The sequence below is a fragment of the Streptococcus sp. D7B5 genome, from assembly GCF_029691405.1.
GTDB lineage: Bacteria > Bacillota > Bacilli > Lactobacillales > Streptococcaceae > Streptococcus.
In genome coordinates this window covers 173,015-230,685 of the sequence record NZ_CP121467.1, presented here as the reverse complement: position 1 = coordinate 230,685, position 57,671 = coordinate 173,015, and the positions used below count along the sequence as shown (strand labels likewise).

The 57,671-nt window shown below is 41.8% G+C and carries 54 protein-coding genes, 2 tRNA genes, 1 other RNA gene and 5 pseudogenes (2 of these 62 running past the window's edge); 16 read left to right on the top strand and 46 right to left on the bottom strand.

Annotated features, from left to right (window positions below):
• The 5 genes from P8P68_RS01080 to P8P68_RS01060 all read right to left on the bottom strand — a co-directional run.
• A protein-coding gene (locus P8P68_RS01080) for a carbamoyl phosphate synthase small subunit (protein ID WP_070838192.1) crosses the window boundary here: on the bottom strand, positions 1-602 show its 5' portion. The gene continues 478 nt to the left of window position 1, outside the view; only the first 602 of its 1,080 coding nucleotides appear in the window; the start codon lies at positions 600-602; its stop codon lies off the left edge, out of view.
• A gap of 48 nt (positions 603-650) precedes the next feature.
• Positions 651-1,574, bottom strand: a complete 924-nt coding sequence (locus P8P68_RS01075) for an aspartate carbamoyltransferase catalytic subunit (RefSeq protein ID WP_070838190.1) — start codon at positions 1,572-1,574, stop codon at positions 651-653.
• A gap of 18 nt (positions 1,575-1,592) precedes the next feature.
• Positions 1,593-2,114: a bifunctional pyr operon transcriptional regulator/uracil phosphoribosyltransferase PyrR gene (gene pyrR / locus P8P68_RS01070; protein ID WP_000850018.1), complete on the bottom strand. Its 522-nt coding sequence runs from the start codon at positions 2,112-2,114 to the stop codon at positions 1,593-1,595.
• A gap of 210 nt (positions 2,115-2,324) precedes the next feature.
• Positions 2,325-2,954 carry an endonuclease III gene (gene nth, locus P8P68_RS01065; RefSeq protein ID WP_000244437.1) on the bottom strand — a complete coding sequence of 210 codons (630 nt, stop codon included), beginning with the start codon at positions 2,952-2,954 and terminating at the stop codon, positions 2,325-2,327.
• Entirely contained in the window at positions 2,955-3,497 is a 543-nt protein-coding gene (locus tag P8P68_RS01060) for a DUF177 domain-containing protein (RefSeq protein ID WP_070838188.1), read from the bottom strand.
• Between the two features lie 168 nt (positions 3,498-3,665).
• Here P8P68_RS01060 and P8P68_RS01055 point away from each other — a divergent pair, with 168 nt between their 5' ends.
• Both P8P68_RS01055 and P8P68_RS01050 read left to right on the top strand, forming a co-directional pair.
• Positions 3,666-3,995: a hypothetical protein gene (locus P8P68_RS01055; protein WP_000389546.1), complete on the top strand. Its 330-nt coding sequence runs from the start codon at positions 3,666-3,668 to the stop codon at positions 3,993-3,995.
• A gap of 330 nt (positions 3,996-4,325) precedes the next feature.
• Entirely contained in the window at positions 4,326-5,885 is a 1,560-nt protein-coding gene (locus tag P8P68_RS01050; RefSeq protein WP_278276008.1) for an ATP-binding cassette domain-containing protein, read from the top strand.
• Between the two features lie 43 nt (positions 5,886-5,928).
• On the opposite strand, the gene htpX is transcribed toward P8P68_RS01050, so the two are convergent.
• Positions 5,929-6,828, bottom strand: a complete 900-nt coding sequence (gene htpX / locus P8P68_RS01045) for a zinc metalloprotease HtpX (protein ID WP_049501339.1) — start codon at positions 6,826-6,828, stop codon at positions 5,929-5,931.
• A gap of 1 nt (position 6,829) precedes the next feature.
• Complete coding sequence (locus P8P68_RS01040; RefSeq protein WP_000219838.1) at positions 6,830-7,390, bottom strand: LemA family protein; 561 nt, start codon at positions 7,388-7,390, stop codon at positions 6,830-6,832.
• A gap of 93 nt (positions 7,391-7,483) precedes the next feature.
• Between P8P68_RS01040 and rsmG the strand changes: the two genes are divergently transcribed.
• Together rsmG and P8P68_RS01030 are read left to right on the top strand one after the other, a co-directional pair.
• Complete coding sequence (gene rsmG / locus P8P68_RS01035) at positions 7,484-8,197, top strand: 16S rRNA (guanine(527)-N(7))-methyltransferase RsmG (RefSeq protein WP_049501338.1); 714 nt, start codon at positions 7,484-7,486, stop codon at positions 8,195-8,197.
• 369 nt (positions 8,198-8,566) lie between these two features.
• Positions 8,567-9,850, top strand: coding sequence for a solute carrier family 23 protein (locus tag P8P68_RS01030; protein WP_185761869.1), 1,284 nt, complete (start codon positions 8,567-8,569; stop codon positions 9,848-9,850).
• A 44-nt stretch (positions 9,851-9,894) separates the two neighbouring features.
• On the opposite strand, the gene P8P68_RS01025 is transcribed toward P8P68_RS01030, so the two are convergent.
• From P8P68_RS01025 to P8P68_RS00985, 9 genes are all read right to left on the bottom strand, one after another.
• The gene (locus P8P68_RS01025; RefSeq protein WP_278276007.1) at positions 9,895-10,800 is read right to left on the bottom strand and encodes a DMT family transporter; all 906 of its coding nucleotides are present in this window, start codon (positions 10,798-10,800) and stop codon (positions 9,895-9,897) included.
• A gap of 8 nt (positions 10,801-10,808) precedes the next feature.
• A complete protein-coding gene (locus P8P68_RS01020) occupies positions 10,809-11,744 on the bottom strand; it encodes a serine hydrolase domain-containing protein (RefSeq protein ID WP_000870771.1) in 936 nt (311 codons plus the stop codon).
• Entirely contained in the window at positions 11,741-12,466 is a 726-nt protein-coding gene (locus P8P68_RS01015) for a CppA N-terminal domain-containing protein (RefSeq protein WP_049490784.1), read from the bottom strand. Before P8P68_RS01015 ends, P8P68_RS01020 begins: the two co-directional genes overlap by 4 nt.
• Before the next feature lie 110 nt (positions 12,467-12,576).
• Positions 12,577-13,446, bottom strand: coding sequence for an aquaglyceroporin Gla (gene gla / locus P8P68_RS01010; RefSeq protein ID WP_049490782.1), 870 nt, complete (start codon positions 13,444-13,446; stop codon positions 12,577-12,579).
• A gap of 157 nt (positions 13,447-13,603) precedes the next feature.
• Positions 13,604-14,770 (bottom strand): ATP-grasp domain-containing protein, encoded by a 1,167-nt coding sequence (locus tag P8P68_RS01005; RefSeq protein WP_278276006.1) that lies wholly within the window; start codon positions 14,768-14,770, stop codon positions 13,604-13,606.
• Between the two features lie 12 nt (positions 14,771-14,782).
• Positions 14,783-15,523, bottom strand: a complete 741-nt coding sequence (locus P8P68_RS01000) for an esterase family protein (protein ID WP_084937065.1) — start codon at positions 15,521-15,523, stop codon at positions 14,783-14,785.
• Positions 15,524-15,543: 20 nt separating this feature from the next.
• Positions 15,544-16,368 carry an alpha/beta hydrolase gene (locus tag P8P68_RS00995; RefSeq protein WP_001016817.1) on the bottom strand — a complete coding sequence of 275 codons (825 nt, stop codon included), beginning with the start codon at positions 16,366-16,368 and terminating at the stop codon, positions 15,544-15,546.
• A 136-nt stretch (positions 16,369-16,504) separates the two neighbouring features.
• Positions 16,505-17,719, bottom strand: a complete 1,215-nt coding sequence (thiI, locus tag P8P68_RS00990) for a tRNA uracil 4-sulfurtransferase ThiI (protein ID WP_049490776.1) — start codon at positions 17,717-17,719, stop codon at positions 16,505-16,507.
• 8 nt (positions 17,720-17,727) lie between these two features.
• Positions 17,728-18,870, bottom strand: coding sequence for a cysteine desulfurase family protein (locus P8P68_RS00985; RefSeq protein ID WP_278276005.1), 1,143 nt, complete (start codon positions 18,868-18,870; stop codon positions 17,728-17,730).
• A gap of 137 nt (positions 18,871-19,007) precedes the next feature.
• On the opposite strand from P8P68_RS00985, the gene P8P68_RS00980 reads away from it, so the two are divergent.
• Positions 19,008-19,433 carry a DUF6556 family protein gene (locus tag P8P68_RS00980; RefSeq protein ID WP_057488553.1) on the top strand — a complete coding sequence of 142 codons (426 nt, stop codon included), beginning with the start codon at positions 19,008-19,010 and terminating at the stop codon, positions 19,431-19,433.
• 43 nt (positions 19,434-19,476) lie between these two features.
• Here P8P68_RS00980 and P8P68_RS00975 read toward each other — a convergent pair whose 3' ends face one another.
• The 4 genes from P8P68_RS00975 to P8P68_RS00960 form a co-directional block, all read right to left on the bottom strand.
• Complete coding sequence (locus P8P68_RS00975; protein WP_278276004.1) at positions 19,477-21,783, bottom strand: DNA translocase FtsK; 2,307 nt, start codon at positions 21,781-21,783, stop codon at positions 19,477-19,479.
• Positions 21,784-21,869: 86 nt separating this feature from the next.
• Positions 21,870-23,822 (bottom strand): fructose-specific PTS transporter subunit EIIC, encoded by a 1,953-nt coding sequence (locus P8P68_RS00970; RefSeq protein ID WP_247924047.1) that lies wholly within the window; start codon positions 23,820-23,822, stop codon positions 21,870-21,872.
• Positions 23,819-24,730: a 1-phosphofructokinase gene (pfkB, locus tag P8P68_RS00965; protein WP_247924046.1), complete on the bottom strand. Its 912-nt coding sequence runs from the start codon at positions 24,728-24,730 to the stop codon at positions 23,819-23,821. Before pfkB ends, P8P68_RS00970 begins: the two co-directional genes overlap by 4 nt.
• On the bottom strand, positions 24,727-25,467 hold the full coding sequence (locus P8P68_RS00960; RefSeq protein WP_000920660.1) for a DeoR/GlpR family DNA-binding transcription regulator: 741 nt from the start codon (positions 25,465-25,467) through the stop codon (positions 24,727-24,729). The genes pfkB and P8P68_RS00960 overlap by 4 nt, the downstream gene beginning before the upstream one ends.
• Before the next feature lie 161 nt (positions 25,468-25,628).
• Here P8P68_RS00960 and P8P68_RS00955 point away from each other — a divergent pair.
• A tRNA-Ser gene (locus P8P68_RS00955) sits at positions 25,629-25,716 on the top strand.
• 181 nt (positions 25,717-25,897) lie between these two features.
• Here P8P68_RS00955 and P8P68_RS00950 read toward each other — a convergent pair.
• The 6 genes from P8P68_RS00950 to P8P68_RS00925 form a co-directional block, all read right to left on the bottom strand.
• Positions 25,898-26,833, bottom strand: a complete 936-nt coding sequence (locus P8P68_RS00950) for a hypothetical protein (protein ID WP_278276003.1) — start codon at positions 26,831-26,833, stop codon at positions 25,898-25,900.
• 79 nt (positions 26,834-26,912) lie between these two features.
• Positions 26,913-27,000: transfer RNA gene (locus P8P68_RS00945), tRNA-Ser, on the bottom strand.
• Between the two features lie 71 nt (positions 27,001-27,071).
• Positions 27,072-27,419: a transfer-messenger RNA gene (gene ssrA / locus P8P68_RS00940) on the bottom strand.
• A gap of 58 nt (positions 27,420-27,477) precedes the next feature.
• Positions 27,478-28,113, bottom strand: coding sequence for an SGNH/GDSL hydrolase family protein (locus P8P68_RS00935; protein ID WP_278276002.1), 636 nt, complete (start codon positions 28,111-28,113; stop codon positions 27,478-27,480).
• A 1-nt stretch (position 28,114) separates the two neighbouring features.
• Entirely contained in the window at positions 28,115-28,942 is an 828-nt protein-coding gene (locus P8P68_RS00930) for an HAD family hydrolase (protein ID WP_278276001.1), read from the bottom strand.
• Positions 28,943-28,965: 23 nt separating this feature from the next.
• Complete coding sequence (locus P8P68_RS00925) at positions 28,966-30,285, bottom strand: CapA family protein (protein ID WP_278276000.1); 1,320 nt, start codon at positions 30,283-30,285, stop codon at positions 28,966-28,968.
• Positions 30,286-30,440: 155 nt separating this feature from the next.
• Between P8P68_RS00925 and def the strand changes: the two genes are divergently transcribed.
• A complete protein-coding gene (gene def, locus P8P68_RS00920) occupies positions 30,441-31,052 on the top strand; it encodes a peptide deformylase (RefSeq protein ID WP_001272958.1) in 612 nt (203 codons plus the stop codon).
• Between the two features lie 44 nt (positions 31,053-31,096).
• Positions 31,097-31,825, top strand: coding sequence for a 23S rRNA (guanosine(2251)-2'-O)-methyltransferase RlmB (gene rlmB / locus P8P68_RS00915; RefSeq protein ID WP_278275999.1), 729 nt, complete (start codon positions 31,097-31,099; stop codon positions 31,823-31,825).
• A gap of 35 nt (positions 31,826-31,860) precedes the next feature.
• On the opposite strand, the gene trxB is transcribed toward rlmB, so the two are convergent.
• From trxB to P8P68_RS00880, 7 genes are all read right to left on the bottom strand, one after another.
• A complete protein-coding gene (gene trxB, locus P8P68_RS00910) occupies positions 31,861-32,772 on the bottom strand; it encodes a thioredoxin-disulfide reductase (protein ID WP_268711429.1) in 912 nt (303 codons plus the stop codon).
• Positions 32,773-32,837: 65 nt separating this feature from the next.
• Positions 32,838-33,062 carry a DUF4059 family protein gene (locus P8P68_RS00905; protein WP_049506076.1) on the bottom strand — a complete coding sequence of 75 codons (225 nt, stop codon included), beginning with the start codon at positions 33,060-33,062 and terminating at the stop codon, positions 32,838-32,840.
• Positions 33,063-33,140: 78 nt separating this feature from the next.
• Positions 33,141-33,884, bottom strand: a complete 744-nt coding sequence (locus P8P68_RS00900; protein WP_000590997.1) for an amino acid ABC transporter ATP-binding protein — start codon at positions 33,882-33,884, stop codon at positions 33,141-33,143.
• A complete protein-coding gene (locus tag P8P68_RS00895) occupies positions 33,884-34,684 on the bottom strand; it encodes an amino acid ABC transporter permease (protein WP_268721685.1) in 801 nt (266 codons plus the stop codon). The genes P8P68_RS00900 and P8P68_RS00895 overlap by 1 nt, the downstream gene beginning before the upstream one ends.
• Before the next feature lie 156 nt (positions 34,685-34,840).
• Positions 34,841-35,197: an arsenate reductase family protein gene (locus tag P8P68_RS00890; protein WP_045592122.1), complete on the bottom strand. Its 357-nt coding sequence runs from the start codon at positions 35,195-35,197 to the stop codon at positions 34,841-34,843.
• Between the two features lie 12 nt (positions 35,198-35,209).
• A complete protein-coding gene (locus P8P68_RS00885) occupies positions 35,210-35,725 on the bottom strand; it encodes a methylated-DNA--[protein]-cysteine S-methyltransferase (RefSeq protein WP_278275998.1) in 516 nt (171 codons plus the stop codon).
• Positions 35,722-36,216, bottom strand: a complete 495-nt coding sequence (locus P8P68_RS00880) for a GNAT family N-acetyltransferase (RefSeq protein ID WP_278275997.1) — start codon at positions 36,214-36,216, stop codon at positions 35,722-35,724. Before P8P68_RS00880 ends, P8P68_RS00885 begins: the two co-directional genes overlap by 4 nt.
• 134 nt (positions 36,217-36,350) lie before the next feature.
• Here P8P68_RS00880 and P8P68_RS00875 point away from each other — a divergent pair, with 134 nt between their 5' ends.
• On the top strand, positions 36,351-36,797 hold the full coding sequence (locus P8P68_RS00875) for a DUF1836 domain-containing protein (RefSeq protein ID WP_001087578.1): 447 nt from the start codon (positions 36,351-36,353) through the stop codon (positions 36,795-36,797).
• Entirely contained in the window at positions 36,794-37,441 is a 648-nt protein-coding gene (locus P8P68_RS00870; RefSeq protein WP_001097972.1) for a hemolysin III family protein, read from the top strand. Before P8P68_RS00875 ends, P8P68_RS00870 begins: the two co-directional genes overlap by 4 nt.
• Before the next feature lie 19 nt (positions 37,442-37,460).
• On the opposite strand, the gene pdxT is transcribed toward P8P68_RS00870, so the two are convergent.
• The 3 genes from pdxT to P8P68_RS00855 all read right to left on the bottom strand — a co-directional run bounded on the left by pdxT (position 37,461) and on the right by P8P68_RS00855 (position 40,449).
• Positions 37,461-38,042, bottom strand: coding sequence for a pyridoxal 5'-phosphate synthase glutaminase subunit PdxT (gene pdxT, locus P8P68_RS00865; protein ID WP_278275996.1), 582 nt, complete (start codon positions 38,040-38,042; stop codon positions 37,461-37,463).
• Positions 38,043-38,918 (bottom strand): pyridoxal 5'-phosphate synthase lyase subunit PdxS, encoded by an 876-nt coding sequence (gene pdxS, locus P8P68_RS00860; RefSeq protein ID WP_038806266.1) that lies wholly within the window; start codon positions 38,916-38,918, stop codon positions 38,043-38,045.
• 151 nt (positions 38,919-39,069) lie between these two features.
• Positions 39,070-40,449, bottom strand: coding sequence for an FAD-dependent oxidoreductase (locus P8P68_RS00855; protein WP_000036762.1), 1,380 nt, complete (start codon positions 40,447-40,449; stop codon positions 39,070-39,072).
• A 307-nt stretch (positions 40,450-40,756) separates the two neighbouring features.
• Between P8P68_RS00855 and P8P68_RS00850 the strand changes: the two genes are divergently transcribed.
• The 4 genes and pseudogenes from P8P68_RS00850 (at position 40,757) to P8P68_RS00835 (ending at position 45,239) form a co-directional block, all read left to right on the top strand.
• Complete coding sequence (locus P8P68_RS00850) at positions 40,757-41,686, top strand: FAD:protein FMN transferase (protein ID WP_278276291.1); 930 nt, start codon at positions 40,757-40,759, stop codon at positions 41,684-41,686.
• A gap of 18 nt (positions 41,687-41,704) precedes the next feature.
• Positions 41,705-42,310, top strand: a complete 606-nt coding sequence (locus P8P68_RS00845) for an NADPH-dependent FMN reductase (protein WP_000915935.1) — start codon at positions 41,705-41,707, stop codon at positions 42,308-42,310.
• A 17-nt stretch (positions 42,311-42,327) separates the two neighbouring features.
• Positions 42,328-43,572 (top strand): NAD(P)H-dependent oxidoreductase, encoded by a 1,245-nt coding sequence (locus tag P8P68_RS00840; RefSeq protein WP_000673672.1) that lies wholly within the window; start codon positions 42,328-42,330, stop codon positions 43,570-43,572.
• 127 nt (positions 43,573-43,699) lie between these two features.
• Positions 43,700-45,239, top strand: a pseudogene (locus tag P8P68_RS00835) (IS1182 family transposase).
• Here P8P68_RS00835 and P8P68_RS00830 read toward each other — a convergent pair.
• Positions 45,191-45,376, bottom strand: a pseudogene (locus P8P68_RS00830) (AI-2E family transporter); the annotation flags it as partial. The pseudogenes P8P68_RS00835 and P8P68_RS00830 sit on opposite strands and share 49 nt — an antisense overlap.
• Before the next feature lie 140 nt (positions 45,377-45,516).
• On the opposite strand from P8P68_RS00830, the gene P8P68_RS00825 reads away from it, so the two are divergent.
• Together P8P68_RS00825 and P8P68_RS00820 are read left to right on the top strand one after the other, a co-directional pair.
• Complete coding sequence (locus tag P8P68_RS00825) at positions 45,517-46,311, top strand: ABC transporter ATP-binding protein (protein ID WP_278275995.1); 795 nt, start codon at positions 45,517-45,519, stop codon at positions 46,309-46,311.
• A gap of 50 nt (positions 46,312-46,361) precedes the next feature.
• A pseudogene (locus P8P68_RS00820) lies at positions 46,362-46,565 on the top strand (beta-carotene 15,15'-monooxygenase); the annotation flags it as partial.
• Positions 46,566-46,855: 290 nt separating this feature from the next.
• On the opposite strand, the gene P8P68_RS00815 reads toward P8P68_RS00820, so the two are convergent.
• The 9 genes and pseudogenes from P8P68_RS00815 to P8P68_RS00775 form a co-directional block, all read right to left on the bottom strand.
• On the bottom strand, positions 46,856-47,632 hold the full coding sequence (locus P8P68_RS00815; RefSeq protein ID WP_278275994.1) for an ABC transporter permease: 777 nt from the start codon (positions 47,630-47,632) through the stop codon (positions 46,856-46,858).
• Positions 47,619-48,572, bottom strand: coding sequence for an ABC transporter ATP-binding protein (locus P8P68_RS00810; RefSeq protein ID WP_278276290.1), 954 nt, complete (start codon positions 48,570-48,572; stop codon positions 47,619-47,621). Before P8P68_RS00810 ends, P8P68_RS00815 begins: the two co-directional genes overlap by 14 nt.
• Positions 48,553-49,168, bottom strand: a pseudogene (locus P8P68_RS00805) (TetR/AcrR family transcriptional regulator). The gene P8P68_RS00810 and the pseudogene P8P68_RS00805 overlap by 20 nt, the downstream one beginning before the upstream one ends.
• Positions 49,169-49,407: 239 nt before the next feature.
• Positions 49,408-49,518, bottom strand: a pseudogene (locus P8P68_RS00800) (SAM-dependent methyltransferase); the annotation flags it as partial.
• Between the two features lie 282 nt (positions 49,519-49,800).
• Positions 49,801-50,058 carry a DUF896 family protein gene (locus P8P68_RS00795; RefSeq protein WP_000371290.1) on the bottom strand — a complete coding sequence of 86 codons (258 nt, stop codon included), beginning with the start codon at positions 50,056-50,058 and terminating at the stop codon, positions 49,801-49,803.
• Between the two features lie 41 nt (positions 50,059-50,099).
• Positions 50,100-52,136: a glycine--tRNA ligase subunit beta gene (gene glyS, locus P8P68_RS00790; RefSeq protein ID WP_278275993.1), complete on the bottom strand. Its 2,037-nt coding sequence runs from the start codon at positions 52,134-52,136 to the stop codon at positions 50,100-50,102.
• Between the two features lie 211 nt (positions 52,137-52,347).
• Positions 52,348-53,265, bottom strand: coding sequence for a glycine--tRNA ligase subunit alpha (glyQ, locus tag P8P68_RS00785; protein WP_000038746.1), 918 nt, complete (start codon positions 53,263-53,265; stop codon positions 52,348-52,350).
• Between the two features lie 35 nt (positions 53,266-53,300).
• A complete protein-coding gene (locus P8P68_RS00780) occupies positions 53,301-53,672 on the bottom strand; it encodes a GFA family protein (RefSeq protein ID WP_000912017.1) in 372 nt (123 codons plus the stop codon).
• A gap of 317 nt (positions 53,673-53,989) precedes the next feature.
• Positions 53,990-57,671: the 3' portion of a S8 family serine peptidase gene (locus P8P68_RS00775; RefSeq protein WP_278275992.1), read on the bottom strand. It continues 830 nt past the right edge of the window; only the last 3,682 of its 4,512 coding nucleotides appear in the window; the start codon falls outside the window, past its right edge — the gene reads right to left on this strand; it ends in the stop codon at positions 53,990-53,992.

Sequence of the window (57,671 nt, the reverse complement as noted above, 5' to 3'; positions counted from 1 at the left end):
GTGTAAGGAACCACAGTCACGTTACAGTTCCGTTTCGAAAGTTCGCGTAAAATGGAATGTTTGAGACCAAAGTCTACCAGAACGACACTCAATCCAACTCCAGGAGCAGGATAAGCTGTCTTAGTAGAGACTTGCTTGATATTATCTGTCGGCAAGACTGTTGCTTGGAGCTGGTCTGCAATATGGTCCATGGTATCACCAACATGCGTAAGGGTTGCCCTCATAGTACCATGCTTACGGATAATCTTTGTAAGCGCACGAGTATCAATTCCTGAGATACCAGGGATTTTCTTGGCTTTCAAGAATTCGTCCAAGGTCATTTGATTGCGCCAGTTGCTGGCTCTACGCGCTTCTTCAAAAACTACTACTCCCTTACAGGTAGGACTGATGGATTCGTAGTCATCACGGTTAATCCCATAGTTTCCCACCAAAGGGTATGTGAAAGTCAAGATTTGTCCATTATAAGACTGGTCTGTAATGGATTCTTGATAGCCGGTCATCCCTGTATTAAAGACGATTTCACCTGTTACATCAATATCTGCTCCGAAGGCCTTGCCTTCAAAAACTGTGCCATCTTCTAATACTAGAAGTCGTTTTGTCATATAGTCACCTCTCGTGGACGCTCTCTGGCGTCTTTTAACGTCTTGTGTTTATTTTGCTTTTCTGTATGCCAGAACAGACTCTAAGATTGCCATTCTGACAAATACACCATTGGTCATTTGTTGGACAATGCGTGATTTTGGCGCTTCAACTAAATGGTCTGCGATTTCGACATCACGGTTGACTGGGGCAGGGTGCATGAGAATGGCTTTTTCTTTCAAGCGATCATAACGCTCTTGCGTCAAACCATGTTGCGCATGGTAGCCTTCTTTTGAAAAGACTACTCCACTTTCATGACGTTCATGCTGGACGCGAAGGAACATCATGACATCCACCTGATCGATGATCTCGTCAATACTTACAAACTGGCCATAGTCTGCGAATTCCTGACTTCTCCATTCCTCAGGACCTGCAAAGTAAAGCTCTGCGCCTAAACGTTTCAAAATTTGCATATTTGATTTGGCTACACGTGAGTGGTCCAGATCCCCAGCGATAGCGACCTTAAGCCCCTCAAAATGTCCAAATTCTTCATATATTGTCATCAAATCAAGCAGGCTCTGACTTGGATGTTGTCCTGAACCATCTCCACCATTGATAATGGAAGTCGTAATGGTTGGACTGGCAATCAACTCTCTATAATAGTCGACCTCTGGGTGGCGAATCACACAGACATCCACTCCTAAAGCAGATAGGGTCAAGATGGTATCATAAAGTGTCTCACCCTTATTGACCGAACTAGTCTTCACATCAAAGTCTAGTCGCTCCAATCCTAACTTAATCTCTGCCACTTCAAAGGACTTATGTGTCCGTGTAGAATCTTCAAAGAAGAGATTAGATACGATAGGTTTGTTCTCGTAGGGAAGTTGGGCTCCATTTTTAAACTCGATTCCTCGTTTGATCAATTTCATCACTTGATCAACTGTAAGGTCTTCCATGGAAACCACATGGTTCAATGCTTGTTGGTTTTCTGACATGGCTACTCCTTCAGCTTTCTAAGCTTCTTCAGTAATCAGAACTCTGTCTTGGCCATCAAGTTCTGTCATCTCTACGATGATTTCTTCAGAACGACTGGTTGGGATATTTTTCCCAACGTAATCTGGACGGATAGGCAATTCTCTATGTCCACGGTCAACTAGCACCGCAAGACTCACGCGCGCAGGACGACCATGGCCGACAATGTTATCAATAGCAGCACGGATGGTACGGCCTGTATAGAGTACATCATCCACCAAGATAACTTCACGGTCTGTCACATCAACGGAAATCAAAGAAGTATCTTCTCCGCTTTTAACATCATCACGGAAAGGTTTGGTGTCCAATTCCACAACAGGAACAGTGATATTTTCCAACTGCTCCAAGCGTTCTTTGATACGATGAGCGATGAAAACACCACGCGTTTTTATCCCAGCTAAGATAATTTTATTCAAATCTTTATTGCGCTCGATAATCTCATAAGTAATTCGCGTAATCGCTCGTTTGACAGTCAATTCGTCTACAACTTCTTTTGTCTTCATGACAAACCTCCAAAAAGAAAAGTCTCCTTCTACAAGGAGACTTGAAATGTATAGCCAAGCGAGCCCTACTGTATACAGTATAGACTTCACCCTTCTACTTTATCGCGCTCCTTGCCTGCCTCACGGGACAGGTTTAAAGGACTATTTAGTTATCATTTACTATAGCACAAAGCACCCTTAAAATCAAGCAAAAACTTTTTCAGAGTCCCCTTAAACATTACTAAAATCATACAGTTGGGGATAGTGGTCACATTCTGGATTTTTGGGATGGCAGATAGCTCGTCCAAAGTAAATCATAGCCTGGTGGGCTGCTAACCATTCTTCTGGTGGCAAGACATCCATAACACGTTTCTCTACTTCAAGTGGCGTAGCCGATTTTTTTACGATATCGTGATGCTTACAGATACGCTCCACATGAGTATCCACTGCAAAAGCAGGAATCCCAAACCCCACACTCATGACGACATTTGCTGTTTTACGACCAACACCCGCTAGACTTTCTAATTCCTCTCGTGTCTGAGGCACTTGACCATCAAAATCGTCTAGTAACTGTTGGGCACATTTTTTAAGGAATTTAGCCTTATTTCGATACAGTCCCAGACGAGAAATGTGTGAAGCAATTTCACTTTCAGTCGCGACAGACATGGCTTGTGGTGTCGGAAAGGCAGCGAAGAGACCTGGTGTGGCCTTATTTACCGCTGCATCTGTCGTCTGAGCTGACAACATCACCGCAACCAAGAGTTCAAAATGATTGGTAAAATCAAGACTAGGCTTAGCATCTGGAAAAAGGGCAATAATTTCCTCTATGACATGACGGGCACGTTTCTTGGATAAAACCATCTACTCGTCTCCATCAAACAGTCCTTGCAAGCCAGCAAATGGACTATTTTCTTCTTTCTTGACTGCTTGTTGGGCTTGGTATTCATCTTCACTCATGATTTGCCAGTCATTTCCTGACACAAAACCTTGACCTGCCTCTTCTTCTGCCGTCAAGACTTTGATAGGGATATTGAGCAGAATATTATCTGCTACGCTCTCTGCAAGGTTGATTTCCCCATTTTCGATAGACAAGACCAAGTCATCATCTAGAACTTCCTGATCCAGTTGGTTGGTCGCTCCTTCCATGAAGACCTCTGTGACTGGATAAGACTCAGCCAACTCAACTGGCTCCATACTGCGGCTGGAAGCAAGAACAATGGTGTAAGATAGTTGATAATCTAAGAAATACATGCGGTCTTCGTATTGGACCTTCCCTACCGCAAGGATATCTTTGACATCTAAAATCTCTTGATTCCGTTTACGCAAGTCTGCTGCCAGGTCTAAAGCTTGTTCAAAGTGTAGACCTTCAGGCTGCTTACGAATTTCTTGAATATTTAACTTCATATTTCCTCCATAAAGATGTACTCACTTGATTATACCATGAAAAGGCTATAAGTCAGCCTCCCAAACTTTGATATTAAAATCTCATTTTTTAACATATTTACTATGACAAACTTTCCTATTAGTGCTATACTATAGGCAAGAATACATCAGAGCAAGGAGGATGCTCATATGGAAGACAAAGCACTCATCACTGAAGCTTACCAACTCCTTTCCGAGTTAAATAAAAGCTTCCAAAGCTGCAAACAAGGAACAGCTGATGATCTTCGACTGCAAGAGCTGCTGAACACCACGCTTAAGGAACTAAAAAAAGCAGAAATGCTGGACAACAGTATCTTAATCGACCTTGAGAAATTTTACCAACGCACCAGTCTTCTGATTGGACTAGGGAGCCTAAAACTAAATGATCAAGCTCGTGCTGCTTGGCGCAACTATGACAAGTTCCACTACGAACATGTCAAACACGTATTGACTCTCTATGGACCTGTTTTTGGATTTTAGATCTTGAAATCACTTGTTTTCTATTGACAAAATTTCCTGAAAGGTATAGGATAGAGGTACTAATACTCGGAGGTAAGGGAGACATGAACAACTAATCTATCAAATAAAGAATCTTTATTTAGTAGATCTTGTTTTTGTCTCTTTTTGTGTGCTCTTTTTATACTAGATTTTCTAGTATCTTGTCCTCATTGAAAATCGAAAAACTAGAAAGCTATGCTCCTCTTGGGTTGGGTTAGGCAACTCCAAGCTAGTTTGACGAGTTTTTCAACGAGGATAATAGAGTTTTGACAGTGACTTTGGGCTCTACTAGATAAAGTAGAGCTTTTTGTTATGCACTATAGATATTCTAGAAAGGGCGACAATATGATAAAAATCAATCATCTGACCATCACACAAAACAAAGATCTACGAGATCTTGTATCTGACCTAACCATGACTATCCAAGACGGAGAAAAGGTTGCTATTATTGGTGAAGAAGGAAATGGTAAATCGACTTTACTACGAGCTTTAATGGGGGAAGCTTTACCTGATTTTACTATCAAGGGCGACATCCAGTCTGACCTTCAATCACTGGCCTACATTCCTCAAAAACTCCCCGAGATTCTAAAAAATAGGACTCTACATGACTACTTCTTTTTAGATCCCACTGATTTAGACTACGGTATCCTCTATCGTTTGGCTGAGGAGCTGCATTTTGATAGCGACCGTTTTGCTAGCGACCAAGAAATTGGGAGTCTCTCAGGGGGCGAAGCTTTGAAAATTCAGCTCATCCATGAGTTGGCAAAACCCTTTGAGATTCTATTTTTAGATGAACCTTCAAATGACCTGGATCTTGAGACGGTTGATTGGCTAAAAAGTCAGATTCAAAAGATGAGGCAAACTGTTATTTTCATTTCCCATGATGAAGACTTTCTTTCTCAGACGGCAGATACTATTATCCACTTACGACTGGTCAAGCACCGGAAAGAAGCGGAAACACTAGTAGAGCATTTAGACTACGATAGCTATAGTGACCAGAGAAAGGTTAGTTTTGCCAAACAAAGTCAGCAAGCTGCTAACGACCAGAGAGCTTATGACAAAACCATGGAAAAGCATCGCCGCGTCAAGCAAAATGTAGAAACTGCCTTGCGTAACACTAAAAACGATGTTGCTGGGCGCTTACTGGCTAAAAAGATGAAAAATGTTCTCTCTCAAGAAAAACGCTTTGAAAAGGTAGCTCAGTCTATGACTCAAAAACCACTTGAAGAAGAACAAATTCAACTATTCTTCTCAGATATACAACCATTAGCAGCTTCTAAAGTATTAATCCAGCTGGAAAAGGAAAAGTTGTCCATTGGCGAGCGCATTTTATCTCAGGAGTTACAACTAACGGTCCGTGGCCAAGATAAAATCGGTATCATCGGGCCAAATGGTGCTGGAAAATCAACTCTGTTAGCCAAGTTGCAACAACTGCTCAGCGCCAAAAGAGAGATTTCACTTGGTTTTATGCCACAAGATTACCATAAAAAACTACAATTGGATCTATCTCCAGTAACCTATCTCAGCCAAACTGGACAAAAAGAGGAACTACAGAAAATCCAATCTCACCTAGCCAGTCTCAATTTCAGCTACCTAGAGATGCAGCACCAAATCCGCTCCTTATCTGGTGGTCAACAAGGCAAACTCCTACTTTTGGATTTAGTGTTGCGCAAACCAAACTTTCTCCTTCTGGATGAGCCTACACGTAATTTTTCTCCCACTTCTCAACCCGAAATCAGAAAACTCTTTGCCTCCTATCCCGGCGGTCTGATCACTGTTTCGCATGACAGACGCTTCTTAAAAGAGGTCTGTACGAGTATCTATCGTTTGACAGAAAATGGTTTGGAAGTCGTCGCTTTACAAGATTTATAATTTTTGAACATAGCAAAAATCCAGAGACGACCTCTGGATTTTTTTACATTTGTTTCAAGCGTTCGATTCGTTCTGAGATAGGTGGGTGGGTATAAAAGAGTTTTTGTAGCCCCCCACCTTTCTTGGGATCATTGATATAAAGAGCGCTACTGGCATCGTCAACATGGTGATGCATCGGCTCGCTATTTTCCAACTTACGCAAGGCATTGATCATTCCTTGAGGATTGCGAGTCAGCTCCACACTAGATGCATCCGCTAGAAATTCCCTCTGACGGGAAATGGCTAATTGCACCAAGGTTGCTGCGAGAGGTGCTAGAACAATGGCTAAGAGAGAGATAACAAGCATGATAATCTCCAAACCATTTCCATCGCGATCATTATCACTTCGTCTGCGACCTGCGCCACCCCACCACATCATCCGTCCTGCCATACTAGACAGAAGGGTAATGGCACTGGCAAGGGCGACAGCAATGGTCGAAATGCGGATATCGTAGTTCCGAATGTGACTGACTTCATGCCCCATAACAGCTTCTAGCTCCTCACGATTCATGATAGCCAGAAGGCCCGAAGTGGCTGCGACAGCTGCATTCTGCGGATTCGAACCTGTCGCAAAGGCATTTAAAGAAGAATCCTCAATAATGAAAACACGCGGCATAGGAATCTGAGCAACCATGGCCATATCTTCTACTACATGGTAGAGGTCTGGGGCTGTTTGCTCATCAACCTCACGCGCCCCATTCATAGACATGACAATCTCTGTCGATTGAAAGATCATGGTCAGAGCGTAGATAAGACCAATAATCAAGGCAATAATCATGCCCCCAAGACCTGAACGCATAAAGAGATAGCCAACCGCATAACCAACCAAGGCCAAGAGTAGGAAGAAAACCAGCAACAAAATCCAAGTTTTTCGTTTATTGCTCGCAATTTGATCAAACAACATCTTAGTCACCTAAACCGCTAAAGTCAACTTTAGGAACTGCCTTTTCCTCTTCAGGTGTTTGAAGGAAGTCTGCAGCTTTAAAGCCAAATAGCCCTGCGATGATGTTACTTGGGAAGCTTTCAAGTTTTACATTGTAGTTGCTGACAACACTGTTGTAGAGTTGGCGTGAATATGAAATTTTATTTTCTGTATTGGTCAACTCTTCTTGCAATTTGATAAAATTAGCACTAGCTTTCAAGTCTGGGTAATTCTCTGCTACTGCAAAGATACCAGAAATCTGGCGGGTAAGGGCATCACTGGCCTTCATAGCTTCTGCCGGTGAAGTTGCTGCGGCTACTTGTCTACGAAGTTCTGTTACTTTTTCCAAAGTAGAACCTTCATATTTCGCATAGCCTTTGACTGTTTCAATCAAGTTTGGGAGGAGATCATTACGACGCTTCAACTGAACATCGATCTGGCTCCAAGCCTCCTTGGTTTGCATACGATTTTTAACCAAACCGTTATAGCTAACAATCACAAAAATAACAATCAGAGCCAAAACTCCAAGAATAATCCAAGTCATAATCTTATTCCTTTCTGCTTTTAGATTACTACCAGTATATCAAAATTTTAACGAATATGGTAAAATAAGATGATACTAGAGAAGGAAACTACTATGAAACCAGAAACATTTTACAGCCTACTAGCTGAGCAAAATCTTCCACTTTCGGACCAGCAAAAGAACCAATTTGAACGATATTTTGAACTCTTGGTCGAGTGGAATGAAAAGATTAACCTGACCGCTATTACAGATAAAGAAGAAGTTTATCTCAAACATTTTTATGATTCGATTGCACCTATTCTGCAAGGCTTGATTTCAAATGAAACTATCAAACTTCTTGATATCGGAGCGGGGGCAGGATTTCCTAGTCTACCCATGAAAATTCTCTATCCTCAGTTGGAGGTGACCATCATTGATTCGCTCAATAAGCGCATTAACTTCCTTCAGCTTTTGGCTCAGGAGTTGGATTTGGATGGTGTTCACTTCTACCATGGACGGGCAGAAGACTTTGCCCAAGACAAGAACTTCCGTGCCCAGTTTGATGTGGTGACGGCTCGTGCGGTTGCCCGTATGCAGGTTTTGTCTGAGCTGACCATTCCCTATCTTAAAGTCGGTGGCAAACTATTGGCACTCAAGGCCAGCAATGCTCCTGAGGAATTGCTAGAAGCCAAGAACGCTCTCAACCTCCTCTTCAGTAAGGTAGAGGACAACCTCAGCTACGCCCTACCAAATGGAGATCCGCGCTACATCACTGTGGTCGAAAAGAAAAAGGAAACACCTAACAAGTATCCAAGAAAGGCTGGCATGCCCAACAAACGCCCACTTTAAACAATGGTGCCCCCTTGTTTAAAATTCAGAAAACCATTTACAAAATCAACTTCGCTCTCACATTTCTAGGCTCGGGAAAAATTCGTTTACAAAACGGACCTCGCTCTCGCATTTCCGGGATCGGGAAAAATTCGTTTACAAAACGAACCTCACTCTCACATTTCTGGGCTCGGGAAAAATTCGTTTACAAAACGAATTTTTTCTGCTATACTATCCTAAGCAAAGGTTTTTAATGTCATCCTGTGAGGTGACGAAGGCGCAGATTTATATAAATTTTTAAAAGATAGCTATTTTTTAAAAAGTCTTACTCTGAGGGCCTATTGCTGCAAAATAATGGGCTCTTTTTGGGTGCCCAAAAGTGAGGTTTTTATGAAACAGGAATCAACTGTTGACTTGTTACTAGACGTTGATCAACGTCCTTCTGCTGGTAAAGGTATTCTTCTAAGCTTCCAGCACGTATTTGCCATGTTTGGCGCAACCATTCTCGTTCCCTTAATTTTGGGAATGCCCGTATCGGTTGCTCTCTTTGCATCCGGTATTGGAACACTTATCTACATGATTTCTACTGGCTTTAAGGTTCCAGTTTACCTAGGTTCTTCATTCGCCTTTATCACGGCTATGTCTTTAGCCATGAAAGAAATGGGGGGCGATGTATCTGCTGCTCAAACGGGGGTAATCTTGACTGGTTTGGTCTATGTCCTTGTAGCAGCAAGTGTTCGTTTTGCAGGTACGAAATGGATTGATAAACTCTTGCCACCAATCATTATCGGACCTATGATCATCGTTATCGGTCTTGGTCTTGCTGGTTCTGCTGTAACGAATGCTGGACTCGTAGCAGACGGAAACTGGAAAAACGCTCTTGTAGCTGTCGTGACGTTCTTGATTGCCGCCTTTATCAATACAAAAGGAAAAGGTTTCCTTCGTATCATTCCTTTCCTCTTTGCCATCATCGGTGGGTACATCTTCGCTATGATGCTTGGTTTGGTTGACTTTACCCCAGTCCTTCAAGCCAATTGGTTTGAAATTCCTGGTTTCTACTTGCCATTTAGTACAGGTGGAGCCTTTAAAGAGTACAACTTGTACTTCGGTCCTGAAACAATCGCCGTCTTGCCAATCGCTATTGTAACCATTTCAGAACACATCGGAGACCACACTGTTTTGAGCCAAATCTGTGGCCGTCAATTCCTGAAAGAACCAGGACTTCACCGTACGCTTCTCGGTGACGGTATTGCGACATCTGTATCTGCTTTCCTCGGTGGACCAGCTAATACGACTTACGGAGAAAATACAGGGGTTATCGGGATGACTCGTATCGCTTCTGTCTCTGTTATCCGTAACGCGGCCTTCATCGCCATTGCTCTTAGCTTCCTAGGCAAATTCACTGCCTTGATTTCAACCATTCCAAATGCTGTGCTTGGTGGCATGTCCATCCTTCTCTACGGAGTTATCGCCAGCAATGGTTTGAAAGTTTTGATTAAGGAACGCGTTGACTTCAGCCAAATGCGTAACCTCATCATCGCAAGTGCCATGTTGGTACTTGGACTTGGTGGGGCTATCCTCAAACTTGGCCCAGTTACACTTTCAGGTACTGCTCTATCAGCCATGACAGGAATCATCTTGAACTTGATCTTGCCACACGAAAATAAAGACTAATCATCTATACACACAAAATCCACTCGATTGAGTGGATTTTTTTATTACTTACTCTTTATCTCCAGCAGTAAATCTTTCAATGAAATAATGGTCACGGCTAATAAAATCATAGCCATACCGACAAAATCAATCGCATAAAACTGTTCCTTCATAATCAGAAAGGCAAAGAAAACGGCAGAAATTGGTTCTATGGAAGCTAATAAACTAGACTTAACAGGGCCTATCAGACTAGCTCCCTTTAGGAAAGCTGTGTAGGCAAAAACCGTTCCGATGATGATAATCCCAGCAAATGCAAAGAGAAAATCTAAGCTGGTTGGTATGCTGACTTGCAAAACTCCTGTGAAGGGAATAGCCACTACACCAGAAATAACCATACCGACACCAATCACCAAAATACTGCCCCACTTCTTAATCAAAGCAATAGGAAGGATGATATAGAGGGCATAGGTCAAGGCCGAAAAGAGGCCCCAGAACAGACCTAGGGGTGTGACAGACAACTGGTCAACTTTACCGTGCGTCGCGATAAGAAACGTTCCTCCTATAGCCAATCCAATCGAAAAAATCTCAGCCAGAGTAGGCGCCACCTTGTCCTTGATACAAGTATAAATCAAGATCCCAACGGGGCATACATACTGGAGAACTGTCGCCGTTCCAGCATTGGTTTCCTGAATGGCAGAAAGATAGGCAAACTGGTTTAAGAAAAGTCCAAACAAGGCAAACAACAGCAGAGATAAAAGGCTTTTTCTGTCTTTTAAAAAAGCATAGAGTTTATCCTTTGCAGTCATATAGGATAAGACTACGAGCGCCAAGTCTGCAATGATAAGTCGCAGATTGATCAAGACTAGAGCAGAAATCCCGTGTGCCATCAGGTATTGGCCACTGGTTCCAGACAAGCCCCAAGCAATCCCTGCCACTACTGTATACAGAGTTCCTTTTACGGTTTTCGACATGCTTCCCCCTACTCCTCTTGACGAATCATTTCCATCACTTGGTTTCGGTCAACTATCCACTGGGTACGCTCATCCTTCTCATACGTTCGATTGGATAAAAAGATAGTAGCTTCTTGTTTCTCTCGATTCCACATGATAAAGGTACCAGTATAGCCCGTATGGTCGAGCCAGGCTCCTTCCAAATTCCAGGCTAGGGACCGCTCCTTATCATCTAAGGGAGAAAAATTTCGGCTCAATTCTGCAGCAAAATCATCTTTCAAGTAATGTTCCAGAAAGATCTGCAGATCCTTAACAGTCGAAAACAAACCAGCACTTCCTGCGTGTTTCCCTAATAGACGGGCTTTGGGATCATGAATATTTCCGGCCTCCACTCCTTTCACTGTTGGGACAGCTTGCTCAACGGGACCGAACTTGGTCTCCTTCATCCCCCATGCTTCCAAAACTTGTTCTTCTATAATCTGATCCAAGTCTTGATTAAAGATTTTTTCCAAAAGAAAGCCCAAAAGTAAAAAGTGAACGTCCGAGTATAGGAAGGCTGGCTGACTTCGTCTATTGAGGTGAAACATGGCTTCTTTTAATTCAGGGGCAGTCAAGAGGTCCCGATTTGGAATAAAGGGGTCTAAATCTGTAGCATGGGTCAAAAGTTGCCGTATAGTGATATCAGGATAATCACACTCCGGTAAAAAATCCGTCACCGGTCGATCAATATCTAATTTGCCCTGCTGCCACAAGAAGGTAAAAACCGTCCCCACTCCCACTACCTTACTCACACTGGCTAGATCATAAACCAAACCACTTTCTGTCTTCAAGTCTCTTTCTGGATCACTCAATCCTAGATAAGACTCTTTCCATTCACCATCCTTATAATACGCAAAAGAGGCCCCGGGATAAATCCCTGCCTCGATTTGATTTTCTATTTTTCTTAGAATTTTTTCCCACTTCATGCTTCTTCAAACCACAATTCAATGTTATTGGTATCTTTACCAAGGAAGAATTTTTCAGACTTAGGGACAAAGTAGCCTGTCTTTTCAAATTTCTGACGAAGACTGGTTAAATCAAAATTCTTGACTAAAAATTTTAACATCGTCAGGTCCCAAGTGACATTGTTTTCAACAACCAAATCTGGTCCTTGCCCTTTCGTAAAGGTAATTACTGGCGCTACTCCTTCAGGATCAAGTAAGCTCTCTGTCTCCTCAGGCAAACGCAACTCCATAGAAACCTCAAATTGGCTCATGTATTTTATACCTGTATTTGAATAAAATTCAGGAACAGTTTCCAGTGGAACCAAATCTCTTATATCATCTTCTGCATGAACAAGGATCACATCCTCTTCAGGAGAAACAATCTCAAAAGCATACCCACGGTTTCCTTTAAATAGACGAGGAAGAGACTTCATCTGAGAAAGAAGAGCTTCAATTTCAGAAGGATTCTCAACCTTTATCAAGAGTCTAGCTAGCTTCTTAAGTCCTTCAACTTTGCGTGTTCGCATGCTTGGAGACTCTTCTAAAATCAATCTCTCCGTAGCTGTCTGATCACCTAGAGAAATAAAGGCAGACTCTTCCAGCAAAGGTTTCATCCCCAGGGTTTCAATGTAAAATTTTTCATTTAATTTTCGATTATTAACTTTCAAAGTCGGAACGATCCGAACAATCTCATTCACCTTCATATATTCCTCCAACTCTTTTATTTTAAAGGATTTTCGAATATTTTACAAGCCATATCTATTTTATTTAGAAATTTTACAAGAAAAAAACTGGGATTCCCCAGTTTCATTTCTTATAGGTAAAGTAGTTTGAATAGTGCTACTGCTGCAATACCCGCTAAAATTGGAGCTACAACCGGAACCCATGCATACCACCATTTTGAATCACCCTTGTGTTGACCAAGGACTGATTTTGGAAGGAGTTCGTGAAGAAGACGTGGTCCGAAGTCACGAGCTGGGTTCAAACCAGGTCCAGTAGGTCCACCAAGTGAAGTTACCAAGGCCATCACTAGGAAACCAAGTGCCAAGTGCGCAACTGAGATCCCAGCAGCTGTATGTGGAGCTACTTGAGCTTTCACTGCCAATTCACTTAAATCAACAGTTTGTCCAGCTTGAGTAGCCATTTGTTTCATGTATTGAAGAACCTCTGCACCAAAGAAGTTTTTAGTCAAACCAAGTGCTGCAAAGAAAAGAACAAATGAACCTACAAACTCATTGAGGAATCCGTTAACAGTAGCTGCAAAACGTGATTCTTTTGTACCGTGGTCGATGCTTGAAATCGTTGAGAAGGTACCCAAGATATTGTTTGGATTTTCTGTCTTCAAGTAGTAAGGACGGTGAGTCGCTACAACCAAAGCTTGACCAAAGATTGCTCCCAAAACTTGTGCTAGGATGTAATATGGTACTTGCTCCCAAGAGAAAAGTCCACTAACAGCAAGTCCAAGAGTGAAAGCTGGGTTGATGTGGTTACCAGATACATTACCAAACATCAAGGCTGGGATCATAACCCCCATACCATAACCAACCGCGATAACGAGCCAGCCACTTTGGTGACCTTTCGTACCTTTAAGTTCAACGTTAGCAACTGCACCATTACCAAGAATGATCAAAATAGCAGTTCCCAAGAATTCTGTGGCATATTTAATAGCCCATGTAAAATCCATTTGATAGATTCTCCTTAAATTTTTTTAGACAATCCTTATTCTATCAATTTTTAGGCCTTTTAGCAATATCTTTTCTAAAAGAATCTATGGAAAACGCTTTATTTAACTTATCTTTAAGAAAAGGACAAAAGGGGTCAAACTCCTTTTGTCCTAATCGTTATTCTTGACGTTGACCAAAATCTGCAATCATCTGCTCCATCTCTTGGCGACTCGGAGTGGTCAACATATAAAGGTAGTCCCCTTGTAGCTCTGCAAAGGCTGCTGGCATGATTTTTTTGACCTTGAATTGCTGGCTGTACTTAGCAAGCAAGTCTTCTTCTGAATAGACATAATTTGCATTGGCACGACGTGAAGTAGCTAGACAGTATTGAGGTTCAAATTCTGATGCTGGGAACTCTTCTCCTGCGACAATAGCTGCATAACCTCGGTAGAGATCCAAGGAGTGGGCAAAGTTATAAACATCAATGGTAAAGCCACCTGCAGGACGGTTATTGTACTCAATGGCAATGTAGTCATCCCCGTCACGGAAAAACTCGATATGGAAAAAGCGCTCTTTCATACCAAATTCCTTGACAATGGCCTCGCCATACTTGCGCAGTTTGGGATCCATATCCTTGAGTACATAGTAGGAATTGTCCATCTTATAAATCATCAGATCAAGTGGTGTATGGGCGTAGTCGAAAGTCGTTGAAAAGACGATGTTGCCATCCTTGTCCACAAGCCCATCAAAGGTGCAGATTTCGCTAGAAGTGACAAATTTTTCAAAGAAATAAACGGTTGAATGGTCCCATTCAGCCTTAAAGTGATTTACATCGTCTTCTGTCTCAAGCTTAAAGGTTGCTGCCGCTCCCACTCCATTATCAGGTTTGGCAATCATTGGTAGACCGATTTCGTTCACTGCTTTATCCACATCTGCTTCCGTCTGGATAACAGCACCAGGTACCACAGGGACACCTGCTTTTTTGAAAAGTTTCTTCATCTCAGACTTATATTTGGTCTTTTTGAGATCCTCTGGTTTGGCACCAAAGACATTAAATTGCTCACGAAGTGTTGCGTCCAGCTCAAGCCAGTATTCATTGTGGGACTCGATGCGATCGATTGGTCCATGCTTGTAGAACAGAAAGGCAACAGCACGTTTGACTTCGTCTATGTTTTCAAGATTATCTACACGGAAATACTCAGTCAGGCTATTGCGCAAAGGTTCATCAAGTTGTTCGTAGGGCTCCTGACCAATTCCCAAGACTGTGATGCCTTTATTAGCTAGCTCGATGGTAAACTGTTGAAAGTTTTGCGGATAGTAGGGAGAAATAACAAGGTAATTCATAGGCAACTCCTTTTATAGATACAGGTGTCCAAGAAAATAGGGCATTTGTTTACGCCACCATTCCCAGTCGTGGGCGACATCGTGTCCCCATTCAGCAAACCAGGCTGGAATTTGTTTCTGGTCAAAGGCTTCTTTGAGCTTGTAGAAGGATGGTAGACCGTCTTGTTCCCAGGCACCAAGGCCCGTACAAACGACGATTTCTGCCTGACGGTAACGATCGATAAACCATCCGTCGTTTTGATTCCAGATATAATCTACTGGTGAGTTTTGGTAAATTGCATCGTCGTTGTAGTAATCGCCAACGAAGAAACGTGCGTCGTAAACACCACTGAGGGCAATCACCTTGGTAAAGACATCTGGATGCTGGAGAAAGAAATTGAGTGCATGGTAGGCTCCCATTGAGCAACCTGTCGTCATCATGCCATCAAACCAACCTGTCTTGTGCTTGATAAAAGGAATGGCCTCCTCAATCACATAGCGTTCGTAGGCGCGGTGCATCTCCGCCTGGTCATGACCATTTTTCCAAGTAGCCAACCAGCTCTCACTGTCCACACTGGATAGCGTAAAGAACTGAACACGGCCTTCTTCGATAAAGGAAGCACAGGCATTAATCATGCCAAAATCATAGTATTCGTTGTGACTACCACCAGATGAAGCAAAAACAACAACTGGAATCCCAGCGTGTCCATAACGGTTGAGGTACATTTCACGGTTGAGATTGCCACTCCAGTGGCTGAGGTTTTCAATATGCATTGGCTTTCTCCTTTCCTAACTTACCATTTCTCTGCAAAAAATCGGAGACAGTCTGGTAAATTTTCCGACCATGGAATCTCACTATGGATAGCACCAGACTGAACTTTCAAGACAAGATTATCCAAGTGTACTCCACCTGCAATCAAATCACGGTAATAGCGAAGCGACGAGTCGATATAGGCTTGCTTGATATTGCCAGCCATCAGGGTCTTGTCCGTATCATCCGCTTCTTCTGTTCCAACATAGATGAAAATGCGCTGTTCAGGCGACAATTTCTTGCGCTCGATATAGCGGTTAAAGGCTTCTTGGTGAAGCCAGTTAGCAGATGAGAAGACACCTAGACAACCAATTCGGTCTTGGTACTCTAGTCCGATAAACTGAGTAATATTGCCTCCTAGTGACGAACCAATCATAGCCGTATGCTGGCGATCAGCTTTGGTACGATAGGTTTCATCGATAAAAGGCTTGACCACTTCCATGACAAACTCGGCATACTCCACACCCTTACCACCAAACTGCTGGCCTGGGATAGGAGATTCTTGAAACTTCCAAGCCGCATACTCATTCATCCGTCCCATACCATCATTGTCAATAGCAACAACAATCATGCGACTGATGTCAGGATTCCGCTTAATGGCTGGAATAATCTTCCAAGAGTGTCCGATATAGGACTCCTTGCTGTAAAAGACATTTTGCCCATCATGAAAGTAAACAACAGGGTAAAAACGGTCTGTGTCTTTCTCATAATCCTTTGGCAGGAGCACACGCACACGACGCTCTTTTCCAGTATAAGGAACCTTGAGTTTGTGTTCTTTCATTTTTAAGTAAAAGTAGGAATGATTCATTGTCAGAAAACTCTCTATATTCAAAATTTTATCTCATTATACCATAAAAATAGAAAAAAAGTCAGTAATTGTCCATTTTAAGGATAAATAACTAACTTTTTTCATTTGTTTTTCTGAATTCTTCTGGATTTTCTGATTAGAGGAGATTGTCAATCAAGTTATCGACTTCATCTTTTTCAACCTGGGGAGTGATTTCAGTAATCATGATACCAGCCACTGCTCGCTCAACCAAGCCTTCAACATCCATGCGTTTTTCATACTGCTCTGCATTCTCTATCTTAGGATTGGTCTTAGGACGGTCAGGCGCAAAAATAGTACAGCAGTCTTCAAAAGGCTGGATTGAAATTTCAAAAGTATCGATTTCCTGCGCGATGTCAATGATTTCCAACTTGTCCATCGTAACCACGGGACGAATGACTGGAGTGCTGGTCACAGCGTTGATAGTCTGCATGCTTTCCAAGGTCTGGCTAGCTACTTGACCAAGACTTTCCCCATTGATGATAACTAAACCATTTCTCACCTCTCGAATACGGTCGGTAATGCGCATCATAAAACGACGGGTCAAGGTCATGAGGTAGGCTTCTGGCGCTTTAGCCTTGATTTCCTCTTGAATCTCTGTAAAAGGCACCTCGATAAACTGGATATTGCCACCAAACTTGGTCAATTTTCGAGTCAAATCGTGTGCTTTCTTGAGGGCACCAGGACTAGTATATGGCGGGCTGGCAAAGTGAACCGCCTCAATATCTACCCCACGTTTAAGAGCTAGATAACCTGCTACAGGTGAGTCAATCCCTCCTGACAACATGAGCATACCTTTACCAGAACTTCCCACAGGTAATCCTCCTGCTCCACGAAAAGTTTCATAGGAAAGATAGGCAGCCTCTTCTCGAATCTCAACCTGAAGATTAATATCTGGATTTTTCATCTGAGCTTGCACGTTTGGAATGGCCTCGAAAACAGCTCCACCAAGAGTTTGATTCAGTTCACGACTATCCAATTCAAAGTTGTGGTCGCTTCGCTTACTAGTGATTTTAAAGGTCATCCCTTCCTTATAGATTTCCTTCATAATCTCTTGGACAGCAGACTTCAGAACTTCCACTGACTTTTCAATCTTATACACAGGAGAAAAATTTTGAATTCCAAAGACTTGTTTGAGTGATTCTGCTACTGCTGTGTAATCAGCTCCATTGAGGTAAGCGTGGGCACGGTCGCGATCTGCGGTTACCTTAACTTGGGGATAGATGGACAAAACGTCTGAAATATTATTACGAAGTTTATTGATGAAACGCATACGATTTTTGTGCTTGGTTGACAATTCTCCGTAACGAATCATAATTTCTGAATACTGCATAAATGCTCCTATCTTACTTTTCTAGTTTGATTGTAAATTAATTTTAGCTTGGTCAAGAACTGCTCGACTTGACTCATATCATTTTCCAAGTCTAGGCTTAGACGCACAGCTGACTGGGCCTTATCTTTGTCCACTCCCATGGCAATCAAGGTCCCCGCAGGTTTCCCTGCCTTGGACGAACAAGCAGAGGTTGTGGAAATGAAAATATCATAGTCTTCAAAGGCGTGAACGATGACTTCACCACGAACACCCTTAATCCCAAAAGTCAGGATATGAGGGGCAAAGTCTTCCTCATCTGAAAAGACAAAAATATCTGGATAATCCAGAAGGGCTTGACGAATGACTGCCTTCATCTGGCTTGTCTTAGCAGTAAATAAGTCTAGATTTTCCATAGCCAAACGGAGAGCTTTGGCTGTTGCAGCAATCCCTGCCACATTTTCAGTTGTCGAACGATAGTCTCCCTCTTGACCACCACCAGTTAAAAGAGGCATGATCCTCTTACCAGACTTGATATAGACAAATCCAACACCTCTGACACCATGAAATTTATGACTTGAGAAGGTCGCAAAATCTACACGATCTGTCAGATATTTTTCAGTCGGAATCTTAGCGAGTGCCTGAACTGCATCAACGTGGAAGGAAATAGTTGGCTTGTCTGCCAACAGTTTTGAGATGGCCTCAATAGGTTGAATAGACCCAATTTCGTTGTTTACCGCCATAATGGAGACGAGGGTCGTATCAGGTCGTATCAAAGCTCCTAGAGCCTCAACATCCACAAACCCTCTGCTATCAACTGGAGCAAAATCCACCTCAAAACCTTGACCTTTCAGCCAGAGGGCTGATTCCTTGACTGCTGGATGTTCAATGGCTGATACGATGATGTGCTTGCCAAACTGGGCTTTTTCAAAGGCCACACCTTTGATGACCCAGTTATCCCCTTCTGTTCCTCCAGAAGTAAAGAAGATTTCATCACTCTTCTTGCCAATCAAATCTGCAATTTGCTGCCGGGAAGCATCTAAAATTCGTGTTGCCTGGTCTCCCAAACGATGGAGACTGGATGGATTTCCTACAATTTTTGAAGCGACCTGCATGTAAGTTTCAAGTGCTTCAGGATAAGGCTTGGTTGTCGCCGAATTATCAAAGTAGATCATGTTTTCTCACGCTTTCTAAAATCACTTCTTCTATTGTATCATGAAACGAAGCTTGCGACAAGAAAGGGCAAGTCCTCTTTTTTTAAGATTTTTTTAAAGAAATGAGGTATAATAAATCATAATAAAAGGAGAGTATCATGTCTAACTATCATAGAACTTCAAAACCAAAAACAGAACACATCAAAAAGGGATTTACTGTCTTTCAAAAAACGATTGCTACCATCGGTAGTATCCTTGGCCTCATCACCGCTACTATCACCATCATGAACGCCATGGATAATAACAAAAACAACAAAAAAGAACCGACGACAACCCAAACAACTGTTGTCAAGGAAATTCAAAAAGAAGCCCCTCAGGAGAATACTACTCCTAACAAGGACAACACTTCTACTAAAGAAAATACCTCTCAGGAAGAAACTCCTCAATCCAATAAAAAGGAAGAGCAAAAAGAAGAGAAGAAAACAACAACTCAGGATTCTTCTACACCTTCCTCAACAAAAGAAACAACTGATAGTGGAAACTCGTCCAAAACGACTAGTTCCGAAAACAAAAGCAATCAATAACTACTAAAATAGCTTCCTTCCAGCTTTGGAAAGAAGCTATTTTTTATTGTTGCAATACTTTTCGTGGTTTGGTTCCCTCAGCTGGACCGATGACACCTGCCATTTCGAGTTCTTCCATAAGGCGGGTCGCACGGTTAAATCCAACCGACAAACGACGCTGAATCATCGAAGCACTGGCTTTCTGCGTTTCGATAACCAGAGCCTTAGCTTCTTCAAAAAGCGGATCGCCGCCAGCTTCACCATCTGAAAATTCTCCTTCATTTTCAGAAACCTCACCTGGGTCAAAACTCTCATCGTAGTCCGCATCCGCCTGAGCCTTGATGAAGTTTACGATACGTTCGACATCATCATCTGAGATAAAGGATCCTTGCAGACGGACTGGGTGATTTTCATCGATTGGTTTAAAGAGCATGTCTCCTCGACCAAGCAGTTTTTCAGCCCCATTCTCATCCAAGATGGTTCGTGAATCTGTACCTGATGAAACTGCAAAAGCCACACGAGATGGGACATTGGCCTTGATAAGACCAGAGATAACATCAACCGATGGACGTTGCGTTGCGAGAATCATGTGAATCCCTGCAGCACGCGCCTTCTGTCCGAGACGAATGATGGCATCTTCTACTTCCTTGCTAGCCACCATCATGAGGTCTGCCAACTCATCTACAATGACAACAATCAAAGGCAGGGGTACTTGTTTGTACTCAGATTGGCTATTATATTCCTCGACCTTGGCATTGTAACCAGCGATATTTCGCACACCAACCTTAGCGAAGAGTTCATAACGGTTTTCCATCTCATCCACAACCTTTTGCAGAGCCTTGCTGGCCTTGCGTGGATTGGTCACAACTGGAATCAAGAGGTGAGGAATGTCATTGTAAACGGATAACTCAACCATCTTTGGATCCACCATCATAAACTTGACCTGATCTGGTCTTGCTTTCATCAGAATGCTGGCAATAATACCGTTAACTGCGACTGACTTCCCTGATCCCGTCGAACCTGCAACGAGTAGGTGGGGCATCTTGGAAAGGTCAAAGGTGCGAGCAGTTCCATTGACAGCCTTACCTAGAGGAATTTCGAGGAGATTTTCTGGTTTAGTTTGAGACTGTTCCCAGAGTTCACGGAAGGAAACGGTCGCAATCTCAGAGTTGGGTACTTCAATTCCGACTAAGGATTTACCAGGGATCGGAGCCTCAATCCGAACATCCTTGGCCGCCAGAGCCAGCGCTAAGTCGTCTGCCAGATTGGAAATGCGGTTAACCCGTACACCGACTGCAGGCTTGACTTCATACTTGGTAACTGATGGCCCAATTTCAGCCCGTTCTACCGTCACCTTGATACCAAAGCTAGCAAAGGTTTCTTCTAGGATTTTGATATTTTCTCGAACAATCTTCTTTTCCTTGGACTGATCTTTGGGTTTATCTGGTGCAAAGAGTTGCAAGCTTGGTAGCTTGTATTCGAGGGCTTCCTTGGCAGAAAAATCAACCTGAACCTCTTCATCCTCAAAATCTTCTTCCACATCTGGAACGTCAAAATCAGTTTGAGGGAGGATAATCTCTGGTTCGATCCACTCTTCCTCAGGAATTGGTGGGAAATCGTAGTCTGGTACTTCAGATAAGATTTCTCCCGTTTCAGGATCTACAGGAGGAAGCGGCAGCGCATCCTGTTCTTCTTGTTCTCTCTGAATTCTGGCTGCTTCTTCAGCTTCTTGACGAGCCTTCTCTTCTTCTCTCTTGATGAAGCGTTCCTGTTTTCTCTGTTCCTGTTTTTCCATGAAGGATCTAAACTGAGCTCCAATAAAGGCAGCAACATCATAAATAGACCAGGGACTAACCAAGAGTGCCCCAACTAGAATCAAGAGAACTCCAATAAAGTACGATCCGATATTTGAGAAAAGAAAGGATATGGGGATATAGAGTCCAACACCAAGCAAGCCTCCACCAGCGAAGCTAGTCACTCGCATACCAGTCAGGTCCGTCATAACTTGAGACAGGGTCCCTTTTAGAACTGATTGCTCCAAGCCATATTTCCATACCAAGTAGGCCTCAAAAATCAAGAGCAAGCCAGCGAAGATACAAAGAAATCCTGACAGAAGTCCCTCTTGCTTGCGAATCCATTTAAAAAGAAAAAGATAGATGAGGAGGCCACCAATGGCCACATAGGCCAAACTTCCGACAACCAGTCGAATGAGATTGTAAAGCGTGACACCTGCCGCGCCGAGTTTGAGGGCTGCAATAATCAACAATAAGGCAATTCCTAAGGAAATCAACATCCTCTGGATAGCCTGTTTTCTTTCGAGTTCTGCTTTAGACGGTCTCCGTCTTGTTTTTGTAGTATTCTTGTTTGCCATTCTTTTATTATACCATATTTCACAGCCATTTCGAATAGAGAAAAAGATTGCACCAAATGGTAACAATCTTTCTATTCTAATACTTTTTATGCTTGTGGTTTGCGTAGGTAGCCATAAACCACACCACTTACAATTGCGCCAACCAAGACAAAGGCAAGGTAGAGAAGGGCATTTGAAGTAAGAGCGATGACGAAGATTCCTCCGTGGGGCGCCATGAGTTTAATACCTGCAAGACCAACGAGTCCGCCCGCTACTGCTGAACCAAGGATGAAGCTTGGAATCGCACGAGCTGGGTCAGCGGCACCAAATGGAATCGCTCCCTCAGTGATAAATGACAAGCCCATGATGATGTTTGTCAAACCAGAGTTGCGTTCTTCTTTGGTAAATTTATCTTTGAAAAGAAGGGTTGCGACAAAGATGGCAAGTGGTGGCACCATTCCGCCAGCCATAACTGCTGCCATTGCTACAGAACCACCTGAAGAAACAGTCGCTGCAAGCGTACCAGTACCAAAGACATAAGCCGCTTTATTAACTGGCCCACCCATATCAACAGCCATCATGCCTCCAAGAACGATACCAAGAAGGACAGCTGAACCTCCTCCAAGACCACCTAGGAAGTCATTCATAGCAGTGTTGATTGCTGCCATTGGAATATTGACAGCCAACATAACAAATCCTGTCAAGATTGTTCCGAAAAGCGGTAGGATAAGGATAGATTTAGCACCTTCAAGTGAACGAGGAACTTTAACGTATTTCTTGATAGCAAGAACCAAGGCACCTGCGATAAATCCACCAACAAGGGCACCTAGGAAACCAGATGAGACACCTGCAAGAGTTGAAGTTGCTTCACCACCTGCGGCATAAGGAATTTTACCAAAGGCAAAACCTTCTTTGGCAATAGCACCAGCAACGAAACCAGCTACCAAACCTGGTTTTTCAGCGATAGAGTAGGCTACATATCCTGCAAAGACTGGAAGCATCAAGCCAAAGGCAGCCCCACCGATTTTCATGAACATGGAAGCGAGCTCATGGTAGGATCCGAGATTGCCAAGACTATCTTGCGGCACACCAAAAGCTCCGTCGATTAAGAAGGCGAGGGCAATCATGATACCACCACCGATAACGAATGGCAACATTTGAGATACACCACTCATCAAGTGTTTGTAGAAGGCACCACCAAGGCCTTGTTTTTCATTAGATGCTGTTGCAGCTTTTGCTCCATTAGCAGCACGGTAAACTTCAGCATCTCCTGAAAGAGCCAAGTTGATCAATTCTTCTGTCTTACGGATACCGTCTGCAACTGGACGATTAACCAATGGTTTGCCATCGAAACGATCCATCTCAACAGCTTTGTCTGCTGCGATGATAACAGCTTTAGCATTGCGGATGTCCTCTGCAGTTAGTTGGTTGCCGACTCCGCTTGCACCATTGGTTTCAACCTTGATACCAACACCCAATTCAGCAGCCACTTTTTGAAGGGCTTCTTGAGCCATGTAAGTGTGGGCAATACCTGTCGTACAAGCTGTAACAGCTACGATAAAGTCGCCAGAGTCATTAGCAGGTGCTTGAACAGGTTCCTCAGCTTTTTCTGAAGCTTGGTCAAAAAGTTCAATAACTTGATCAGCTGATGTTACTTGACGAAGTTTGTCAGCAAAACCGTCTTTCATCAAGTATTGAGACAATTCTGCCAAGGCTGCCAAGTGAGTATCATTGGCACCTTCTGGAGCTGCAATCATGAAGAAGAGGTCTGTTGGTTGCCCATCCAAGCTTTCGTAGTCAACACCCTTGTTTGACTTAGCAAAGAGAACCGTTGCTTCTTTGACAGCAGAGTTCTTGCTGTGAGGCATAGCAATTCCGTCACCCAAACCAGTGGAAGTGAGAGCTTCACGCGCTAAGATTCCTTCTTTAAAGGTTTCAAAATCCGTCACATAACCGTGATCTACCAAACTTTTAATCATCTCTTCGATGACAGCTGTCTTTTCTGTTGCCTGTAAATCCAGCAACATGACATCTTTTCTCAATAGGTCTTGAATTTTCATCGTTTTTCTACCTCAACTTTTTCATATGTTTCTTTAATAAATTCCGCTGTTGCCAAGTCATCCGAGAAGGTAGTTGCTGTTCCACAAGCCACTCCCCATTTGAAGGCTTCTACTGCGTCTTTTGATTTGACAAATTCACCGGTAAATCCAGCAACCATAGAGTCACCAGCCCCGACTGAATTTTTGACTGTTCCCTTGATAGGTTTAGCGAAGTAAGCTCCCTCAGATGTGACAAGAAGAGCACCGTCGCCAGCCATAGAGATGATAACGTTTTGTGCACCTTTAGCTAGTAACTCACGAGCATAGTTCTCGATTTCATCTAAACTTTCGAGTTTCACTCCAAAGATAGCTCCAAGCTCGTGATTGTTTGGTTTAACCAAAAGTGGCTGGTAGTCCAAACTATCAATTAAGGTCTGTCCTTCAAAATCACAAACCACTTGCGCACCAGTCTGGCGTGTCAAGGCAATCAAATCTTTATAGATAACATTGCCTAGGTTCTTAGCACTCGAACCTGCAAACACAACCGTATCATCTGCTGTCAGACTAGACAAAATAGCTTTCAATTCTTCTAACTGAGCCGGTTCCACATTTGGACCAGTCCCGTTGATTTCTGTTTCTTGGTCTGCTTTAATCTTGACATTGATGCGAGTATCTTCTGCTACTTGGACAAAACGAGTTTCGATTTCTTCCTCTGTAAGGGTATCTGTGATAAATTTACCAGTAAAACCTCCGATAAATCCAGTCGCAGTATTTGGAATACCCAAGCGCTTCAAAACACGGCTGACATTGATTCCTTTCCCACCAGCAAACTTATCATCACTGTCCATACGATTGACACTACCGACTTGAACTTGGTCCAAGCGCACGATATAGTCAATGGATGGATTGAGTGTGACTGTATAAATCATACTTCTATTACCTCCGTTTTCTTCTTAATAGCCTGCAAGAGCTCATGCCCTTGACTTGTGATGACAATAGCGCGTTTAAGTGGTGCTACCTTGGCAAAGCAAGTTTGTCCAATCTTAGACGAATCCACTAAGACATAGGTTTGTTTGGCATTCTCTAAAATAGCACGCTTAACGGCTCCCTCCTCCATATCAGGAGTCGTATAATAACCATCGTCGACACCATTCATCCCAATAAAGGCACGGTCAAAGTGCAATTGATTGATTTGGTTAAGAGCAACACCACCGATACATGCATCTGTTGCCATCTTGACACTTCCTCCAACCATGACAGTTGGAATCTGTTTTTCAACCAACTGAACCGCATGGTGAATGGAGTTGGTCACAACTGTGATATTCTTATTAACCAATTCCTTGATTAAAAAAGCAGTTGTCGTTCCAGCATCAATAAAGATAACATCTTGTTCCTTAATAAGAGAGGCTGCTTTCTGAGCCAGTAGCTTCTTCTCTTGAAGGTTTTTGACAGATTTTTCTTGGATGGTTTCTTCTTCCTGCAAGGAGTGGGGCAATTCTGCTCCACCATGCACACGGCGAAGTTTGTTTTCCGCCTCCAACTCGTCCAAATCTCTTCGTACTGTCGATTCTGATGTTTCTAATAGACTAACCAATTTTTCTAGGGAAACTACATGATGTTGATTTAACTCCTCTAAAATCAGTTGCTTCCGCTCAGTTTTTAACACCAAATCACCTCCTGTTATCGTTTACACTATTCATTCTAGCACATTCTCTACTAAAGTCAAGCATTTTTTATCATTTTCTTTCAAATTCTATCATTTTTCTTATTTCCAAAATTTTTATTGCAAGATAAGTGGCTTTATGGTAGACTATTTGAGTAAGTATTGGAAGATTACTCAAGAGGCTTAAGAGGCCGTGTTGGAAACGCGGTAGGCGTGTAACAGCGTGCGTGGGTTCGAATCCCATGTCTTCCGTAGAAAAAAGAAAAACTGCACCTCAATGCAGTTTTTTTATCGTTCTAAGAACAATATATAGAAATGAAAGGCTGAGTTACTCTAACTATCACATCACATTTTTCTGTATCCTTCCCTATCCTAATTCATAAAAAAACAAGTAGTTTATTAAGACTACTTGTTTTTCTTTTAAATCTTAGGATTAGATATTGCTTTTATCTTTTTTATCTGAAGATTTGTCTGTTGATTTATCAGTGGATTTATCTGAAGATTTATCAGAAGACTTGGTTGAGTTTTTACGGACAATTTTATCATAACCTTCTGTATCATCAAGCAACTCTGTCGCCAAAGTACGGTAATCTTCTTGAGAAATCAGCCAGTTTCCATCCTTATCCTTTGTTAATTTGATTTCAGTATCAAAATCACCAGTAGTGAAAGGTGTATGAGCTAAGTTAGGGTCAACGTCACTGTAGGTTGAGAAATCTTTCTTGAATAGATGCTCAAAAATCCAGTAAGAAACCAATGTTTGGTAACGCTTGATGTCAACGTTTGAACCAGCTTGATTGTATTTACCTAGGTTATCAACACCTCCAATAAGAGTAGTGAGAACTTCCCTTGTAGATGAAGCCAATCCTTTAGAGTGTAACTTCTTAGAGTTGAAAGTAACAGTCGCTGTATTTCCTGATTCATCAACCTTCACGTCTTTAACAGTGTAAGAACCGATATCTTGATATAATCTACGTCTCATCTTCAAGAAACCTGAAATGGTTTCTTCTGGAGTTTCTACAGGGAAATCTTTGTGCCATTGTACTGAGTAGGTAGATGCAGGTGAAAGACCTTCTTCTTTGATTTTTTCACTTGTTTGAACTGCAAATACGGCCTCAGTCCATTTTTCATAAGTGTCGCCATAAATTTTCTTGAATCGTGCAGAGTCGCTAGTGAGAACAGAGTCTAGGAGAATTTCAGCATCTTTTGTAACTTTCTCTTTAACTTCCGCTGCTTCATCCTTCTTCTCAACTTGTTCCGTTTTCTCCTTGTTATCAGAAGAAGCTTCAGATGACTGATTAGAAAATACAGAACATGCACCCAAGACAACCGTCGAAAGGGCTAAGATACTTAGTAACTTGATCTTTTTCATGTTTCACCTCTTTATGAAAATTTACTCTTGGAGACCACCTCCAAGGATAGTTGTTTAGAAAAACACTGGGTTTATCTAACGGAGAATGGGGGATTCGAACCCCCGCGCCAGTTACCCGACCTAACGATTTAGCAAACCGTCCTCTTCAGCCTCTTGAGTAATTCTCCACTAACACACTAGAATAAATAGGATACAACAAAGGATACAATTTGGAAAAAATCTACTGTATACCTGTTCATAATGGAGCCGGTGGGAGTCGAACCCACGTCCAAACACCTGCCAACATATTTGTCTACAACCATAGGTTATGTATTGTTTTAACAGTCCCTCGACACATAACTCAAGCCTAGGAACTGCGAGTCTATTAATCTCTTATCAAACCACTAGACAAGGCTTGATCGTATCTCGCTAATCATAAGACCTGTCATTGAACACGAGCAATCCAAACCAGGTCACGCCTGCTGGTTTTTAGGCAGCTAGAGCGTAAGAAGTGTTATTTTTTGCAGTTATATTTAACTGAGCGTTTACGTCGCCACACGGGTTGCAAAATATGCCTCATAATGCCTGTCGAATCCGTAACGACCCCAGGATGTTAGAACTATTATAACCTATCTTCAAAAAAAATGCAAAATCAAGCCAATTCTTTAGAACAGATACGTTTTCAAAGCATCTGATAAAGCTTGATAACCGGCTACACTTAGATGGAGGCCATCCGTTGTATAGGCTGATTGAAGTTGTCCTTTTGAATCTGTCAAACTATCATAAATCGGCACAAAATCTACCTGCATATAGGCGGATGCTAGAGCCTCATAGGCTTGATTCCATTCCTTAATCTTTTCATTGGTACGAATATATACTGTCTGCTTGTATTCTTCTCCTTCATTGACTGACAAAATTGAAAGGAGCTTTATTTGTGACAGCGGATAATCTCGGTTGAGCGATTGAATCACACCTTCAAGATTATCCAAAGCTTCATTCATGGGAATATCTTTTCCGATATCGTTTGTCCCAATTAGGAGAACAATTTGATCGACAGCATCACCATAAAGATGGGCATCCAAATTCTCTAATAAAAGTCCCGTCTGGTAGCCTCGGATACCACGATTAACAATCGTCTTGGCAGTTCCCAACAACTCTTGAAGAGGGTAATACTCCACTATCGAATCACCAATAAAGATGATATCTGGCTCTAGAACAGATACTTGATTCAATTCACGATACTTGGTTTGAATCTTTGCCTGCTCTTTTAAAAGCCAATTTTCTAATAACTGTACTGCCACCTTATCCCTCTTTCTCTAACCACTTTTCTAGAATCTGATACACACCCGCCTGGCTGTTGGCTGGTGCCAGGGCAGTCGCAACTGCCTTGACACTATCATCTGCATTTTCCATAGCATAGGCAATTCCAGCCAGCTCTAACATTTCGATATCGTTTTCGCTATCACCAAAAGCCATGATTTGTTCTGATGTCAAATCCCAGCGCTTGAGTAATTCTTCCAATCCCCAAGCCTTGTGAACCCCAGCCTGCAGGATATCGATACAGCCATAACCGCTAGAAACAGCCCTTACACGACCATCAAAGAGGTCATTGATTTCCTGCAAAACTGAACTAGAACGTTCTTCACCAACAACCATGCTCATCTTTAACACTCCACCGAAGAGGTCTGAGTTTAGCTCATCCACAAAATTTGTCCTTTGGTAAAGTTTTTCAATCATCTCTGGAGTCATAAATTTTTCCAGGTCTGTAAAAACCGTTCCTTCCTTGACAAAACTCCCATTCATACTGGTAACGACGAACTGATCTCGACACTCCCTCCCTTTAAAATGAAGGAGAGCCTTGTCAACCATAGCATCATCCCAAATCTGCGCTTGAATCAGTTCATTGTTTTCAAAAATACGTGCCCCATTGGCAACGACTAGAACTACTCTACTCGCCAAGTGCTCCAGTAATTGCCTCATACGGTGAACTTCATTCCCTGTCGCAATGACAAAACGGATACCTCGTTCATCTAATTGGTCTAAAATCTTTTCTAAACGTGGCAAGTCCAGTTGCCCTCTTGGATCCAGCAAAGTTCCATCCATATCCGTTGCAATCAATTTAATCGTCATCTCGTCTCCTTTAGGGCAAGTGCCTACCACTTCAACCCTACATGTTCATTCATTTCTTTATAGGCCGTGTCAATTCGTTCCTTGGTCGCCTCGTCCAACTTGTCACGGTGACTGCCTCCCTCGATGAAGTCCTCTAGGATATAGGTCTGATAGAGGAAGAGCGGATAGCCTTCTGGAGAGTAAGTCCCTTTGGGTGTTCGATTTACCCAAGTAGGATGCGCTTTGGCCGTTTCAATCCTTGTCTTGCCATCTTTTTTCTTAATGGTCACGTCCATGAGAACACCGCGCTCCGTCCATTTGGCATTTTCCTCATCTTGCATGGTTTCAATGCGTTGATTTGAGAGAAAATTTCCCATGGAATAGATGATCAATTTTTTGTCACCATCTTTTTCAACGGTTTCAGCAGGTTCAACGACGTGAGGATGCCCTCCAAAGATAATATCTGCTCCCCAGTCAATCATCTTATGGTACAGTGTTTTCTGTTCTTCCGTTGGTTCTAGCTGGTATTCAATTCCCATCTGAGGCATGATGACAGTAATATCCGCCTCCTTCTCTGCGCGCTCGATTTCTGCCTTCATCTTATCTTCATTCAAATCAGAAAGATATCGATTATAGTCCTCTTGAGAGATATACTGCTCAATGCCATTAAAACCGTAAGAATAGGCCAGGAGAGCTATCTTGATACCATTGACTTCCTTGATGACTATAGGTGCTTGGTCTCGGGATTCATGCGTGTAGACTCCGATGGGTGTCATTCCAGCCTTTTCAATAGCTTGAGCCGTTGAAACCACTCCCTCAATTTGAGAATCCAAAATATGATTATGAGCCAAGTCTAGAACTTGGTAGCCTGCATCCTTGATCGCATCCATGACTTCTCCTGGTGCATTAAAGAGAGGATAACCTGCCAAATAGTGGTCCTTGTTCACCGTTCCTTCAAAGTCACCAATTACTAAATCAGCTTGCTTGAGCCAGGGTTTTACATACTCAAAATTCTCATGGAAATCATAGGTTCCATCTTCTTTAAGAGCTGTTCGGTAGATGGGGATATGGTAGAGAAGGTCACCATTTGCCATGATACGGGCTGTCTTTTCACCAGACTGATTTTCCTTGGATTGACCAGATGTACTAGCAGAATCAAGAGTTTGGCTACCAGGGCTTGTTCCCTTACTACCTTGTACTGCTCGAACTAATAAGTTCCCCCCCATGGACAAGGCAACTGCAAGCAATAACACAATAATAAACTGAGCATTGGTCCAGGATTTATAATTCCGAAAGAAATCCACACTAGTTCTCCACAACCCATAAAGAGAGCCCTGAGACCGTCTATCTTGTCGCTTTTCCATCTTTATTCCCCCTTGTCTTTTGGTGCAAGTCTTTTCTTTTATTATACCACAGACAAAAGAGGAATACCGTTTATTATATTATTTTTTAGGAACTTCTGCGACTTTCTTTCTCGCCTATTTTGTGTTATCATGTAGAGGTAATGAAAGGAGAGAAAATGTCTGCAATAGAACGTATTACAAAAGCTGCTCACTTAATTGATATGAACGATATTATCCGCGAGGGGAATCCGACACTTCGCGCAGTTGCTGAGGAAGTTACTTTCCCACTGTCTGACCAGGAAATCATCCTTGGTGAAAAGATGATGCAATTCCTCAAACATTCCCAAGATCCTGTTATGGCTGAAAAGATGGGACTCCGCGGTGGGGTTGGATTGGCTGCTCCCCAACTCGATATCTCAAAACGCATTATCGCTGTTTTAGTTCCCAATATTGTGGAAGAAGGTGAAACTCCACAGGAAGCCTACGACTTGCAAGCTGTTATGTACAATCCAAAAATCGTCTCTCACTCTGTTCAAGATGCTGCTCTTGGCGAAGGAGAAGGTTGCCTTTCTGTTGACCGAAACGTACCTGGCTATGTTATTCGCCATGCCCGCGTCACTGTTGATTACTTTGACAAGGACGGCGAAAAACACCGAATCAAGCTCAAAGGTTACAACTCTATTGTTGTCCAACATGAAATTGATCACCTAAACGGAATCATGTTTTACGATCGTATCAATGAGAAAGACCCATTTGCTGTTAAAGATGGACTCCTCATCCTCGAATAAAGAAAATCCCGTTGCAAGACGGGGTTTTGTGTTATAATAGAGGCATGAAAACAAATGATATTGTCTATGGCGTCCACGCCGTTACAGAAGCCCTCCTTGCAAACACTGGAAACAAACTCTACCTCCAAGAAGATCTAAGGGGAAAGAATGTTGAGAAAGTCAAGGAACTGGCTGCTGAGAAAAAAGTCTCCATCTCTTGGACCTCAAAAAAATCCCTCTCTGAAATGACCGAAGGCGCTGTCCATCAAGGATTTGTCCTTCGAGTTTCTGAATTTGCCTATAGCGAGCTAAATCACATTCTTGCCAAAACGCGTCAAGAAGAAAATCCACTTTTGTTGATTCTGGATGGTCTAACTGACCCTCACAACTTAGGCTCTATCTTAAGGACTGCTGATGCGACCAATGTTTCAGGTGTCATCATTCCCAAGCACCGTGCTGTCGGAGTGACTCCTGTCGTTGCCAAAACGGCCACAGGTGCTATTGAGCACGTACCGATTGCCCGAGTGACCAACCTCAGTCAAACCCTAGACAAACTCAAGGCTGAAGGCTTCTGGACCTTTGGAACGGATATGAACGGTACCCCTTGCCACAAGTGGAATACAAAAGGGAAAATCGCCCTCATCATCGGAAATGAAGGAAAAGGCATCTCTAGCAATATCAAAAAACAGGTCGATGAAATGATAACCATTCCCATGAATGGGCATGTTCAAAGCCTCAATGCCAGTGTTGCTGCAGCCATTCTCATGTACGAAGTTTTCCGAAACCGACTATAAAAAAGTTTCCAATCAGTTGATTGGAAACTTTTTTCTTAACTATGTTCTGTAATAAATTTGTATGCTTCTTGACCAGCGATAGCCCCATCTCCAACTGCTGTTGTTACTTGGCGAAGATCTTTTTGGCGAACATCCCCAACCGCAAATATACCATCAACGCTAGTTTTCATATGATTGTCTGTTACAATCCAGCCTGCCTGGTCTTGAATATTCAATTCTTTAACAAAATCGCTAACAGGATCCAAACCAACATAGATAAAGACACCACCAAAGGCTCGCTCTGTTACTTGACCTGTTTTTACATTTTCAAATACGACAGATTCTACTCGGTTTTCACCTTTGATTTCCTTGACAACAGAATCCCAGATAAAGTTGACTTTCTCATTTGCAAAAGCACGGTCTTGCAAAACCTTTTGGGCACGAAGTTGGTCACGGCGGTGAACAATAGTGACAGTCTTGGCAAAGCGAGTTAAGAAGAGAGCTTCTTCTACTGCTGAATCTCCACCACCAACTACGAGCAAGTCTTGGTCACGGAAAAAGGCTCCATCACATACGGCACAGTAAGAAACACCACGACTGTTCAGTTCTTCTTCTCCAGGAATCCCCAAAAGACGGTGTTTTGACCCAGTTGCCACGATGACAGTACGGGTTTCGTAAACTTGATCATCAGTGATTACCTTCTTATAGTCACCCTGATCTTCAATATTTTCAACGTAGCCATAAAGATGCTCCACTCCAAGGTTTTCAAGTGGTTCAAACATCTTTTCAGCCAATTCAGGTCCACTGATGTTGGCATAACCTGGATAGTTTTCAATATCAGATGTGTTATTCATTTGCCCGCCTGGCAGACCACCTTCAATCAAAGCCACTTTCAGATTGCTTCGAGCAGCATATAAGGCAGCGGTCATTCCCGCAGGTCCAGCACCGACAATAATCGTATCGTACATTTCGATTCCTTCTTTCTTGTTGTAACTATCTTTATTCTAACTCATTCTTGCTAGTCACGCAAGGATTATGCCTTGAAAACCAAGAGCAAACTCATGACGGCAAAGGATAACACCGGAATGACCAAAACTCCAATCATAATCATATCATAGAGATGGGCTTGGCGAGCTTTGGCTGTCTTGTCCACACCAGACATGGCTCTCAATCCAATCCAAATCCCCAGAAAAGTCACGACAAGGATGGTCGTTAAGATCAAACTCTCGAAATACAAAGAAAATAGATGCAGTAGCATGATCTCTCTCGTTTCTATCTTTTTTAAAGAGTAAACTCAGCTAGTCCAACTAACTGAGTTTTCCTTTTTTCTATTATATCAAATATAAGTCCGTTTGTAACTAGCGAAGAATTCTTTTGTTCGTTCTTCTTTCGGATGATTGATGATTTCATCCGGTGTACCAGACTCGATGATTTTCCCTTTATCTAGGAATAGAACCTTGTCTGCCACTTGGGCTACAAAAGACATATCGTGACTGACCAAAATCATGGTCTGACCTGACTTGGCAGCGTCTGCAATAGACTTTTCTACTTCACCGACCAACTCTGGGTCCAGTGCCGACGTTGGTTCGTCCAAGAGCAAGACATCTGGTTTCATAGCAAGCGCACGCGCGAGGGCAACCCGTTGCTTCTGTCCACCTGATAAGTGGCGAGGATAATGGTTTTCACGGTCAGAAAGACCCACCTTAGCCAACTCTTCCTTGGCGATTTTTGTTGCTTCCTCATCTGATAATTTCTTAACAACAACCAAGCCTTCCTTGACATTGTCAAGGGCTGTTCGGCGTTCAAATAAGTTGAACTGTTGGAAAACCATAGATAACTTGCGACGAAGGGTTAAAATCTCCTCTTGGCTAATCTGAGAAAAATCAACTTTAAAATTGTCAATCTGAATCGTTCCACTATCTGGAGTTTCAAGGTAGTTCAAACTACGAAGAAAGGTTGATTTTCCAGCTCCAGATGAACCAATCAAAGCCACTACCTCACCTTTTTGGATATCCAAGTTCAGATGATTCAAGACTGTCTGTCCAGAAAAGGATTTGCTTAAATTCGAAATCTTAATCATTAACGAAGGTCTCCTTTCACATCTGTAGATACTGCATCCGGCGCTGAGATAGCCATTCTTCTCTCAATGAAACGGCCGAGGCTTTCAATTCCAATATTGACTACCCAATAAACAAGGGCAACGGAGATGAAACGTTCAAAATAGCGATAATCAGCTCCACCTAAAATCTGAGCTTGAGCAAAGACTTCCACAACACCCGCACTAAAGGCTAGAGAAGTTCCCTTGGTCAAGCCGATAAGGGAGTTGATCAAAGTCGGCGTCGCTACCACCGCCGCATTTGGAATAATCACACGACGGTATACTTGCGCACGAGTCATACCCAAACTGCGTGCCGCCTCAATTTCACCTGGATTAACAGAAAGGATGGCTGCACGAATCGTTTCACTTGCATAAGCCGCCTCATTAAAAGCAAAGGCCACAATCGCAAAAAGTGCCGCTGGAATCGCATTGATATTAAAACCAGTGCCCCATTGTTGGTTGATAGCTTTCAATAACAAAGGAATTCCGTAGTAGGTCAACATAAGTTGAACTAGGATTGGGGTACCTTTTAAGAAGCTGACGAAAAAAGCCTGCAAGGGATATAAGATCTTAACACGATTGATCTTTACAATGGCAAAAATCAGGGCAAGTAGCAAACCAAAGAGTGCACCTCCAAGCGTCAACATCAAGGTTGTAGGCAGTTGTTGGACAATCCTTGGAATTCCATCAAAGACCGAACGCAAACTAAAGAGCTTACCATCCGGAATGAGTTGCATCAAACTTTGGTACCAATCTGATGCTAAAAATGTTGTAACAGTCATAAAAACATCCTCTCCTGATAATGATTCATTCTATCATACTTCTGCTCGCAAGCAAATTATTTGCTACGGGCTGCTCAAACTTCGTCTATCTTCTAGTTTATCACACTTTAAAACAGGGAAGCTATATATTTTACCTATCAAGGAGATAAATAAAAACTATCTCAAACCTAAGTCCTCATAGGGTCTTCTATAGCCGATTTGTTTAATAGCACCATTCTCCACCAAAATTGGACGTTTCAATAACATGCCATCACTGGCTAGAAGCTTGGCTGCTTCTTGTTTTGACAAACTTCCCACCTTATCTTTCAAGCCCAGTTCGCGGTATTTAATCCCGCTAGTATTGAAAAATTGTTTCACTTCAAAACCGGAAGTTTCCAACCAGTTCAAAATCACTTCTTCACTTGGTGTTTCTTCTACGATGTGGACATCTTGGTATTCAAGTCCAAGTTGATCCAATTCATTTTTTGCTTTCTTACAAGTTGAACATTTTGGGTATTCGATAAATTCTAACATCTTCTTTTCTTTCTATTTTTTATTTTCTTGAAATGCTGCACCTTCATGTTGCAAGAGCCAGGCTTTCTTTTCGACTCCCGATGCATAGCCTGTCAAGCGATTGCCTGACCCCAGCACACGATGACAGGGTACGAGGATGGACCAAGGATTGCGCCCCACTGCTCCGCCAACCGCTTGGGCAGAAGCTACTTGCAGGTCCTGCGCTATTTGTCCGTAAGTCACTGTCTGACCATAAGGAATGGCCTGTAAGTAAGCCCAGACTCGCTTTTCAAAATCTGTTCCAATAGGAGCCAAAGGTAAGTCAGATAGATCCTGAACACTGCCTTCGAAATAGGTATCTAAATAGGAAATAACTTGCTCTAATACAGGATGGCTAGCAACTTCTTCTATCGTTTCATCCCCTAATCCCCTCTCAAAATGAGTTTGGTCCTGCACCCAAATTCCATAGAGATATTGCTCGTCAGCAACTAAGGATAAGGTTCCAATCGGCGACGGGTAGAGCATTTTTGCGTACTTTTTCTGCGTCATTTTTTTAATTTCTGATAGGCCAAACGTTCCCCATCAACTGGAACTTTTCCAACCTGACTGAAGCCCAGCTTTTCAAAGATATGCTGCATGGCCTTGTTTTGTGCATGCGTATCTGAACGAAAATCTAGGTAATCAAATCCTTCAATCAAGCCTTCTAGGAAAGTCTGCGCAACTCCCTGCCCTTGGACATCTGCTGCGACAGCGATACGGTGAAAGACCAGATATTCTGATTCTTCTCCCTGCCAACATCCTTCATAAATGGCTTCATAGGATTCCTCTGGGCTCTTGGTCACAGCAGCATAGGCTAGCAGTTCTCCCTCTTCCAAGGCCACATAAGCTTGACCAGAGATGATATCATCAATAATGATATCTGCATTTGGATAGCCATTTTGCCACTGGTCGCTACCAGACTCAGCTAAGCACTTTTTAGCATCCTCCATCACCTGCATAATCGCATCTACTTCGTTTGGAAAAGCTAAACGAATCTCCATCTTTTCCCCTCATTTCTAACTAGTTTCTCTCATCATAGCATAATTTAAAGCTTTCTACAAGCAGTTGAAACTTGACTTTTGTTTTTTATTATTTTATAATCTAGTTATCAAAACTAGATAAAAAGGAGTTGGAAATGAATTCTAACTTTTCCTACCCAAAATGGGAAGATATTCCGAACATTGACCTCTATCTGGATCAGGTTTTACTTTATGTCAATCAAGTCTGTGCCCCTATCTCTCCAGATAAAGACAAGGGACTAACAGCATCCATGGTCAATAACTATGTCAAACATGGTTACCTGACAAAGCCAGACAAGAAAAAATACCAACGCAAACAGATTGCACGTTTGATTGCCATCACCACTCTAAAGTCTGTCTTTTCGATCCAAGAAATCGCTCAAACACTGAATACTCTGCAAACTCAAGCGAGCTCAGACCAGCTCTACGACGCTTTTGTAGACTACATGAACCATGGGATTGATCCAGAAAATCCTATTATCCAAACTAGCTGTCAAACGGTTAAACTCTATCATCAAACTCTAGACTTAATCCTTATCAAAGAAGAGGAGGAAATCCAATGAATACCAGTCTAAAACTCAGTAAAAAGCTCAGTTTTGGAGAGGAAATTGCTAATAGTGTGACCCATGCTGTTGGTGCCGTTATCATGCTCATCCTACTCCCCATTTCATCCACCTATAGTTATGAAGCACATGGATTTTTATCATCTTTTGGCGTTTCTATCTTTGTTATCAGTCTCTTTCTCATGTTCCTCTCGTCAACTATTTACCACTCTATGGCCTATGGTTCAACCCACAAATACGTCTTGCGAATCATCGACCATTCTATGATTTACGTGGCTATCGCAGGCTCTTATACGCCGGTCGTATTGACTTTGATGAATAACTGGTTTGGCTATCTGATCATTGCCATTCAGTGGGGAACGACCATCTTTGGCATCCTCTATAAAATCTTTGCTAAAAAGGTCAATGAGAAATTCAGCCTTGCTCTTTATTTGATCATGGGCTGGTTGGTTCTGGCTATCATTCCTGCCATTATCAGTCAAACAACGCCAATTTTCTGGAGTCTCATGGTAACTGGTGGGCTCTGTTATACAGTTGGAGCTGGATTTTACGCTAAGAAAAAACCTTATTTCCACATGATTTGGCATCTCTTTATCCTAGCAGCCTCTGCACTTCAATATATCGCGATTGTTTATTACATGTAAAAAAGTTGAGAATCTTTTCTCAACTTTTTTCTTTACACATATTGATAAAATACTGGTGCAAGCGAGCATCATCTGTCAATTCTGGATGAAAAGAAGTTACCAGCATATTTTTTTCTTTGGCTGCAACGATTTGATCATCAACTGTTGCTAGAATTTCTACGCCCTCTCCAACACTGCTGATAATCGGACCACGGATAAAGGTCATGGGAATCTGACCAACTCCCTTACATTCTGCTTCTGTATAGAAGCTTCCTAGTTGGCGCCCATAAGCATTGCGCTCAACCACTATATCCATAGTCGCTAGATGACTTTCTTCCTGAGAAGTAATTTCCTTAGCTAGCAAGATTAAGCCCGCACAAGTTCCAAAGACTGGTAAGCCATTGAGAATAGCTCCTCTTAGAGGAATCAACATGTTCTGGTCACGCAAGAGTTTGCCCATGGTTGTAGATTCTCCACCAGGCAAAATCAAACCGGACAAGTCACTCTGATATTGTTGAAAATCCTCTAAATTTCTGATTTGGACACTAGCGACTCCTAGTTTATCTAGCACTTTTGCATGTTCTGCAAAGGCGCCTTGCAAGGCTAATATTCCGATTTTCATCTATTTTCCTCGCTCAGCCATGAGAATTTGAATTTCATTCTCATTAATTCCAACCATGGCTTCCCCTAGATCTTCAGAGATTTGTGCTAGAATTTGAGGATTATGATAGTTGGTTACCGCTTTGACAATAGCACTTGCTCGTTTAACAGGGTCTCCTGATTTGAAAATACCTGAACCAACAAAGACACCCTCTGCCCCCAATTGCATCATCAGCGCAGCATCTGCTGGTGTTGCAACACCTCCAGCTGCGAAGTTTACAACTGGCAATTTTCCATGTTCATGAACGTATTGGACCAATTCTACAGGGACTTGCAAGTCCTTGGCAGCCACATAAAGTTCATCTTTGCGAAGATTTTGAATACGGCGTATTTCTTGATTCATCATGCGCATATGACGAACGGCTTGAACGATGTCACCTGTACCGGGTTCTCCTTTTGTCCGAATCATGGAAGCTCCCTCAGCGATACGACGCAAGGCTTCACCCAAATCCTTAGCTCCACAGACAAAAGGAACTTGGAATTCCTTCTTATCTACATGGAAACGATCGTCTGCTGGAGACAGCACTTCACTCTCATCGATATAGTCAATCTCAATAGCCTCTAAAATCTGAGCTTCAACAAAATGCCCAATTCTGACCTTGGCCATCACTGGAATACTGACCGCTTCTTGGATTTCCTTAATCATCTTTGGATCACTCATACGAGAAACTCCACCAGCTGCACGAATATCAGCTGGAATCCGCTCCAAGGCCATAACAGCAGCCGCACCAGCAGCCTCTGCGATACGAGCCTGTTCAGGGTTCTGAACGTCCATGATAACCCCACCTTTGAGCATCTGTGCCAAGTTTTTATTTAGTTCATAACGATTTTCAGTCATTTCTTAATCCTCATCATTTGTATTGGTAGCTACCATTTCATTTTAAGCCAGATTAGAATGAAGTACAAGATAAAAAAAGGATAATTGTATGGGTACAGGAATAAGAAAAAACTATCTGACCTTCAGTTAAGGCCAGATAGCTCATCATTTTTTATTTTTCAGCTGTAAGTGCAGCCATTGTGATGTAGTTGTATGGTTTGTTAAAGTGTGGCAAGAAGAATAGGTCTGTCAATGCCAATTTATCAATTGTCACATGTTCTTGGATAGCAAGTGAGAACATATGAATTCCCATGCTGATAGCAGAATCGTGTGAAACCATTTGAGCGCCAAGAATTTCGCGGCTGTCTTTGTCAAAGACAATCTTGATGGCAACTTCGTGGTTGTCATGTTTGATAAATTCTGGTTTTTGAAGATCGTTAAAGCCAGTTTCAGTTGCATTATAGCCTGCAGCTTTGGCTTTTTCAAGAGTCAAACCAGTCGAAACCATGTGAAGACCGTAGATAGAGATACCGTTTGATCCTTGAACTCCGATTCCTTCCAATTCATGTCCACAAGCGTTATAAGCACCAACGATACCAGTACGTACAGCGTTAGACGCAAGAGCGATGTAGCTTGTATCTTTACGTGCATTGTCATAAACAGTTGCACAGTCACCAACAGCGTATACACCTGGGATAGATGTTTCTTGTTTCTTATCTACAAGGAAGGCACCGTTACGGAAGAGTTCAATCTTACCGTCAGCAAGAGCTGTGTTTGGACGGAAACCAACAGCAAGAACCACCATATCCACATCAAATGTTTCTTTGTCTGTTACCAAGCGTTCAACTTTTCCATCACCTTGGATGGCTTTAACTGTTTGACCAAGAGCCAAGCGGATGTTGTGGTCTTCCAAGTTCTTCGCCATCATTTGAGTAAAGTCTTTGTCATAGTAGCCGTTCAAGACAGTGTCTACGATATCGACAAGCACTACTTCTTTTCCAAGACGCTCGAAAGCTTCGGCAAGTTCTACACCAATGTAACCACCACCAACAACGGCAATGCGCTCAAGGTGTTTGCTCTTGTCTTCAAGTTTTTCAATAACTTCTTCAGCGTTTTGGTACAATTTAACAAATTGTACATTTTCAAGAGTCGCTTTGAATTCGCGGTTACCCTTAACGATTTCAACACCTTCGATTGGAGGCAAGATTGGAGTTGAACCAGTTGCAAAGATCAATTTATCATAAGACTCTTTGTGCTCTTTTCCTTCAACTTCTGCAGTCACAACTTTGTTATCGTAGTCAATTGAAAGGACTGGTGAGTTCATGTAAACTTTAGCACCTTTTGCTTCCAATTTTTCTTTATCAGAGTAGAAGAGACCTTCTGGGCCATCAATTTGTTCCCCGATCCAAAGCGCCATTCCACAACCAAGGAATGAAATATTTGAGTTTTGGTCAAACACTACGATTTCGTTCTCATGTCCGAAGTTGTCCAACATGGTATTAATACAAGCTGTACCAGCGTGGTTAGCACCAACTACAACGATTTTACTCATAGAAAAATTCCTACCTTTAATTTTTGATTTACCTTTCTAGTATATCATTTACTGTTAGCGTTTACAAGATATTTGCTCAGAATTCTCTTTTTTTCAGAAAAAAATACACTTAACATTGATAAATCCAATTTTTCTATCGATTTCATATTAGTTTTGAGCATATTTCTTGACTTTTTGTCAAAATTCATTTGTGAAAACGCTGACTTTATGATATGCTAGATACATGGAAAGAAAATGTAAGGGGTTTAATTTTTCTTTAACGACCTTATATTGAATGATTTCCTATAAAGAGAAAGGAGCTGGTAGCTTGCCTCTTCATTCACGTTCTGAACGGCTAATGGGAACAACTATCACGATTTCATTAGTAGATGAACAGGCTGATTGCCTACTTCAAGGAGCCTTTGATTTGCTCAAGGAACTCGAATACCGCTTTAACGCCAACAGTCAAGAATCCGAACTGATGGAAATCAACTACCAGGCTGGAATCAAACCTGTTAAGGTTCATCCTGACCTGTTTGAACTGATTGCTCTTGGACTGGAGCATAGCCTAGCTCCGTCTAGCCATCTAAATATCAGTATTGGTCCCTTGATTCAAACCTGGCGAATCGGATTTGCAGATGCACGGCTTCCAGACTCTAAAGAAATCGAAGCTGTCTTATCTCTAGTTGACCCGCATTTTATCAAGTTGGATCCGACTAGCTCTACTGTCTTTTTAGAGAAGAAAGGAATGAAGCTTGATTTAGGTTGTTTAGCTAAGGGCTATAGTGCAGATAAGGTTGCCCAGTATTTGAAAGAACACGGTGTCACCTCTGCCTTGATCAATCTCGGAGGAAATATCCTCACCATCGGGAATAACCAAGCCAAAGAAGGGAATGCCTGGCAGATTGGGATTCAAGATCCGCAAAATCCTCGTGGCAATCATCTCCTAACTATCCCTGCTTCTAACAAATCCGTTGTCACTTCAGGTATCTATGAACGCCACCTGACAGTAGATGGAAAAGACTATCACCATATCTTTGATAGTGAGACAGGATTCCCTGTCGAAACCGATCTTGCTAGCCTAACGATTGTCTCTGATAAATCCGTTGATGGTGAGATTTGGACAACGCGCCTTTTCGGAGAACGAAGCGCTTCTATCCTCTGGCAAGTCGAAAGTATAGATGGTATTGAAGCCATCCTCATCGACAAAGAGGGACGCCTTGCATGTTCTTCAGGCCTTCAAAATTGTATCATGTAAAAAGAGAAAGGAAATCTCATGCTAAAACTTATTGCCATTGTTGGAACGAACTCTAAACGTTCTACAAACCGCCAATTGCTCCAATACATGCAAAAACACTTTGCTGATAAAGCTGAAATTGAACTCGTTGAAATCAAGGATATCCCTGTTTTCAACAAACCAGCAGATAAGCAACTTCCAGCTGAAATTCTTGAGATTGCAGCTAAAATTGAAGAGGCTGATGGTGTGATTATCGGTACTCCTGAGTACGACCACTCTATCCCTGCGGTATTGATGAGCGCTCTTGCTTGGCTATCTTACGGTATCTACCCACTTTTGAACAAACCAATCATGATCACTGGTGCTTCTTACGGTACACTTGGTTCATCTCGTGCCCAATTGCAACTTCGTCAAATCTTGAATGCTCCTGAAATCAAGGCAAATGTTCTTCCAGATGAATTCTTGCTTTCACACTCTCTTCAAGCATTTAACCCAAGTGGTGACTTGGTTGACCTTGATGTCATCAAGAAATTGGATGCCATCTTTGATGACTTCCGTATCTTCGTGAAGATTACTGAGAAATTGCGCAATGCACAAGAATTGCTTCGCAAAGATGCAGAAGAATTTGACTGGGAAAATTTGTAAGATAGGAGACCGAAAGAATGAAATTTGTTGGACTTGTTGGATCAAACTACGATCAATCATATAACCGCAAACTCTTGGAATTTATCCGTCGCAATTTCAAATTCAAATTTGAATTAGAAGTCCTTGAAATCGACGAAGTTCCAATGTTTAACCAAGACGAAAAATGGGACGAAAGCTTCCAATTGCGCTTCTTGTATAACAAGATTACACGTGCTGATGGTGTCATTATCGCAACTCCTGAGCACAACCACACTATCTCAGCTTCACTCAAATCTGTACTTGAATGGCTTTCATACGAAGTTCATCCATTTGAAAACAAGCCTGTTATGATTGTGGGTGCATCATACTATGACCAAGGAACATCACGTGCCCAAGTTCACCTTCGTAAAATCCTTGACGCTCCAGGTGTCAATGCCTACACGCTTCCAGGTAACGAATTCCTTCTTGGTAAAGCTAAAGAAGCTTTTGATAACAATGGAAACATCACCAACGAAGGAACTGTTAAATTCCTTGAAACTTGCTTAGATAACTTTGTAAAATACGTAGGAGTCGTTTCGAAATTGAAAAAACCAAAACCAATCGAACCAGAAGACTTGGATTGTGGAAAACCAATTGCAACAACCATTACAGAAGTTGATCCTGACGATCCAGAATGGGTAGAAAAAGTTGCAGCAATCACTGGCGCTGTTTCTGGTGATACCTATGTCAAATTGGACCACGGTATCCTGACAGTTAACCAAATTGATATGTTCTTGAAAGCTATGCCATTTGAATTGACATACGCTGACGACAACAACCAATTCCTCTACTACAACAACGCTCACCAAGATCCAGACACCATGTTTGCTAAACGTGTACCACCTCAATCAGGTAGCCGTATGTCGACTGTTCATGGTTCTCTTCCACCAGCACGTATGAAGAACGTAGAGTGGGTTATCGGAACACTTCGCAACGGAAACCAAGAATACGTTCGTACTATCGTTCCAGGTTCTCCTGCAGGTGTCATCAACACTCACAACTACCAAGCAATGTACTATCCTGATGGATCATACGCTGGTATCAATGAAATCGTCTTTAACTTCCAACCATGGCTTGACTGGTACCTAAAAGAAACGGGTCAACGTTTGGTAGGTGGTAGCGGACCATTTGCTCCTGCTGCTGGAGGTCATGGAGACGCCGATGCTACTTCCGGCGCTTCTGATTCAGGGGATGCTGGAGGCCACGGTGGTGACGCTGACGCTACTTCTGGTGCAAGCAACTAAGAAACCAAAAAGGAGCCAAATGGCTCCTTTCAGATTGAAGACAAAGTCCTTAGAAGACACTTTTCTAAGGGCTTTTCTTTTTGTAAAGTTGTATCATAGAGGTAAGAAAAGTTGTGAGGTGCTAACTATGTTTCACAAAGAAAAACCAGATTATCATCGCTGCCAATATGGCTTCTATACGATAGACGAATTGGTCCCAAGAGATCACTTTCTTCGCCAAGTGGAATCAGAGGTTGATTTTGACTTTATCTATGACTTAGTTGAAGATACCTATAGTCCAGATAATGGTCGTCCTAGTCTCGATCCCGTCATGTTAGTCAAAATTCCTTTGATTCAATGCTTTTATGGCATTCGCTCCATGCGCCAAACCATTAAAGACATTGAAGTAAACGTAGCCTATCGTTGGTTTCTTGGACTAAGCTTGGATGACAAGGTGCCTCATTTTACCACATATGGAAAGAATTACAGTCGTCGCTTTCAAGATAAAGAACTGATTACCGAGATATTTTTACAAGTACTCCATCAAGCTTTATTTGCTGGTTTAATGGATCCTTCGGAAATATTTGTGGATGGTACCCATATCAAAGCTGCAGCTAACAGTCACAAGTATCATAAGGAAATGGTTGCCCAACAAGCTAAATTTATGAATGAGCAATTGGAAGTTGAGATTGATGTAGATAGGAGAAAACACGAAAAAAAGTCCTTAAAGCCCGCAAAAGAAAGCGAGGCTAAGGAAAAGAAAATCTCAAGGACAAATCCTGAGAGTGGTTGGTTCCGCAAGGGGGAACACAAGGAAGTATTTGCCTATTCTGCCCAAGTAGCGTGTGATAAGCATGGTTGGGCCTTGGCTTATAGTGTTGAAGCAGGAAATGTACACGACAGTCAGGCTTTCCCTGCCCTTTTTTCAAAGTTAGAAGCTTTCTCCCCACGCTACATTATTGCGGACTCAGGCTATAAGATCCCAGCTATTGCCCATTATTTATTACAGCGAAACATTATCCCTGTCTTCCCCTATACCCGCCCTAAGGGAGTAAGGGGGAACTTAAGACCCGGTGATTTTGTTTATGATGCCTTCTATGACTGTTACCTCTGTCCAGAGAACCAAGTATTAGCCTATCGCACGACGACCCGAGCAGGCTATCGTGAGTATAAGAGTGATCCAAAAGTATGTATCGCCTGTCCCCTATTATCCGTTTGTACCCAGAGCCAGAATCAGCAGAAAGTCATCACAAGACATGTATGGAAAGACGACCTTGAATATTGTGAAGAGATTCGACACCAAAGAGGGATGAAGGAGCTTTATAAGAAGCGCAAAGAAACAATTGAGCGACTCTTTGGGACTGCCAAAGAATACCACAACCTTCGTTATACAAGAGAGAAAGGCAAGTCCAAGATGGAAGATAAGATTGGGCTTACTTTAGCGTGTTTGAATCTCAAAAAACTAGTAAAAATGAGGGTGGACAAGCCTTTTTATTTTGTTCAAATGACCATTATTCTATCAAAAGATGGAATTTTAGCCTGACAAACAGAAAAAGACAAACACCATTTGGAATGTTTGTCTTCAATCTAAGACGGAAGACCCTTCTTCCGTCTTATTTCTGGTATCGAGACTCTGGAATCAATCGATTCCAAGCTCTTCCTTCTTCTTCTGCTGGGTTTCCTTGTGATTATCATAGCGATCTACCAAGAACTTGGCGATTTCTTTGAGGATAAAATGAGTCGGGATTGCCACAATCATCCCCAGCATGCCATGGATATTGCTGGATAAGAGCAAGAGCACCCTGATGGTAATAGGATGGACCTCATCTAACACCAGATAAAAAAGATAATCATTAGCAAAAGGACCTACATCAGCTTACTTTTATAAAACATCTACCTCCTCCTATCGGTTATTTTTTCCTAAATTTTGTTATAATAAAGGAGATTTAACGAAAGAGAGTAAAAATGGAAAAGATTATCAAACTAGAAAATGTAAGCTTGGCTAAACAAGGCCGAACCATCTTAAAGGATCTCAACTGGCAGGTGAAAAAGGGGGAGCATTGGGCCATTCTCGGTCTCAACGGTTCTGGAAAGACTACTCTCCTGCGCCTGCTTATGGCTGAACATTGGAAGACCAAGGGCAAGGTGACGGTTCTGGGTACGGAATTTGGCGCTGGCGATATTCCTCAGCTGCGAACTAAGATTGGAGTAGTTGGCTCCTTCATTGCTGAACGCCTGCCTAACCATCTCATTGCCGAAGAAATCGTCCTGACAGGTAAGTATAAAAGCAGTATTCTCTATGCTCCTTACGGGCAAGCAGAGCTGGATCAAGCTAGGGAAATGCTGGTCTCCCTTGGCGGACAAGATTTGATTGGCCGGAGCTACATCAGTCTCTCTCAAGGGGAAAAGCAGCTCTTGCTGATTGCGCGCAGTCTCATGGAAAAGCCAGAACTGCTTATCTTAGATGAAGCGACCAGCGGTCTGGATCTCTTTGCTCGCGAGCGCCTGCTGGATCAGATTGGTAAGATTACACAGATGGAGAACGCTCCAACTATCCTCTATGTCACCCACCATGTTGAGGAAATCACTGCTGCTATGGATCATGTCCTACTCCTAAAAGAAGCTGAAATTATTGCCCAAGGTCCTAAAGGAGACATACTTCAAAAAGAGGTCATGGATCGCTTCTATCCTCAGCCAGTCGAGCTGATTGAGCTGGGAGAAGACCGTTATTTCATCAAGATGGAGAACAGGTCCTCATGAAGCAATTTTCTAACACTATCTTCAACCTGGGCTAGTTTCTAATTCTGACCATGACTGCGATTGTCTTGCCTTTCCTATCTGGACAGAGTCTGCTGTCCCACACTTACATCCCTTTGAGGATTGCTGAAGGGGTCCAATTCGTCAGTAATCCTTGGTATTTCTATCCTATCCTCCTGCTCTTTCTCCTCAGCCTCTTTTTAATCCGGCCCCTGCTAGAAAAAGTTCAGACCAAGCATCTTTTTTGGATTTTGTCCTTCACTTGACTGATGCCCGTAACGAGATTTTACCTTGTTCTAAAACTACCACCTGAGAACGGTTTGACACTTAACTTATCAAAGACAAGGTCATTTTTTCCCAATCGCCTATATATTTAGAAACTATCTTTTCATTTAGGCCAACGGGACTTATATGATACCCTCTCGTCCAAAACTTTCGATTGTCATAATGTACCCCCTCTTATTTTTCAATCTGAACAGGAGGAGGGATTTTGAATGGAAATGAATAAGACTTAGTTTTGTGTTATTAGCTTTTTCATCACTTCATTTTAATCATAATCAGCATACCTCCACCAAGCTATTGTTGCGATAAGACCTAGAATGCTTACCCCAAACAAACTGACAATGCTTCCAAAATTCAATAGTGCTTTTCCTGCAATACCACTTGCAAGTGCAGGAATCGCCCATGGAATGTATTTCCCAAAGTTAAGAGCAGAACCAAGCTGAGAAAAAATAATAGTAAAAATAATAAATGCCAATGGAGACAAATATCCCCGGCCTAAACAAGCAAAAAAAGCCACTGGAGTAGAGAGTACGATCGTAAGAGTAGTACAAAAAACAAAAGTAAGTATACCTTTGAAAATCACCATTAAGCTCCCACCCTCAAGTCCAATCAGATTGCCAGCTAATAATCCTAATAAAAGAGCAAAAATTGATAGAATATAGCTCCACAAAGCGATAACGATAAACTTGGATAATACGATTGTATCTCTTCTTATCGGAAGCGCTAATAGATCGATCATCGTTTTATCAGAATATTCTCTACCAAAAACCCAAGATGCTGTAAATCCAAAAATGAGCAATCCCCCAACAGAAATGACTTGTGATACGGTCATTAAGTACGACGACCAGTCTGTTATCCTCATCATTTCCATTTTTGCAGCAATCAAACCAAGATTTTTGAAATTCTCTGAATATTTCATCATAGTTGCAAACAACCCAACAATAAAAGGAACTAAACAGATAGAACAAGCAGTTACGATGGAAAGTTTTGATTTTATTAACTTTTTCCATTCAATTAAAATACAGGAACTAAGCTTTTTCATTCGAAACACCTCCATTATAGTCATTCAGTATTCTTAAAAAATAATGCTCCAAATCTTCTTTTTCAACAGCCAGCGATTTGGGTGGATAACCTGCATTAACTAGCAATGTAGCAATTTTTTCCGGATATTCCACAGATTTTCTATCAGTTAATTCCAAGAAATTGATATTATTTTCTTTGTCTGATTGAATGTTTGCATGATAGCCATGGTTAGATAATACTTCTTTCATGGCCTTATTATTAGATCCAGTTACTAGTAACCTCTTTTCTAAGTACTGTTCTAATTCTTTGCTTTCAACTTCCCTTATAAGTCTGCCCTCATGTATAATGACTATTCTCGTAGCAATCTTAGATATTTCCTCCAGATTATGACTGGAAATAAGAACAGTTGTACCTAGATGATTCGCCAATTCCTTTAATAATTCCCTCACTTCAATAACTCCAAAAGGATCTAAGCCATTTGTTGGCTCATCAAGAATTAGGATTTTAGGTTTATGAATAATCGCTTTTGCAATTCCTAAACGCGCAACATTTCCTAAAGAAAGATGCTTCTCCTGTTTATGTTCATATTTCTTTAGTTTTAATTTCTCAATTACCCAGTCAATATTATCTTTATTAACCCCTCTTAATTTACTAACTATTTCTAAATTTTCTCTCACAGTTAAGTCTGGATAAGAATAAGGCGTCTCAATAATATAACCTATTTCGTTTCGAAGTTCTAAATTACTTAGATCTAACTTTCTTCCTTGGATATAACATTCTCCTGATGTAGATTTTATCAATCCTAGCATCATTCTCATCGTCGTTGTTTTCCCTGCACCATTTAGTCCTAAAAAACCTACTATTTCACCAGGTTTTATTGAAAGATTCAAGTTGTCGACAACATTTTTTGTTCCATATCTTTTAGAAAGCTTTGCGGTTCTAATTGCTTCTTTCACTATTACCTATCCTCCTTAGTAATTTGCTCAACAATTCCTTGTATAACGAACTTCAATGCGATATCAAATTGTTCTTCACCGATTTCCTCAATGTGTAATATAGTCATAGCAATCGTTCTAAATAAAGCAGAGACGATTTCTACCGATACATTTTCTTTAATGTTGATTCGAGACACAATTTTTTTAACCATCCTATCGTCTATCAGATGATGATTTGTTATCGCCTCTTTCGGCAATTTTCTTAGGAGTAATTCCATTTCATGATTTTTAAATATGGTATACATAAATGAATAGCGAAAATCTTGATAAAAATCATAAAGTAACTGTACCAGACGATTTGTATCTATCTTGGCTTCCATATCTAATTGTTCTGTCAGGCGATTCATAACATCTATTTGATATTCTTCTAAGACCGCAAAAAATAACATTTCTTTTGAGGAATAAAAATTATAAAAAGAACCTTTGGAAATATCTACCATTGCTGCCATCTGGTCAACTGTGGTTTTCTTAACCCCATATCTTTGAAGGCATTCCTTTGCAACTTTATGTAATTTCTTTCTAATTACTTCTTTTTCTTCAGTAGTAAAAGCAGTAGCCATAACTTCCTCCTAAAAACTCTGTGACGTTTTTTGATTTTATAGTCATAGAATATCATATAAATTGAAAAATGTCAAAAGTCTTATATCTTCTATGTAAGAAAATATAAGATTTTAAATTTACACACACCTCAATTCTCTTCATTTAGACCTAATTATTCGATTTTCACGATTTAAAAAATAAGGATACAGTACTGAAAGCTCCTATTATCTGGCTTTTCTCTCTGTAACCTTATTGTATCTCAAGTTCCTTCTCTCAATTTCTCAATCATGACCAAGAAAGATGGATTGTTAATCTGATTGATGGTCTTGTAGAGGGCAACAGTGAAGTCCCGCTGAGGCAGGTAACTAAGATTAGCTGAGCATTGTTCAAGCAAGCTTCTGCCAAACCGCTGGCAGTTTACTACTTCATTTAAAACAAAGAGTCTGAGACAAAAAGATTTTGATTTTAGGAATTCCTTATTATAAATTTTTAAAATCGATAGATTAGAGCAAAAAAGCGAACAAGACAGAATTCTGAGTGTCAGATAACTCGTTTTGTTCGCTTTTTATATTGAAGATTAGACTTTTGTCCCAGACTCTTTTTTATTACAACAGAAAAGGGGAATGTAAATCATCTACAACCCCATTTCGTTTTATGAGTTAGGATCATCTATACTACGGCCGTGTAACCCTTTTTCACGTTGTACTTGGCGTAGTTTTTCTGGTGTGACATCATTTCCTTCCTCGTCCACAATTTTAATTCCTTCAATGTGGTGACGAACAGAGCGACGATAGCCTTCGATGTACTCCTCACGAAGTTTAGCTTGTTCCACTTTTTCAGCAGAAGTTAAGCCTTCTGTTTTTTTCTTTTTGGCAAGCTCGTTGATGCGAGCGATTTTTTTCGGATCCATTTCTTCTCCTTTGTGATAAGATACAGTCCGTTTGACTGAGTTTATTTAGTATTGATTTGGTTAAAACGTGCGAGCTTAGCTGCTTTCTTGGTTAGTTGCGACAAGATAGCCAAACGATTTTGTCGAACAGTCTGATCTTCAGCCATTACCATGGTATTTTCAAAGAAAGCATCAATAACTGGGCTAAGCGCAAAGAGTTGTTCTAATTGCTGACTTACAGTCCCTGACAAAACGAGTGATTCTACTGCTTCTGCCAAGGCTTTCTCTTCTTCATTCTCAAAGAGAGCAGGATCAACAGTATCAGTTCCTTCGGCTTTTTCAGCCAAGTTGAAAGCACGAGAGAGGGATTCGACAGATGGTTTGAAGTCTTCTTCCTTACTTGCTTCTACGAGAGCACTTGCCGCTTCCAACATATCCGCCACAACAAAGTTTGAACTTGCAAGGACTGCTTCCTTGATATCTTTTGGAGTAGAACCCATCATCTTATCAACACGAGCCTTGATAAAGTCCATAACCTCTGCTTTATTTTCATAAGTCAAGCTGTCGAATTTCAAAGCATAAAGGCTATCAATCAGCTCATCCATAGCAATGTGCCAACCAAAAGCATCCAAGATACGAACCACACCTTGCGTCGCACGACGAAGGGCATAAGGGTCATTAGAACCTGATGGAATCAAGCCTACTGAGAAGAAACTCAAAATCGTATCCAATTTGTCTGCAATGGCTAGAATGGCTCCAACCTTGCTCTCTGGAAGTTCACCTTCGGCTGATGTAGGCATATAGTGTTCACGAATAGCAGCTGCCACCGCTGGAGTTTCTCCAGCAAGAAGGGCATATTTTTCACCCATAATACCTTGGAGCTCATCAAACTCACCAACCATACCCGTCAACAAGTCAAACTTGTAAATGGCTGCTGCACGCGCTAGGTCAACCGTTTCATCCACTGACAAACCAGCCTTTTCTGCCAAGAGAATGGCAATCTGCCCTGTACGAATCATGTGTTCACGAAGGGAACCAATCTTCTCATGGAAAGTCACATGGTTCAATTTTTCAACAAGATCTGAAATGACCAATTTTTGGTCTTCACGCCAGAAGAATTCACCGTCTTCCAAGCGGGCTACCAAAACTTTTTCATTTCCTTTGATGACATTTTCCAAATGCTCTGCGTTTCCGTTACGAACTGAAATGAAGTTTGGTAGGAGTTTACCGTCTTGATCACGAACAACAAAGTAACGTTGGTGTTCTTTCATCGAAGTTACCAAAACTTCTTCTGGAACTTCAAGGTATTTGGCATCAAAACTTCCCATAAAGGCAGTTGGGTATTCAACCAAGTTCAAGACTTCATTGAGCAAATCAGCATCAATTTCGATACGTACACCATGTTCAGCTTCGATTGCCTTGATTTGGTCAACAATCATTTGCTCACGTTCACGTGGATCCGCGATTACAAACTGCTTACGAAGATCTTCTTCGTAGCTCAATGCTGACTGAATCTTGGTTTCTTGTCCCAAGAAACGATGACCGCGACTCACACGATCACCCTTGATATCAAGGAAATCCAAATCAAACTCTTCTTCATCTAAAAGAACAGTCAAAGTGTGTACAGGGCGGATATATTCAAAAGTGTTGTTAGCCCAGTGCATGCTGACAGGGAAAGTCAGTGACTTCAAGACGTCTACTACACCTGGAACAATGGCTTCAACTGGTTGCCCCACTTCTTCCTTGGTAACATAGACATATTCTTCACCTTTGATTTCACGGAATTCAATATCTTCAACTGTCAAGCCTTTTCCACGGACAAATCCTTGAGCTGCTTTGGTGAAGTTTCCATCACTATCCAAGGCGATTTTCTTTGCTGGACCCTTGAAATCTTCTGTCAAATCAGACTGTTTGTCTGCAAGTCCAGTCACACGAACAGCCAAACGACGTGGTGTTGAGAAAGTTTGAATGGCTTCAAAAGACAGGCGGTTTTCCTTGAGGAAGGCTGCCATTTTTTCACCTAATTGTTTTTCGCTTGGAGTTACTACGTAGGCTGGTAACTCTTCAAGACCGAGTTCTACTAATAAGTTTTTTGTCATATTTTTTCTCCGAAAAGTATCTTTTTATTTTCCAGTTTGCCTTATGTGATTGGCACGCAAGCAACCAACTTCGTTGTTTCATTGCTAAAATTGGAGCCGAAAGTCTCCAATTTTGCCTAGTATCCTTAGCTTCGCTAAGGATACCTTCATCACTACGGCAACTGGCTCAAGGCTCACTCTGTTCGCCCATTTTCGTAAACTGTCACTCTCTTTATTCTGCGTCTTCTGCTAGGAGTTTAGCTCGTGTTGCTTCATCCAAAAGTGGGTAGCCTAGGCGTTTGCGTTCTGCGACAAAAGTTTTAGCTACGACACGGGCCAAGTTACGGATACGAGCGATATAGCCAGCGCGCTCGGTTACGGATACAGCACCACGCGCATCAAGCAGGTTAAAGGTATGTGAACATTTGAGAACATAGTCATAGGCAGGGTGAACCAAGCCCTCTTCCAAGGCACGACCAGCTTCCTTTTCAAACTTATCAAAGTTTTCAAGCAACATTTCTTGATCCGAAATTTCAAATGAATATTTTGAGTGCTCGTACTCAGGCTGGATGAAAATTTCTCCATATTTTACGCCATCGGCCCACTCGATATCATAGACAGAGTCCACTTCTTGAATGTAAGAAGCCAAACGTTCCAAACCATAGGTAACTTCCGAAGTCACAGGTCCAGTTGCCAATCCACCGACTTGTTGGAAGTAAGTGAACTGAGTGATTTCCATCCCATCAAGCCAAACTTCCCATCCAAGACCAGCTGAACCAGTAGAAGGATTTTCCCAGTTATCTTCAACGAAGCGGATATCGTGTTCCAAAGGATTGATACCCAATTTTTCCAAAGACTCAAGGTAAAGTTCTTGGATATTTGATGGAGAAGGCTTCATGACCACTTGGAATTGGTGGTGTTGGTAGAGACGGTTAGGGTTTTCCCCGTAACGACCGTCAGCAGGACGACGTGATGGCTCTACATAAGCTGCATTCCATGGCTCAGGTCCGATAGCGCGAAGGAAAGTGTAAGGACTCATTGTCCCCGCACCTTTCTCATTATCGTAAGCCTGCATGAGCATACAACCTTGGTCATTCCAAAATTGTTGCAAAGTCAAAATAATTTCTTGAAATGTTAATTTCTTAGACATTGAATACTCCTTTAATTTATATTATCTTTTTAGCTTTATTCATCAAGCAACCAAGAAAAAGCTGGGTCTTGAAAAATATGACGTTTGGGAACCGTTTGTAAATTCTGATCGCATTCGTCTATTGTACCTAGTTTCAAAGCACAGACTTCTGGTATATTTTCTTGAGCAGTGAAAATTTGACTATGACAGTTCTGACAGTAATAGCGTTGTTTTCCTGGAGATGAACTATAGGTAACCAACTGTTCTTTTCCATGCAATACTAGGTTTTTACTGCTAACTTTGGCATTCACTGTATAGGCAGACGCAGTTGCTTTCCGACAGAATGAGCAGTGGCAAAAAACTAATTCCGACAATTCCTCATCTAAAGTGTAGGTCACTGCTTTGCATAAACAAGATCCTTTAAGCATTATGCTCCTTTCTACTTAGGCATTAGACGAAATTCAAAAAGAACCGAATTTCAACACCCAAGCCTTGCGACTAGGGGCGTCAGAAACGCGGTTCCACCCTAATTTATTACTTCATTGTTTTTAAAAATACGACAGAAAGCGCCAGTTTCTTACCTTGTTCTACTTGGCTCCCACTATCCCAAGCTCGCTTGAAGAACGCCATAAGACTTTCTTTCCTAGCTAGTATTATAGCAGATTTTCTAGCTAGTGTAAACCAAAAATGAGTCTGAAAACAAAGTTCCAGACTCATTTAATAGTAAAGCTTCAGAAAATCCTGTTTAAGGATGTCTTTTCACTTTTGGTTTTTTGCCATGCAGATTTCTCTTGGCTTGTTTCAAGGCTGTAATGGCATCTTTGACATCTTCTTGGCTAGCTCCTGGATCTTTAAGGAGTTCCTGTGCCTCTTTAAAAGTTAAAAGATAAGCTGCTTTTTCTTTCTTGTCTGCATAGATAAATCTCGCGTTCTTTTCTTGGAAAAGGCGTTCATCTTTGACCAGTTTCTTCAGACTAGAGAAGTCAGTAGCTTTGCCATTCAGTTTGCTTTTAGCTGTTGCTAGGACAATAAGAGATTGATCAATTTGATCCTGTTTGACTTTAGGATCTACAGCTAGTAAGGCAATTTCTTGGAAGGCACGATCATAAGCTCGACGTACTTTTTCCTTGGCATTCGCATATCGTCCAGTTTTAGTCGTTGCATAGTAAGCTTTCATAGCTTCTTTCAAGGCTGTAACGTTCGAATCTTTTCCATCCAAAGCCTTACCAGCAGCTTCAAGACTAGCGAGAACGCCATCAATCAATTCTTGCTTCAACTTGCTTGACAAGGCTGACTGCGCCACTTGGAAAGCTTGGTCATAAGCTTTTCTCTTATCTGCACTACTATTAAAGTAGCGAGACGTTTCTACCAGTTCTTTTTGTTGATTTACCGCAGCAATCAAAGCCAACTTAGACACAACAGATAGACGCAAAGCATTATTTCGACCTGGCTGAACGAGCAAGGAAACGAGATCTTCAAGGAGTTCATATCCAGTTGGCAAGGTGACTTGTACAGTATAACGACCTGTAGCAACTTTCTTACCAAAGGCGTATTGACCGTATTTTTCAGCAGGAAGAGTGATACTTGTCCCATCTTCACCTTTCAGAACCACTGTAGTCGTCTTTGGAACGGCTTGATTGAAGGAAACAGACACTGGTGCATATTCTAGGAGATTTGCTAGGAAGGTAATGGTTTGGAAACTATTTTCTTCCGTCAAGTCAAACTCTTGGGACAAGGCACTGATAAATTTCAATTCTGTTCGGTCATAACTGAAAATTTCTGCTGTATAATGACCAAATTGTAAGAAATGAATCGCTTTTGTCTTGTCAACATCAACATATTGCCCCTTGCTATTTTTGATTCGATAGACGTAGAGGGTATCAATATCCTGGTTTGTTTTTGCATCCTTCAAGGCAATTTTCACTCGCCCACTATTTTGATCGCGGACAAGTTCAGCAAGTGAGATATAGTCTACATTTCCTGCATAATCCTCTACAAGATAGTAAATATTAGCCTTGTCAACATCCTTAGGAAGTGTATAACTACCATCAGCATTGGCTTTGATCAGATGGGTGTTCTCAAGCGCACGAGTTCCAGACTGGTCTTTCCCAGTTAAAACCATGGTCCCTTTCTGGTCAAATGGTGTGATATAGAAGACTTTTTCTGAAAGGATACCACCTTGACCCACATCTTTTGGTTTTCGAGCTACGAATTCTTGATTTCCATCTTTAAAGCGAATATAACCACTTGTGATGACAGGTTTTTGAGTATCAATCTGAATTTTAAAGGTCGTGTATTGTTCTTTAGCTCCTGGAACGTCTGGTGTATAACTGATAACATAGTCATATAAACCATCTGCAACAGTATTGCCATCAAAATCCTGACCTCTCCAAGCGGTATTATCTAGAATATAACTCTTCAGATTTCTACTGTCTCCATCAAAGTAATTCTTGCGAAGATCCTTTGCATCGCCCTCCCAAATAGGATGTTCATGCTTGGTATCCGTAGCCGCATAAACTGTAGCCCGAAGATTTACAAGATTTCTCAAAGCAACCGTTTTGTATTCAACTAGGTCTTTGTTTCCATCATCGTTTGGAGAAATAGCAATACGGACATTCCCTTTTTCGTCCAACTGAAGAACATGCTTACCTTCAGCATTTTGTTCAATTCCAAGAACGGTAATTCGGCGTCCTTGGCGTTGACCTTTAGAAACTAGAAGGTCATTTTGCAAGGTGGCTAGATAGGTCGCAGCATTAGAGTAGTTAACTGCAGGATTTTCCTTGTCTACCTCTGTGTAAAATCCATTTTTCCCTTCTCGGACAAGATTGTAAATTGGTTTTTCGACAGCAGGGAGATTTTGGAATTTACCTCGGAAGCCCATAAATGCAAGACTCACAACATCCCCATCATCTGCTGGATCTACAAATCGAACAAACCCTTCAAGGAAATAGCCATTTGGCATTTGTTTGCTGAGTTCAGCAGCAAATTTTCGAGCATCCACTTTAACAGTGACTGTTTGACTGCTGTGGGCTTTAACAGTCACTTCAGGCCAGACTGTCTCCGTTAGTTTTCGAGGTCGAAGGGTGAATTTTCCATTTTGGACTTCGTCTGTATTGGTATTCACTACCATCTTGAGAGTACGGTCAGTATCTGAAATATTGTGTACAGTGACCTTGAAAGTAAATTGATCTCCAACATTTCCTAAAGTCACGCTTGGATAACCATTTTCACCCGTTACATAGAGGTCTGTTGACACTGCAGCAGCTGTATCCACAATACCAGAACCTTGCTGACGAGGAGAGGTATAAGTGCCTGTGTCCTTATTAACATGTGGTTTTGCAGTTGACATGATCAAGGCCTTGACAGTCTCTGATACTTGCTCAGGAGTCAATTCTGGATGGTGTTTTTGAAGGTATTCCTTAACCAAAACTGCAACACCCGTAACGTGAGGAGCCGCCATACTGGTTCCGCTGATACTACCATAGGTATTGTCATTAAAGGATGAGTAGATATTGCCGCCAGGAGCTGTCACATCCGGTTTCAATTGTCCATCAGTAGTCACTCCCCAACTTGAAAAGTCAGATAGCTGATTGGCTACATCAGAAGGACGATTATCCATCTTACCATTAAAAACAATCTTGTAGTTCCCAGATTTTAAGGCTTCACCATACTGTTTAGAAATAAATACAGAAGGAATTTTCTTTGCTTCATCATCAATAGACATATTGATGTTTGCACCCTCTACATTATTGTAGATTAAAGCACCAACTGCACCGTGTTTTCGTGCATTTTTGATCTTCTCTGAAAAGTTCATGGCTCCACGCTGAATGAGGGCAAGTTTCCCAGTTAAATCCAACTTCGCAAAGTCTTCTTCACGACCTAACCCTGCTTCGACGTATTCATACTCTTTTCCTTTTTCAAAGTCCTTATCTGCTTCAGGTTGATTATAATCAAATTTTCCGTTATGAAGGCCGGCATTTCCCTCTAGACCTTTGACTTCAAAAACCGCTGTCGTCAATGTTTTATTGTTGACAGAAGCAACTGAAATCGAATCTTCAACAGTGGATGGATTTCCAACCAAGCCATAGTCTGGGTTTTCGGCTAGTGGTTTTGAATAACCATTTCCGAATGTATTGCTATTTCCTGCTGAGATAAGAACAGATACTCCCTTGGCACGAGCCCGTTTGATGGCATCCACGATATCGGAACCAGCATCCACCATAGAACCAGTGCTAGATCCCAAACTCATATTAATGGCATCTGCTCCTAAGGCAACTGCATCATCAATCGCCTTTACATAAAGGGCAGAACTGGTCGTTTTTTGGCGATCTGAAAAGACACGCATAAACATGACTTGGGCTTCTGGCGCCACACCATAAACTTTTTCGCCATTCGGTGCTTCTTTATCAGGATTTCCAGCTGCAATC

Coding starts and splice junctions, on each gene's coding strand:
- pdxS (WP_038806266.1), bottom strand. CDS start 38,918: ATGACTGAAAATCGTTATGAACTAAATAAAAACTTGGCACAGATGCTC.
- P8P68_RS01020 (WP_000870771.1), bottom strand. CDS start 11,744: ATGAAGTGGGAAAAAATTCTAAGAAAAATAGAAAATCAAATCGAGGCA.
- P8P68_RS01025 (WP_278276007.1), bottom strand. CDS start 10,800: ATGTCGAAAACCGTAAAAGGAACTCTGTATACAGTAGTGGCAGGGATT.
- glyQ (WP_000038746.1), bottom strand. CDS start 53,265: ATGTCTAAGAAATTAACATTTCAAGAAATTATTTTGACTTTGCAACAA.
- P8P68_RS01030 (WP_185761869.1), top strand. CDS start 8,567: ATGAAACAGGAATCAACTGTTGACTTGTTACTAGACGTTGATCAACGT.
- P8P68_RS00840 (WP_000673672.1), top strand. CDS start 42,328: ATGAAATTTGTTGGACTTGTTGGATCAAACTACGATCAATCATATAAC.
- P8P68_RS01005 (WP_278276006.1), bottom strand. CDS start 14,770: ATGAATTACCTTGTTATTTCTCCCTACTATCCGCAAAACTTTCAACAG.
- P8P68_RS01050 (WP_278276008.1), top strand. CDS start 4,326: ATGCACTATAGATATTCTAGAAAGGGCGACAATATGATAAAAATCAAT.
- P8P68_RS01060 (WP_070838188.1), bottom strand. CDS start 3,497: ATGAAGTTAAATATTCAAGAAATTCGTAAGCAGCCTGAAGGTCTACAC.
- P8P68_RS01075 (WP_070838190.1), bottom strand. CDS start 1,574: ATGTCAGAAAACCAACAAGCATTGAACCATGTGGTTTCCATGGAAGAC.
- P8P68_RS00880 (WP_278275997.1), bottom strand. CDS start 36,216: ATGGAGATTCGTTTAGCTTTTCCAAACGAAGTAGATGCGATTATGCAG.
- thiI (WP_049490776.1), bottom strand. CDS start 17,719: ATGCAGTATTCAGAAATTATGATTCGTTACGGAGAATTGTCAACCAAG.
- htpX (WP_049501339.1), bottom strand. CDS start 6,828: ATGTTGTTTGATCAAATTGCGAGCAATAAACGAAAAACTTGGATTTTG.
- gla (WP_049490782.1), bottom strand. CDS start 13,446: ATGGATTTTACATGGGCTATTAAATATGCCACAGAATTCTTGGGAACT.
- pyrR (WP_000850018.1), bottom strand. CDS start 2,114: ATGAAGACAAAAGAAGTTGTAGACGAATTGACTGTCAAACGAGCGATT.
- P8P68_RS01055 (WP_000389546.1), top strand. CDS start 3,666: ATGGAAGACAAAGCACTCATCACTGAAGCTTACCAACTCCTTTCCGAG.
- P8P68_RS00795 (WP_000371290.1), bottom strand. CDS start 50,058: ATGGATCCGAAAAAAATCGCTCGCATCAACGAGCTTGCCAAAAAGAAA.
- P8P68_RS00980 (WP_057488553.1), top strand. CDS start 19,008: ATGTCTAACTATCATAGAACTTCAAAACCAAAAACAGAACACATCAAA.
- P8P68_RS00985 (WP_278276005.1), bottom strand. CDS start 18,870: ATGATCTACTTTGATAATTCGGCGACAACCAAGCCTTATCCTGAAGCA.
- P8P68_RS00930 (WP_278276001.1), bottom strand. CDS start 28,942: ATGACGATTAAATTGATTGCAACGGATATGGATGGAACTTTGCTGGAT.
- P8P68_RS00825 (WP_278275995.1), top strand. CDS start 45,517: ATGGAAAAGATTATCAAACTAGAAAATGTAAGCTTGGCTAAACAAGGC.
- def (WP_001272958.1), top strand. CDS start 30,441: ATGTCTGCAATAGAACGTATTACAAAAGCTGCTCACTTAATTGATATG.
- P8P68_RS00975 (WP_278276004.1), bottom strand. CDS start 21,783: ATGGCAAACAAGAATACTACAAAAACAAGACGGAGACCGTCTAAAGCA.
- P8P68_RS01000 (WP_084937065.1), bottom strand. CDS start 15,523: ATGCATATTGAAAACCTCAGCCACTGGAGTGGCAATCTCAACCGTGAA.
- rlmB (WP_278275999.1), top strand. CDS start 31,097: ATGAAAACAAATGATATTGTCTATGGCGTCCACGCCGTTACAGAAGCC.
- P8P68_RS00855 (WP_000036762.1), bottom strand. CDS start 40,449: ATGAGTAAAATCGTTGTAGTTGGTGCTAACCACGCTGGTACAGCTTGT.
- P8P68_RS00950 (WP_278276003.1), bottom strand. CDS start 26,833: ATGAAAAAGATCAAGTTACTAAGTATCTTAGCCCTTTCGACGGTTGTC.
- pfkB (WP_247924046.1), bottom strand. CDS start 24,730: ATGATTTATACAGTCACACTCAATCCATCCATTGACTATATCGTGCGC.
- trxB (WP_268711429.1), bottom strand. CDS start 32,772: ATGTACGATACGATTATTGTCGGTGCTGGACCTGCGGGAATGACCGCT.
- P8P68_RS00925 (WP_278276000.1), bottom strand. CDS start 30,285: ATGGAAAAGCGACAAGATAGACGGTCTCAGGGCTCTCTTTATGGGTTG.
- P8P68_RS00970 (WP_247924047.1), bottom strand. CDS start 23,822: ATGAAAATTCAAGACCTATTGAGAAAAGATGTCATGTTGCTGGATTTA.
- P8P68_RS00885 (WP_278275998.1), bottom strand. CDS start 35,725: ATGACGCAGAAAAAGTACGCAAAAATGCTCTACCCGTCGCCGATTGGA.
- nth (WP_000244437.1), bottom strand. CDS start 2,954: ATGGTTTTATCCAAGAAACGTGCCCGTCATGTCATAGAGGAAATTATT.
- P8P68_RS01015 (WP_049490784.1), bottom strand. CDS start 12,466: ATGAAGGTGAATGAGATTGTTCGGATCGTTCCGACTTTGAAAGTTAAT.
- P8P68_RS00905 (WP_049506076.1), bottom strand. CDS start 33,062: ATGCTACTGCATCTATTTTCTTTGTATTTCGAGAGTTTGATCTTAACG.
- P8P68_RS01040 (WP_000219838.1), bottom strand. CDS start 7,390: ATGACTTGGATTATTCTTGGAGTTTTGGCTCTGATTGTTATTTTTGTG.
- rsmG (WP_049501338.1), top strand. CDS start 7,484: ATGAAACCAGAAACATTTTACAGCCTACTAGCTGAGCAAAATCTTCCA.
- P8P68_RS00900 (WP_000590997.1), bottom strand. CDS start 33,884: ATGATTAAGATTTCGAATTTAAGCAAATCCTTTTCTGGACAGACAGTC.
- P8P68_RS00895 (WP_268721685.1), bottom strand. CDS start 34,684: ATGACTGTTACAACATTTTTAGCATCAGATTGGTACCAAAGTTTGATG.
- pdxT (WP_278275996.1), bottom strand. CDS start 38,042: ATGAAAATCGGAATATTAGCCTTGCAAGGCGCCTTTGCAGAACATGCA.
- glyS (WP_278275993.1), bottom strand. CDS start 52,136: ATGACAAAAAACTTATTAGTAGAACTCGGTCTTGAAGAGTTACCAGCC.
- P8P68_RS00870 (WP_001097972.1), top strand. CDS start 36,794: ATGAATACCAGTCTAAAACTCAGTAAAAAGCTCAGTTTTGGAGAGGAA.
- P8P68_RS00875 (WP_001087578.1), top strand. CDS start 36,351: ATGAATTCTAACTTTTCCTACCCAAAATGGGAAGATATTCCGAACATT.
- P8P68_RS00815 (WP_278275994.1), bottom strand. CDS start 47,632: ATGAAAAAGCTTAGTTCCTGTATTTTAATTGAATGGAAAAAGTTAATA.
- P8P68_RS00845 (WP_000915935.1), top strand. CDS start 41,705: ATGCTAAAACTTATTGCCATTGTTGGAACGAACTCTAAACGTTCTACA.
- P8P68_RS00995 (WP_001016817.1), bottom strand. CDS start 16,368: ATGAATCATTCCTACTTTTACTTAAAAATGAAAGAACACAAACTCAAG.
- P8P68_RS00890 (WP_045592122.1), bottom strand. CDS start 35,197: ATGTTAGAATTTATCGAATACCCAAAATGTTCAACTTGTAAGAAAGCA.
- P8P68_RS00780 (WP_000912017.1), bottom strand. CDS start 53,672: ATGCTTAAAGGATCTTGTTTATGCAAAGCAGTGACCTACACTTTAGAT.